Here is a 57,671-nt window from a genome sequence, read left to right as displayed (position 1 = left end):
CTCGCCCCTTTGCATCTGTTAGTGAGACTATAGCACGTCTGAAAAAAACCTGTAAATAAATTGTGTACACAAGTATGAGGGGGATAAAAAATTGCTTGAATAATATTTTAAACTATTGACGATTTAACCGTTTTCATATATTCTTAAATTAAGTAATATTCAAATAATTCAAAAGAAATGAGAGAGTCACATGCTTCTTCAAGGAACACATCGAATTGGTCGTATGGCCATGCTGTTGGCACTTGCGGATGAGAATGAAAGTCCCGTATTATCTATTCCGAAAGGTTGGAAATATTGTACTGGGAAAGTTGGTTCTATGAATTCGCAAAAAGTAGTAGCAGCAATGGAAACGGCGGCTAAGAGCAACCGAGTTATTGAAACAGATGTTTACAGAGAAACACATGCACTTTATCATGCAATTATGGAAGCTTTGTACGGAGTGACGAGAGGTCAAATTCAGTTAGCAGACGTTCTTCGTACAGTAGGACTTCGCTTTGCGATTGTGCGCGGTACACCATACGACGGAAAAAAAGAAGGCGAATGGGTTGCTGTTGCACTTTATGGAACGATTGGTGCACCTGTAAAAGGATCTGAGCATGAGGCGATTGGTTTAGGAATTAATCACATATGATTTGCCCATAGTCTATTAGTTAGAAGGGGGCCTTATTTTTTAGGACAGAAGTCTGTCTTAAAAAGATAAGGTCCCCTTTTGCCTTTATAAGGAGGAAAAAGAATGATTACGTTAACAGGACATACATTGACAGTTGAAGAAATGAAGAGGTTGTTACTTGAAGGTGAAGGTGTAACAGCTTGCCCAACTAGTATGCAAAAGGTAGCAGAGTGCCGCGAAGTAGTTGAGAAAATCGTAGAGGACGGAAAAGTCGTTTATGGTATTACAACTGGATTTGGAAAGTTTAGTGATGTGCTTATTCAAAAAGATGATGTAAAGGCACTTCAGCACAATTTAATTCAGTCACATGCGTGCGGAATAGGCGATCCATTCCCGGAAGAAGTATCACGCGGTATGTTAATTTTACGAGCTAATACGATGTTAAAAGGAGTATCGGGTGTTAGACCACTTGTTGTAAATATGCTTCTTGAGTTTGTAAATCGTAAAATTCATCCAGTCGTTCCGCAACAAGGGTCACTAGGAGCGAGTGGTGATTTAGCACCTTTATCTCATCTTGCTCTCGTTTTATTAGGTGAAGGTGAAGTGTTCTACAAAGGAAAACGAGTTCATGCGATGGTTGCTCTTACAGAAGAAGGAATTGAACCTATTGAACTTGAAGCAAAAGAAGGTCTTGCGTTAATCAATGGTACACAGGCGATGACAGCGCAAGGAGTTCTTTCTTATATAGAAGCTGAAGCAACGGCTTATCAATCTGAATTAATTGCTTCTATGACAATTGAGGGATTGCGCGGCATTATTGATGCATTTGATGAAAATGTTCATAAAGCGCGTGGTTATAAAGAGCAAGTGGAAGTAGCAAGCAGAGTTCGTGACATCCTTCATGATAGTAAACTTATTACAAAGCAAGGGGAACTTCGGGTACAAGATGCATATTCACTTCGCTGTATCCCGCAAGTGCACGGTGCTTCTTGGCAAGTTTTAAATTATGTGAAAGAAAAATTAGAAATTGAGATGAATGCAGCAACAGATAATCCACTTATTTTTGATGGTGGGGAAAAAGTAATTTCTGGTGGTAATTTCCACGGTCAACCGATTGCATTTGCGATGGACTTCTTAAAGGTAGGAATGGCGGAACTTGCAAATATTTCAGAGCGTCGTATTGAGCGCCTTGTAAATCCGCAATTAAATGACTTACCACCATTTTTAAGTCCAGAGCCAGGACTTCAGTCAGGTGCAATGATTATGCAGTATGCAGCGGCTTCACTCGTTTCTGAAAATAAAACGTTAGCACATCCGGCGAGTGTAGATTCAATTCCATCGTCAGCTAACCAAGAAGATCATGTAAGTATGGGAACAATCGCTTCACGTCACGCACATCAAATTATTCAAAATGCAAGACGCGTTCTTGCAATTGAGATGATCTGTGCGATGCAAGCAGCAGAATATCGTGGGATTGAAAACATGAGTACAGTTACGAAGGTCTTCTATCATCAAGGTCGTCAGCAAGTGCCTTCTATTACAAATGACCGTATATTCTCAACGGATATCGAAAATATCGCGCATTGGTTAAAAACGAACTATTCAATAAAGGAAAGATTGGATGTAAATGCAGCACTATAAAACGAGAAAAGGGAGAGATTGAAATGGAAAAAGTACACCAAACAATTCGTGCGGCAAGAGGTACTGAGTTACAAACGAAAGGATGGGTTCAAGAAGCTGCACTTCGAATGTTAATGAACAATTTAGACCCTGAAGTAGCTGAAAAACCAGAAGAATTAGTTGTATACGGCGGAATTGGTCGTGCAGCTCGTAACTGGGAAAGCTACCATGCAATTGTTGATTCATTAAAAACGTTAGAAAGTGATGAAACGTTACTTGTTCAATCAGGAAAACCGGTTGCAATTTTTAAATCACATGAAGATGCGCCTCGCGTTCTTTTGGCGAACTCAAACTTAGTACCGAAATGGGCGAACTGGGATCACTTCCGTGAACTAGAGAAAAAAGGACTTATGATGTACGGACAAATGACAGCGGGTAGCTGGATTTACATTGGAACACAAGGGATTTTACAAGGAACATATGAAACATTTGGTGAAGCGGCACGTCAACATTTCGATGGTTCATTAAAAGGTACATTAACACTTACTGCTGGTTTAGGTGGTATGGGTGGTGCACAACCTCTTGCTGTAACAATGAATGGCGGTGTTGTAATTGCTATTGATGTAGATAAGCGCAGTATCGATCGTCGTATTGAAAAGAGATATTGTGATAAGTATACAGAATCATTAGAAGAAGCATTGGCTATTGCAAACGAGTATAAAGAGAAGAAAGAGCCTATTTCAATTGGATTATTAGGTAATGCAGCAGAAATTTTACCTGAGTTAGTAAACCGTAATATTATCCCTGACTTAGTTACGGATCAAACTTCTGCACATGATCCATTAAACGGTTATATTCCAGTAGGTTACACAGTAGAAGAAGCAGCGAAACTTCGTGAAGAAGATCCAGAACGTTACGTACAATTATCGAAAGAAAGCATGACAAAACATGTGGAAGCAATGCTTGCAATGCAAGAAAAAGGTGCGATTACATTTGATTACGGAAATAACATTCGTCAAGTTGCTTTCGATGAAGGTTTGAAAAATGCTTTCGATTTCCCAGGATTCGTTCCAGCATTCATTCGTCCGTTATTCTGTGAAGGAAAAGGACCGTTCCGCTGGGTAGCTCTTTCTGGTGATCCAGAAGATATTTATAAAACAGACGAAGTTATTTTGCGTGAGTTCGCGGATAATGAACATTTATGTAATTGGATTCGTATGGCACGCCAGCAAGTTGAGTTCCAAGGTCTTCCATCACGTATTTGTTGGCTTGGTTATGGTGAGCGTGCAAAATTTGGCCGCATTATTAATGAAATGGTGGCTAATGGCGAATTATCAGCACCGATCGTTATCGGCCGTGACCATTTAGATTGCGGATCAGTAGCATCTCCAAACCGTGAAACAGAATCTATGAAAGACGGTAGTGATGCAGTAGCAGACTGGCCAATTTTAAATGCATTAATTAACAGTGTAAACGGTGCAAGCTGGGTGTCTGTTCACCACGGTGGTGGCGTTGGTATGGGTTATTCACTTCACGCTGGAATGGTTATCGTTGCTGATGGAACAGAAGCAGCGGCAAAACGTATTGAACGTGTATTAACTTCTGACCCTGGTATGGGTGTTGTTCGTCACGTTGATGCAGGCTATGAATTAGCGGTTCAAACTGCGAAAGAAAAAGGCGTTAACATTCCAATGATGAAATAAGGAGGAAGAAACATGCTGGACACTTTACTAATAAATATCGGTCAATTACTAACAATGGATCAAGAAGATGGCTTGTTAAGACGGGAAGCGATGAACACGCTTCCTGTTATTGAAAACGGTGCTGTTGGAATCGAAAATGGCGTGATTACTTTCGTTGGAACAGCGGAAGAAGCAAAAGGATTACAAGCGAAAGAGGTTATTGATTGCGGCGGGAAAATGGTTTCTCCTGGTCTTGTTGATCCGCATACTCATCTTGTGTTTGGTGGATCTCGTGAAAATGAAATCGCGCTGAAATTACAAGGAGTTCCGTACCTAGAAATTTTAGAACAAGGCGGAGGTATTCTTTCGACTGTAAATGCAACGAAACAAGCATCGAAAGAAGAACTTGTTCAAAAAGCTAAATTTCATTTAGACCGTATGCTATCTTTCGGTGTAACAACCGTAGAAGCGAAGAGTGGTTACGGATTAGATGATGAGACGGAATGGAAACAATTAGAGGCAACTGCACAATTACAAAAAGAGCATCCAATTGATTTAGTTTCAACATTTTTAGGTGCTCATGCAGTTCCGAAAGAGTATAAAGGAAGATCGAAAGAATTTTTACAATGGATGTTAGATTTATTACCAGAAATGAAAGAGAAGCAATTAGCTGAGTTCGTTGATATTTTCTGTGAAACAGGTGTGTTCTCTGTAGAAGAATCAAAAGAATTTTTATTAAAAGCGAAAGAGCTTGGCTTTGATGTGAAAATTCATGCAGATGAAATCGACCCCCTTGGTGGTGCGGAAGCAGCAGCTGAAATTGGTGCAGCATCAGCGGACCATTTAGTTGGCGCTTCTGATAAAGGAATTGAAATGCTTGCAAACTCTAATACAGTAGCAACTTTATTACCAGGAACAACCTTCTATTTAAATAAAGAAAGTTTCGCCCGCGGTCGCAAAATGATCGATGAAGGTGTTGCGGTTGCTTTAGCTACAGACTTTAACCCAGGTAGCTGTCCAACTGAAAACATTCAGCTTATTATGAGCATTGCGATGCTGAAACTGAAAATGACACCAGAAGAAGTCTGGAATGCCGTAACGGTTAACTCATCTTATGCCATTAATCGAGGCGATGTAGCTGGGAAAATTAGAGTTGGTCTTAAGGCGGATTTAGTTTTATGGGATGCTTATAATTACGCTTACGTACCGTACCATTACGGCGTAAGTCATGTAAATACAGTATGGAAGAATGGTAATATTGCATATACAAGAGGTGAACAATCGTGGAGCACGGCCACTATTTAAAGAAAAATGCAAAGTTTATCGATCGTGAAGTAACTAAATGGAGCGAAATGATTAAAGATTGGGAGGAAGGGGAGGAAATATTCGGTGCTGCCTTAATTGGAGCACCCCTTTCTAAACCATCTATTAGTCATTCAGGAGCATGTTTTGCACCAAAAACAATTCGTTCAATGTTAGATGCATATAGCACGTACGCAATTACAGAAGAACACGATATGAAAGAAAGTATTCTTCATGATTGCGGTGATATTACGATGCATGTGACAGATATAAAAGAGAGTCATAACCGAATTGCGAAAACAGTTGGTCACTTGACGAAAGTAAATCCGAAAATGATACCAATCGTTCTTGGTGGTGACCACTCGATTAGTTTTCCGAGTATAACTGGTTTTGCAAATAGTAAAGGGAAGGTCGGTATTATTCAATTTGATGCCCATCATGATTTACGTAATTTAGATGATGGTGGTCCATCAAATGGTACACCGTTCCGCAGTTTGCTAGAAAATGATGTAATTAAAGGAAAACAACTCGTTCAAATTGGGATTCGTAATTTTTCAAATGCACGAGCGTACCATGAATATGCAAAAGAGCATGGCGTGACAGTGTATACAATGAAAGATGTAAGAGAGCGAGAAATAAAAGATCTTATTTCAGAAAGTATTGAAGTATTAAGAAAACAAGGTGTGACTTCTATTTATATTTCTCTTGATATGGACGTACTAGACCAAGCGTTTGCGCCAGGCTGTCCAGCAATTGGCCCTGGTGGAATGGATAGTACAACTTTACTTGATGCAATTGAATTCCTTGGTAAAGAGCCACTCGTTCAAGGGATGGATATAGTAGAAATTGATCCAACTCTTGATTTTAGGGATATGACGAGTAGAGTAGCTGCGCAAGTGATTATGAGCTTTCTTTTAGCGCGAGAAACGATTAGTAAACAGGTTAGTATATAAGCGAAGAATCGTGTGTGTGAAGTTTTGAAGTAACCGTTTTTGTCTTTCATGTTTCACATTATATAAAAATACATCGCTACTTATATGTAGTGATGTATTTTTTTGTTTTACAAGGTATATAAAATTGGAGGAAATGGGTGTGAAAAGGTAACAAAAATGCGGGTTTTTTAGTGTTTCTGTACAGATTGAATTTTTATGTGTAAATAAATTGACATGGAAAATAATTTTGTGATATTATAAAAATTTTGCTAAAAAAATAAATGTGTGTTAAGATTGAGAAGGTTACCATATATGGAGGTGGATTATTTGTTTCAAATTGGCGATAACATCGTTTATCCAATGCACGGAGCAGGTATAATTAAAGCCATAGAAGAAAAGGAAATCTCAGGAGAAAAACAACAGTATTATGTCATAAAAATGTCGGCTAGTAATATGGAAGTAATGATTCCTATGGGAAAAATATTGAGTTCAAATATACGACCAGTTACGGATATAAAGGCATTAACAAACATAATAGATATTTTTCAGCACGGGGAATCAGACAGATTACTGACGTGGAAACAAAGGTATAAATTGAATACAGATAAAATAAAAACGGGTAAAATACAAGAAGGTGCTGAAGTTGTACGTGATTTATTACGTATGCAGAAAGAAAAAGCACTTAATGCAAGCGAAAAGAAAATGTTAGATAACGCACATGAATTTTTGATTAGTGAACTGGGATTAATTGAAGGTATCACAGAAAATCAAATAAAAAGCTTTTGTTAAGGTTCATTACAAATAATATATTACATCCCAAAAAAGATCTTGAATTTTTTGGGAATATAATTATAGAAAATCAATCATTTCAAAGACATTCAACTCTTTCAAACCACTTTTAAAGCATTAACCTCTTTTATTATTACTACAATTTAATCCATTTTTATTTTTTAATTTCTTTTACGAATGTTCGAAGTTTAAGTAAATACTTCGATAAAATAGTTACTTGATTTTTGCAATCCTGATTCACACTGGCACGGACAAGGAGCCGTAAGGATGAAAGAGAGGTAGGGCTTTCATTGTTTTAGGTATATATAAGTTTTTATTTTTAGAAGAATACTGAGCCATTCTCATTTCTATTGTTAAGAGATTTTCCATATGTGAGGAGATAATAATTGTTTATTTTCTTTATGTAAAAGAGATAAACGAATTGTTAGCCTTATATGGTCAACTAAAAAAGGTTTCCTAATTAGGAAACCTTTTTAATTTTTGTTTTTATTATTCTGTTTGTTTAATATGTGAATATTTAATGGTAAAGGCGTATAAATTGACGTTACTATTTAAAAGTAAGTATGATGCGATTATAGTAAGTTTTTTATAAGGGGGAAGAAAAATGACAAGTTCAAACAATAAAGCAGCAAATATTTATGCAGGAACAAATATAAACGCTTGGGGATCTTTTGAAAACATTGATGAAACAAAGGTGTTTGATCCGATTCAAATTGGATCTTGGTCTCTTCGTAATCGCATAGCGATGGCACCGATGACGAGATGTTTTGCAAATAATGAGACTGGGGTAGTTGGTACTGATGTAGTAGAGTATTACCAAAAACGTGCTGCTGATGGGATTGGATTAATTATTACAGAAGGAATTGTCATTAGCCCGAGAGCAAAAGGGAATCCGGGAGTACCAGGTATTTATACACAAGCGCAAATTGATTCTTGGAAACCTGTTACAGAGGCAGTACATAAAGAAGGCGGAACGATTATTGCTCAAATATGGCATGTTGGACGTATGAGTCATCACGAAATAATTGGTGGTCAAATGCCGCAAGCGCCGTCTGCTATTGCTGCGGAGGGTAATGTTCCGCGTTTTCGTAAACCGTTTGATACACCAGAAGCAATGACAATAGAAGAAATAAAAGAAGTTATCGGTCAATATGCACAAGCTGCAAAGAACGCAATCGAAGCTGGATTTGATGGAGTAGAAATTCACGGTGCACACGGATATTTAATTGATCAATTCACTTATGAGTTTGCGAATAAGCGCACAGATAAATATGGCGGGGACTTAAAGCAAAGGTTAACATTTATGAAAGAAGTAACCGAGGCTGTAATAGAGGCAGTTGGAGCTGATAAAACACTTCTTCGCTTCTCTGCATTTAAAGGTGATAATCCTGCTTATATGTGGGGAAATCCAGAACTTGCGATTGAAACGTTTGTAAATATGTTTAGAGAAGTTGGATTAACAATGATTCACCCTTCAACGATGAATTATACGCAAGTTATTGCTGACGGAAAGAATTTTCATCAATTAGTAAGAAAATATTGGGATGGTACTATTGTTGGGGTGGGTAATTTGAACCCGAAAGAGGCAGAAGAAGCATTTCAAGAAGGAACAATTGATGTAGCGGCGTTCGGAAGACCATTAATCGCTAACCCAGATTTTGTTCATCGAATTAAAAATGCTGAAAGTTTAGTTGAATATGACGCGAAAGAGCATCTTGCTACGTTAGTGTGAATAAGGATAAAAAGAGAACACATCGAGTGTTCTCTTTTTATTATGGAATTTCATATATAGGGGGAAGCGGAATGAGTGAAGCGCTACTCGTTATTATTAGTATATTGCTCTTTTTGATGTTACTTTTAATTGTCTTTTTTATCATTACATTTTTTATTAAAAAACGGACGCATCATTCTATATTAAAACTGCATCCATACTTAGGTAGAATGCGCTATTTACTCGAAAAAATAGGCCCGGAATTTCGGCAATATTGGTTTGATCATGATACTGAGGGAAAGCCCTTTTCGCGCTACGATTTTCAAAGTGTTATGTTTCTAGCAAAATACCGTTCTGAAATACTTGGTTTTGGATCAAAACGGGATTTTGAGGAATCTGGCTATTATATTGCTAATACATTATTCCCCACATTAACAGATGAATTAAGTGTGAATCTCACGCAAGAACGTGAGGGGAAAAAGTATATGATTCATAAAGAAGGGTTATTTTCAAGAAGAGAAAAATTGACAGCGGATACAACAAACCTTTGGTTGTATGAAGAAGATGATGCAATTATAGTCGGCGGAAATCGTAAATATCCATGGAAACTGTATGGGATGTTTGGAGCGTCAGCGACATCTTACGGTGCAATTGGAGAAAATTATATTTTATCAGCTGGGTTTGGTGCAAAAATGGCAGGTGGTTCGTGGATTAATACTGGGGAAGGGGGCGTTATTCCAGAACATTTACATACGGGTGCGAATATCGTTGCACAAATTGGTCCGGGATTATTCGGATACCGTGACGAGGACGGGAATTTTTCGATGAAGGAATTTATGGAGAAGGCGAAAGAAAGTAATATTAAAGCGTTTGAATTGAAATTTGGGCAAGGAGCAAAAATACGTGGTGGTCATTTAGAAGGACAGAAGGTAAATGAGAAAATCGCTTCCGTTCGGAAAGTACGAGAAGGAGAAACGATTAATTCACCAAATCGTTTTTCATTTATTAGTAGTGCCGCAGAGGCTTTATATTTTATTCAAGATTTACAAGAAAAAGGTGGTAAACCAGTGGGCATGAAAATTGTAATTGGTCAACAGAAGCCTTTGGAAGATTTATTAAAAGCAATGAAAGAATTAAACATCTATCCAGATTTTATTACAATCGACGGTTCAGAAGGTGGATCAGGTGCAACGTATAAATCGATGGCAGATAGTATGGGGCTTCCTCTTATACCGGCATTACTTACATTTATTGATACGGCAAATCATTTTGGTGTCAGGGATAAACTAAAGGTGTTTGCCTCCGGGAAGTTAATCACACCAGATAAAGTGGCGATTGCTTTAGCTATTGGTGCAGATGCTGTAAATTCAGCACGCGGATTTATGATGGCAAGTGGTTGTATTATGGCGCTTCAATGTAATTCAGGACAATGTCCATCTGGGGTTGCAACTACGAATCCGCACTACCAAAAAGCGTTAGATCCGTATGAGAAGAAATGGCGAGTAATGAACTATATTATTAGTATGAGATATAGTTTGTTTTCATTAGCGGCGGCAGCGGGAGTAAGGAGCCCACGCTATTTAACGAGAGAGCATATTGTGTTTAAAGATGAGATGGGGAGAGTAGTTCCACTTTCAGAATTGTTTCCTTCCGTAATTGGGAAGTAAATATGTAGCTGAACAAAAAATGTGAGTGAAAAGTCATACATTTGTATGGCTTTTTTAATTATGGGAAAAGTAGAAATTTATTACATGAATGTTCCCGCTTGTCTGTTGCTCTTTTTTAAACAAATTATTTGATGAAGATGAGTTATCAGAATATTGTTTTTGATGAAAAAATGAAACGATATACGCATTGACAATAAAAATTAATTAGACTATAATAAATCTCGAATTCAAGATATTTTTGATGGATAGTCAAAATCATAAAATCAATATTTTAAATATAATCATAAAAATTGTAGTTTTTCTGTAAATTATCTCGAATTCGAGATAATTTCTAAGCGAGATGAAATGTGTTAGTTTTTGGAGAAACACCTCGAAATTGAGATGAAGTACTATTGCGGATTGAACTTTATCATATGGACAAAATGAATAATGAATTTTAGCGAATAAACGTTTTTTATAATGCAATAAAAAAGGGCGTGGAGAAAATGGAAAAGAAGACGATGGGGATTCACCATATTACAGCAATCGTAGGTCACCCACAAGAAAATGTAGATTTTTATGCAGGTGTGTTAGGATTGCGTTTAGTAAAACAAACAGTGAATTTTGATGATCCAGGTACGTATCATCTTTACTTTGGGAATGACGGAGGAACACCAGGAACTATTATTACATTTTTCCCATGGGCAGGTGCTCAGCAAGGTGTTATTGGAGATGGTCAAGTAGGGATAACTTCTTACGTTGTACCTAAAGGTGCTATGGGATTTTGGGAAAAGAGATTGGAGAAGTTCAATATTTCGTATACAAAAATGACTCGCTTTGGAGAAAAGTATTTGGAATTTGATGATCCACATGGTTTGCATTTAGAGCTAGTTGCAAGAGAAGAAGGCGAGTTAAATACTTGGAGCTTTGGAGAAGTTACGTCAGAAGTAGCTATTAAAGGATTTGGTGGGGCAGTTCTTTTATCGGCACAACCTCAAAAAACTGCCGAATTGTTAGAACATGTAATGGGACTTGAAAAGGTTGGAGAAGAGGGCGAGTTTATGCGGTTCCGTTCTTCAGCTGAAATTGGAAATGTAATTGATTTAAAGATACATTCTATCGGACGTGGGCAAATGGGTGTTGGAACGGTTCATCATATTGCATGGAGAGCTAGCGATGATACTGATCAATTAGACTGGAAAGAGCATGTGTCTCGCTTTGGATATGGTGTAACTCCTGTACAAGACCGAAATTATTTTAACGCAATTTATTTTAGAGAACACGGCGAAATCTTATTTGAAATTGCAACAGATCCTCCTGGTTTTGCTCATGACGAATCGTTAGAGACGATGGGTGAGGAATTAAAGTTGCCAGAGCGATATGAACAACATAGAAAACAAATTGAACAGACACTCTTACCATTTGAAGTGAGAAATCTAGACTAAAGTGATTGAAAGGGGAAAAGGAATATGATGAAACATGTTTTTCAAAAAGGAAAAGATACATCAAAACCAGTATTGTTATTGCTTCATGGCACAGGAGGAAATGAATTAGATTTATTACCGCTTGCAGAAAGAATTGATCCAAAAGCTTCTGTATTAAGTGTTCGTGGAAATGTATTAGAAAATGGGATGCCTCGTTTCTTCCGCCGATTAGCAGAAGGTATTTTTGATGAAGAGGATCTTATTTTCCGTACGAAGGAATTAAATGAATTTTTAAATGAAGCAGCAAAAACGTATGAATTTGATAGAGATAATATCGTAGCTGCTGGGTATTCAAATGGAGCAAATATTGCAGCGAGTTTATTATTCCATTATGAAAATGCATTAAAAGGTGCCATTCTTCATCATCCAATGGTCCCAAGAAGAGGGATAAAACTTCCTAATTTAGTAGAGAAAGCAGTGTTTATTGCTGCTGGAACAAATGATCCAATTTGTTCACCTTCTGAGTCAGAGGAATTAAAGATGCTATTAGAAAATGCAAACGCTAATGTAACAATGCATTGGGAAAATAGAGGACATCAATTAACGATGAATGAAGTAGAGAAGGCAACAGAATGGTATGAAAAAATGTTTTCACATGCATAAATAGTAGACTAAATCGAGTATACAATCACAAAGATTGTATACTCGATTTTTTTGTTGAAATTTAAGGAATTAAAAGAGAATAGGAAAGTTATGTTAAAATATAAAGAAAAGCAAAGGGGTTCCTGTTTTGTTAATGAGCAGGAGTATAGAATAATTGGAAATTTGTTTTAAGTGTGTAGATTTTTCTAATAATGAGGGGGAACTATTAGATGTCAAATTACGAAAATGAAGAAATGCTAACGGGAGGGAATGTCTCAAACGTATATCGTTCGGAAGATACTGTTCGACGAGAATTAAAGCAAGGCAGTACCAAAATTCATAAGCTATTAAATCATTTGGAAAACAAAGGTTTTAGTTATGCACCAAAGTTTTTAGGTATTGATGATAAAGATAGAGAGATATTATCATTTATTGAAGGGAAAGCTGGTAATTATCCTTTAAAAGAGTACATGTGGTCTAATGATGTTTTAAAAGAAATAGCGAAGATACTCCGTCTTTATCATGATGCTGTGAGTGATTTTCCTTTATCAGATGATTGGAAACCAATGGATAATACTCCAAATAAAATAGAGGTTGTATGCCACAATGATTTTGCAATATATAACATTATTTTTAATAACGAAAAACCAGTAGGTATTATTGATTTTGATGTTGCTGGTCCTGGACCAAGACTTTGGGACATAGCCTATACTCTTTACACTTGTGTCCCATTAAGTAGAGTTTATTATACGGAAACAGGTGAGGCAGTTTATTATAATTCATTACAGCATGCGGAACGTATAAAGCAAAGAGTTAAATTGTTTTTTGAATCTTACGGTGGGGGTATGGAAGAAGATTATCTGGAGATGGTATTGCTACGATTAGAAGGGCTATGTAAATATATGAAAAGAAAAGCTAAAGAAGGCGATATGAATTTCAAAAAAATGATAGATGAAGGACACCTTGAACATTATGAAACCGATATTAAATTCATTCGTGAACATGGAAGAGAGTGGATGTAATGAAATGCGTTTTATACAAAAATAAAGCTCAGAGTCATATAGGGACTTTGAGCTTTTTAGCGTATTAGTGTAGATGTTTTCCACAATAACTGAACTACTTATAATATCTTGTAGATGTATAGTTACGAGTTTGTTACAGGCTGAGATGTAGCAATTGGTAATTGGATATCGACAGTTGTTCCTATGTTTAATTCACTTGAAATGAATAATTTTCCGTGATGCTCTTGAATGATTTTATAGCACATCATTAAGCCCAGACCAGTTCCTTTTTCTTTCAAGCTATAAAAAGGTTCGCCAAGACGAGCCATGCGCTCTTCAGGAATCCCGCAACCTTCATCGATAATGCGTATTGAAACAAAATCATTTTCTAACGAAGTTGTTTGAATGAATATGTTACCACCATCAGGCATCGCCTCAATCGCATTTTTTACTATGTTAATAAAAACTTGTTTTAATTGATTACTGTCACATTGAATGTCAGAAATATAATCGAAATGGTCCATGATGATATGAACGCTATGCATAATTGCTGTTGGTAAAATAAAAGTTACAACTTCTTCAATTAATGTTTGTACGTTGCATGTATGAATAGATAACACTTGTGGTTTAGACATCGCCATAAATTGGCTTGTTATAGATTCCATTTGTGAAATCTCACTCAACATAACGTCCACATACCATTTATTTTCCTCATTTATTTCTGGATGTAATAATGTTAAAAATCCTTTTAATGAAGTGAGTGGGTTTCTAATTTCATGTGCAATTCCAGCTGTCAGTTGTCCTACTACTGCAAGCTTTTCGGATTTTCGTAATAACTTTTCAGTTTCTTTTAGTTCGGTAACGTCCCTTCCCATCACTATAAGACCTTTGCGTGAGCCATCAGGATGGAAAAGTGGGACTTTTGAAATACTTAAAACTAGGTCGAAATCATCTCTATGTATAATAAATTCCTCTCCGTGAAGAATTTGTCCTTTTTGCCATGTTAGTTCATCGACTTCTTCACAATGCAAAAAAGATTCGCGGTACGCTTCGTTATATTGAATGAGTTCATTGTCTCTTTTTCCATGATAAGGTACGTTATGGAAATTGAAACAAGAAAGCGCATAATCATTTGCTTCAAGCCAGCGTCCTTCATGATCCTTAAAAATAACAAATGCAGGCATTGAATTCATTAATGTGCGTAATCGTTTCTCACTCTCTTGTAATACTTTCTCAATTCTTTCTGATTTTTCAAGGGGTTTCATAATGGCGTATACACCTGTTAAACGATTTTCAACAAAAATAGGAACTAACTTTGTTACGGCATCTAGTAAATATCCGTCTTTATGATAAATAGAGACGATATACTCTTTTTGATTATCAGCTGCAGTATTTTTTATGTATTGTAGTACTTGATCAGAAATATGTGCTTCTAAAATAGAAGTGATTGTTTTTCGCTCTAATTCGTTAGAAGTATAACCTAATATTCTTTCAGCAGAGGGGTTAATATGTAAAATAACTCCTTCTAAATTCAATGAAATAATACTATCAGGGTTATGTTCAAAAAGAGATGCATACATTTCTGCTAAAGAACGATTTTGTATATGGTTTCGCAGGCGTCCCGATACGTTTGGGTGACGCTTTTTTTGAGTAGATGAATATTTTTTACGACTCATAATATTTCCTCCGTACAACTGGCATCTAAAAAAGATGGATCTATTAATAACTATAATATAGGTGTGATGTGTATTTCTATAAAAAATGGAAATTACCGAATAAAATTTATTTTCTTCATTTTGGTAAGGGATATAAAATAAGTAATAAGAGAAGCTTATATTGTTTTATTGATTTTCTGTAAGTTACAGAGATGCGTTTTCGTTATAACATTAGAATAGAAGAGGGGGAAGGAATATGAAAAATTATATTCAAGGAATTGATCATGTACAAGTAGCTGCGCCCGTAGGATGTGAAGAAGAAGCGCGAGAATTTTATGGTAATAAAATTGGTATGGAGGAAATCCCAAAGCCAGAGGAATTAAAGAAGCGTGGTGGGTGTTGGTTTAAGTGTGGAAATCAAGAGATTCATATCGGAGTTGAGCAAAATTTTAATCCAGCTAAAAAGGCGCATCCAGCTTTTTATGTTATTAAAATTGACGAATTTAAACAAAAATTAATACAACAAGGTATTAAAGTGATAGATGATAATGCACGACCAGATGTGATTAGATTTTACGTGTCAGATCCGTTTGGAAATCGAATTGAATTCATGGAAAATAAAAACTAGGTGGAGGTCCACCTAGTTTTTTACACTTTTCTAAACAATCCTAATACTTCAACAGTCTCCGTAATATTAACGAATGCATGAGGATCAATTTCGGAAATCGTTAGTTTCATACTTGCTAACTCTTCACGAGAAACGACTGTCATAAGTACACGTTTTTTTTCGTTTGAATAAGCACCTTCACCATCAAGTAACGTAATTCCGCGTACTACAGTTGAAAGAAGCTTTTTTTTCATTTCTTCCGCTTGATTTGTTACAATCATAAGTGTAACTTTACGATGTTTTGTATGAACGGCATCAATTACTTTACCAGTTACATAAATTGAAAGTAAGCTTGTAAGTGCTACATCCCAAGTGAAGAAAAATCCTGCAATGACAACAACAACAGTATTTAATGCAATAAGGAATCCACCAAGTTTAATATCTCGCTTACGAGATAACAACATACCGATAATATCAAATCCACCAGTTGAACCATGGCAGTTAAAGACAAGACCAATACCAGCTCCCGCGATAACACCACCAAATACAGAAGATAAAAGTGGGTCTGTTGCTACGACTTTTACAGGAATATAATATAGTGCAACAGATAATACAATTACAGAGACAACGGTGTTAAAAATTACTTTTTTTCCAAGACCTATGTATCCTAAAATAAGGATAGGTAAGTTCAATACAAAGTTAATAATGCCTGTGTTTACAGGGGTTGCAATTCCTAAAATAATAGCAATTCCGCCAATTCCACTACTTAAAATTTTATGGGGGATAAGGAAAAGATTAAAGGCTATTGCAATAATAATAGAACCAAAAATAACACCAAGAAATCTGACCATCTTTTTCCCGTCCTTCACTAAAAAATCATATTATTTCAAGATTATATATGAAATTGAAAGTTTTAGGTAAAAACAGTTTATTTCGGAAAATTAGATTAATCTAAACAATTTGAGTATTTTAGTATTTGATGATTTGAAAGGGGATACAGATATGAAGATAACAACATATCAACAGAAAAGTCCTTTAAAACAAGAATGTGAGGATTCATTTTTTTGTAATGAACATAACATGATGTACGGTGTATGTGATGGTGCAACGCCACTTGTTCCATTTTGTGACGAAGAAGGACATAATGGAGCATACATCGCTTCGCATTTATTTGCAAGTCATTTTACTTCGTTACGGGAGATTAATAGTTTACAAGGTGAAGTTGCAAAGGCGAATGAATTATTGCAAAACAAGATGCTAGAGTACAAGGTTGATACGAGAAAAAAAGACCATCTATGGTGTACATGTATTGCAGCAGTTCAAATAGAAGGCGAGAAACTTGAATATGCACAGTTCGGTGATTGTATGATCGTTGCAATACTTCAAAATGGAGCGATCAGAGTATTAACGAAAGATACAGTTAAGGGAATTAGTAAACGTGCAAAAAAGAAGAGAGAAAAGGATCGTAAAGAAGGATTACCAGTCCCGGAAGAACACGTTTTTCAAGATGTTCGGGAGCAGTTAAAATACAATCGCTATCTTGCAAATATGCCAAATGGCTATTCAGTTGCAAATGGGATGAAAGAAGCAATGACTTATTTACAACATGGGGAATTACATGTAGCTGACGTAAGTGGAATCTTTATTTGTTCGGACGGATTGTTCCACCCAGAGTGGTCGTTAGAACAAACTGTAGCATATATAAGAAAGAATAGTATAAAAGAATATGTAGCAATCATTGAAAGGCTAGAAGGAGAAAATAGAATAAGACCAGATGATAAAACAGTTATTATGATCGATTTGTAAGAGGAGGATGTTCATATGGAAATTAAATGTGCAAATTTAACATTTCAAAATGAGTTAGTTCCTTTAGAAAAAGTAAATAAACTGATTATCCACCATACGTCAGAAGATGGATGGGATGTGTATAAAACTCACGAATTTCATCAAAAGGTAAGAGGATGGAGCGGGATTGGTTACAATTATTTTATTGAAGAAGATGGAACTGTATTCGAAGGGCGAGGTTTACATATTGGAGCACATGCGAAAGATAATAATAGTAATACAATTGGAATATGTATGACGGGAAATTTTGATAAATATGATCCAACTACTGCACAAATGAATTCATTATATTCTTTATGTAAAATGTTTATGAAGCAGTTTGCCATAGAGAAAAGGAATATACTCGGCCATAGGGAGTTAGAAGGGGTTACAAAAACTTGTCCAGGAAATCGCTTTTCTATGGTAGAGTTAAGAAAAGTATTATCTTAAATATAGAGGAGTAACTCATGATGATGAACATAAAAATACCGACTGATAAAAAAGAAGAGCTTGTAGCACAAATTCAGCAATTTTTCGTTGAAGAAGATTTAGATGAGATTGGACGTTTTCAAGCAGAACGTTTAATAGAAGAAATGATTAAATTAGTAGGACCATTTGCATACAATCAAGCAATTGGAGATGCAAGAAAACTTGTAACTGAAAAGTTATCAAATATTGAAGAAGATTTATATGTGTTAGAGAAGAATGAGGGTAAATAAAAAAGAGCCAGATGGCTCTTTTTTATTTGTTTTCTTTATGTTCTTTATATTCATGTATTTTCTCTTTTATATTACCGACAGTATCTTTTGCATTACCTTTTACTTTATCCCATTTTCCTTCGGCTTGTAATTTTTTATTGTCAGTTACTTTCCCAACAACTTCTTTTACTTCGCCTTTTACCTTATCAATGGCACCTTCTACTTTTTCTTTTAAACCATAATCATGTTTAGTCATACATTTCTCCTCCTTGTAGTTTGATTAGAATTCTCTTTTCATATTGCAAGTTGAATGATGTATCTAATAATAGCGTAACAAATCTAGTTTGAATATTCAAATGAGTAACAGGATAGAAAGATAATTGTCATAAAATGTATACATTCGTAATGGGAAGAAAAAGAAAGTTAATTATATGTCTTTCGCAGTCCATATTGATTTTGTATAAGCGATTTTCATATGGGCACGTTCCATATTATTTTGACTGCCGCTACCAAATCGAGATTGTCCAACTATTAAATTGCAATTGGATTCAACAGCGGTCTCAATTCGTTTTTGAATTAATGCGGTATGACAACCTTTACGTTGGAATTTTGGCAAAGTAGCAGAAGCAGCTAGTGAGGCGACACCTTTATTTATATAGAGTACCCCTATACTAGCTGGAGTGTTTTGAACTTCGGCTATGAAAAAATGCCACCCTGGTTGATTGTAAAGAATTTCATTATTTTGACGAACGCCATCTTTTGTAAATGAAGGCATATTAAATCCTTGAACATAAATATCTGCAAAAGTATGAAATTCATTTTCTTTCAGTTTGCGTACTGAAATGTTAGAAGGGGGAAGCGGAAAATCTTGTCCCGGTATACTATATAAAGCGGTATGGAAGCTAGATTGGTAAAACCCTTTTTGAGATAAGTATTGAAATAGTTCTGTTGTGCCTTGAGCCGGTGTAATTTCAAAACGACAAGGGATTTGTAGTGATTGATAATAAGAGATGATTGCATCTAACTCATCTGTATTTGTAAATGTAATGCCTTTTACCGTATTAAAAGCAGGACCAGCAATTACTTTTGATGAAAAGGCAGTGGCACTCTTGAACTTTTTCATTTGTACTTGCATTGGATTTCCAGCTATCGCTTGTAATGTCTTTAACCTAGAAGATAGCATATCTATTTCTGCGTTTTCAATTTCACTTACTGTATCGAGTGTCATAATAATACTCATAAAATTCCTCCATAAAAAAATATATTCGTAGTATATATACGATTTTTCTAATAGGATTCCTGTTGAAATGTAAGAGAATAAGAGGTTTTTTGGAAGGGAAATGGAAGTGAACTGTCGAAGGGAGTGGAAACAGATTAAAGGTGGTGCTCTCATGAAACAGAAAGGCGTGCAGACATGCCCTAATTGTGGTTCTCAAAACATAGGAGAAGGTGAGTTTGTCGGATATGCACAAATACGGAAAAAGGAAACGATGTTCACATCATCGCCAGTAGATGCTTATATTTGTACGGATTGTGGCCATATTCTCTCATTAAAAGTACGAAATTATGAAAAGTTTAAACAAAAGCCGTTATGATTGTTGAGAAGTGGTCGTATCCAACGTTGTATACAGAACGTCTTATCTTAAGAAAAATTGATATGAGTGATATTTTACATATATATGAGTATGCCGTAGATAAAGAGATGTCAACGTATACTGTATGGGATGCTCATCAATCGTTACATGACACACAAAAATATATAGAAAAAATTGTGAGCGGGTATGAGGAAGAAAAAGTAGCTCCTCTTGAAATATTTCATATTAAAAACTCCTTTAAATGAATAAAGGAGTTTTTATTTATATAACAATAATTACCTTTAATTGTTATAATTGGTCATTAAAAGTAATTATTTTATTAACGCCATAATCATAGAAGAAAAACAGCTGAATCGTATACAAAACGGCTATATAACATAATCGCAACCGTAAGTTGACAAAGTGCAACCGCAGGAAGATAGAGATAAGAGCAATGTTTACATACAATTTAGTTAAGAAAACAAAGGGGGACACACATATGGGATTTGGTGAAAAGTTATTTAAATTAAGAAAGGAAAAAGGCCTTTCTCAAGAAGCGTTAGCTGAGAAATTAAACACGACAAGGCAAGCGGTTAGTAAATGGGAAAACGGTCAAGGTTTTCCTGAAACTGAAAAGCTAATAATGATTGGAAATGTATTTGAAGTATCGCTTGATTATTTATTAAAAGAAACTGCTGAGCAAAGTAATGAAAAGGAGCATGGATATTATGTAAGTAAAGAAATGGCAGAAGGGTATATCGTATATGGGCAAAAAATTTCTAAATATATCGCGTTAGGGTTTAGTTTGCTTATTTTATCTACAATACCGTATTTATTATTTAAAGAAGATATAACAATGTCTACATTCCTTGTAATTATTATTGCTGTCCTTGGAATTGGAGCGATGATGGTACCTGTAACGATAGAAGAGAGTCGATACAATGTATTAAAAAAAGAAGAATTACTATTTGATCCAAACTTTTTAAAAGAATTGACAAAAAGATATGCGACTATTAAAAAGAAGTATGCTGCAGTAGTGATCGTTGGATTTTGTTTCATAGCAGCAGGAGCGATACCATTTTTATTTGAGAAAAAACGAATTACTTCAGGAGAGCTCGTGCAGTATTATCCTTATTGTGTTGTACTTATTGCTATCGGGTTTTATCTTTTTGTTCGTGTTTTAGGAGTGTTAGAGACGTATCGGATTTTAGTAGAAAATAAAGAATATAGTAATCGTATTATTTTCAAACTAAAAAAGAAAGTGAGAGAAAAAGTGGATAATTTTTAATAGGAGAAAACATATTTTTATTAAAAGTTAAGATAGGAGTGTAATGATGTCAAATCTTCTAGAAATTGAAAATTTAAGTAAATCATTTGGAAACAAAGTTGTTTTAAGAGATGTTTCCTTCAATGTGCCGCCTGGATCAATTGTTGGATTCATTGGTGATAATGGGGCTGGAAAATCAACAACCTTTAAAACAGTACTAGAATTAATTTCTAAAGATAGCGGTACAGTAAAAATATTTGGTGAAGAAAATATAAGTAAATATGCCAAGATTAAGGAAAAGATAGGAGTCGTATTTGAAGCAATGAATCTACCAGCTCATCTTACAATAAAACAACTAAATAAGGTTTTTGAAAAGATGTTTGAATCTTGGGATAGGGAAAATTTTTATCGATTAGTTAATTCTTTCTCTTTACCTACCAATGAAAAAGTAGGTGGATTCTCACGTGGGATGTCAATGAAACTCTCTATAGCTATTGCGCTGTCGCATAATGCAAAATTATTAATCCTAGATGAAGCGACGGGAGGTCTTGATCCCTCATCTAGGGAGGGCGTTTTAGAGGAATTAAAAAGTTTTGTGAGTAAAAGTAATGGTGGTATATTACTTTCTTCTCATATTATGAGTGATGTAGAAAAAATAGCTAGCCACCTTATCATTATAAAAGATGGAGAAATTTTATTGAATGAAGAAAAAGATAAGGTTTTGGACAGTTACGCCATTGTAGATGTTGACGTGGAACAACTAACTTTAATCAACAAAGATATAGTTGTGGCAAAGAGGAACCATGGTTCTTATTTCAATGTACTCGTATCAGATGTACATAAATTACCAAGTGGGATTGCTCATAGAACCATCTCGATAGAAGAAATGAGTGTCTTATTAACGAGGAGTGAAAAATAAATGAGAGGTTTATTATTGACAAACTATTACCTAGTGTATCGAACTTTTTTTACGTTCATGGGAATAGCGATATTGGGAGCGGGATTCGTTTTTTATTTTGGTGATGCTTCAATGTACCGTTTAATTGCTACGTTCATTATCTTATTTGCTGCGATTCCTGCACTTGAAGTTATTAAATATGAGAGTAAGTCGGGTTATGAAAAATATGTACTTACTTTACCAGTTACTAGAAGTAATATTGTGCAAAGTCACTACTTTTTCTATTTTTTAGTTGTAATTATTGGTACCTTATTATCTTATGGCATATTTTATGTATATGGTTTAGTTTCAGATACACCAATTGATGATGGTATATTTAAGAGTGTTTCTTTAGGGACTTTCATCATTCTGAATGCCGGAGCAATAGCCTATCCACTCCTCTATGTTTTTGGAGCAGAAAAATCTGATGCTATTACAATTGGAGGCGCATGCGGGGGACTTGTTACTTATTTTGGATTACAAAGTGTAATTGGCTATCTAATAGAACAATTTCCAATATCAAATTTAAATTCATCTGTATACGTTTCAATTCTATATACAATATTTGGCGTTATCATATATATCTTTTCTTTTTTTATTTCGGTATTTATATATCGTAAGAAGGAATTTTAGTAGATTTTCTCCTAGTATTTTCTGAATTATTTCCAAAGAAATAATTCAGAAAATACAGAAAAGTGTCGTAATTATTTGTAGAATTCTGTTATAATGAACAAAATGAAAACGCTTTAAAGGGAGGATGTAAACAATATGATGATGAATGTACCTCTAACAATTAGTTCTATGATGGAAAGGGCAGAAAAACTATTCCCAAAGAAAGAAATCATTTCACGGACACATGATACAGTTACGACATTAACGTATAAGCAGCTAGGGGAAAGGACAAGAAGACTTTCAAGTGCGTTAAAAAAGCTTGGAATTAAAGAAGGCGAGCGCATAGGAACGTTAGCGTGGAATCATCATCGACATGTGGAGGCATATTTTGCTATTCCAGGTATTGCTTCCGTATTACACACAATTAATATTCGTTTATCTCCTCAACATATTTCATACATTATTCAACATGCAGAAAATCGTATTTTACTTATTGATGAAGATCTTGTGCCACTCATTGAGAATATCCAGTCGGAATTATCGACTGTACAAGCATACATTATTATGACTGATAAAGATGAGCTCCCAAAAACTACACTTCAGCCTGTATATCATTATGAGAAACTTTTAGAAGAAGGCGACCCAAATTTCCAATTCGTTAAAGATATTGATGAAAATACACCTGCTGGTATGTGTTATACGTCAGCGACTACAGGGAATCCGAAAGGTGTTGTTTATACACATCGTAGTACAGTGTTGCACTGTATGGCACTCGGATTAGCGGATACGACAGCTTTATCGGAAAGTGATGCAGCAATGGCTATTGTGCCAATGTTTCATGTGAACGCTTGGGGACTTCCTTTTGCGGCTACTTGGTTTGGGGCAAAACAAGTTCTTCCGGGGCCGATGTTTACGCCGAAAATTTTATTAGAAATGATTCAAACTGAAAAAGTAACGATAGCTGCAGGTGTGCCGACAATTTGGCTCGGTGTTTTACAAGAGTTAGAAAATAATAGTTATGATTTATCTAGTATAACGAGATTACTATGCGGAGGCGCAGCTGCACCGAAAAGCGTTATTAAAGCGTTTGAGCAAAAATATAATGTTCCTTTCGTACATGCATATGGCATGACTGAAACGAGTCCACTCGTAACGCTTGCACGTCTAAAAAGCTATGAAACAGATTTGGCGTATGAAGAACAACTTGAGATAAGATCGAAGCAAGGATATCTTGTTCCTGGTGTAGAGATGAAAGTAGTCGGTACAAATGGTGAAGTGAAGTGGGATGGTACGGAGATGGGAGAACTATGTTTACGAGCGCCATGGATCGCTGCAAGCTATTATAACGATGAGCGTACTGTCGAAGGCTTTCGTGATGGTTGGTTATATACAGGAGATGTCGTTACGGTTGACGAGGAAGGGTGCGTAAAGATTGTTGATCGTACGAAGGATGTTATTAAAAGCGGGGGAGAATGGATTTCCTCAGTTGACCTTGAAAATGCTCTAATGGCACATGACGCTATATTTGAAGCGGCTGTCGTTGCAATTCCACACCCGCAGTGGCAAGAGCGTCCAGTTGCCTGCGTTGTACAAAAGAAAAATAGCACTGTTACAAAAGAAGAACTATATGAATTTTTAAAACCACAGTTTGCGAAGTGGTGGTTACCAGACGATATTGTATTTATGGAGGAAATTCCGAAAACATCTGTTGGGAAGTTTTTAAAACAGGCGCTTCGGAAAGAACTTGAGCATTTGCATAAAGAGAAATAATTGAATCTATATTTGTAAACTTGTGTGTGAATAAGGTTGACAAAAGGCGGATAGAAAGATAATATAACTCCTGTAATATGTTATCTAAAATCTAATTTAAGTTTACAAATAGGAGAAGCAAACATGAATACAAAAAACTTAGTTTTCGTCGCTTTATTTAGTTCGATTATGGGAGTGCTAGGCTTAATTCCTCCGATTGCTCTTTCTATCACACCAGTTCCAATTACATTACAATCACTTGGTGTTATGCTTGCTGGTGGGCTGTTAGGCTCACGTCTTGGTGCATTAAGTCAACTTATTTTCTTACTTATAGTTGGAGTTGGAGCACCATTACTTGCGGGTGGACGCGGGGGTCCAGGCGTATTTGTTGGGCCAAGTGCAGGATATTTACTTGGTTATATTGTAGGAGCATTTGTAATTGGTTATTTCATTGAGCGTTTACGTGAAGTTTCTATTATAAAAGTATTATGTATTAATATAATTGGTGGTATTTTCGTAGTTTATGTATTTGGTATCATTGTACAAGCTTTCGTAATGGATATTTCCGTATGGGAAACGATGAAAGTAAGTGTCGTATTTTTACCAGGTGATTGCATAAAAGCGATTATAGCAGCGATTCTTGTGACAAGGTTACATCGCTCATTGAAACATATTATTACGCCTGCTTTGAAGAATAAAAAAATTACAAATGCAGGATAAGAAAAAGGAGAAACACGTTACGCGCGTGTTTCTTTTTATTATTTTGTAAAGAAAGGATGTCACATATAGGGATTACAAAAGAATACAAAAAGTATGCCTCTTTACAACCAAATAAAATAGCGATTAAAGACAAGGATAGAGTGTTAACATATAAAGATTGGTTCGAGTCAGTTTGTAAAGTAGCAAACTGGTTGAATGAAAAAGACTCGAAGAATAAAACAGTAGCAATTGTATTAGAAAATTGTACTGAGTTTTTACAAATATTTGCGGGTTCCGCAATGGCTGGATGGGTTTGTGTGCCGCTAGATATAAAATGGAAACGAGATGAACTTAAAGAAAGAATAGCGATTAGTAAACCGGAGATTATTGTGGCAGAGCAGTATAGGCTTAGTGATATATCCTGCGAAGAAGGAAGGGTTATTGAGATTGAAGAATGGAAAGAAATGATTGAGAACTATCTTCCTACATATCATCCTGTAGAAAATGTACAAAACGCTCCTTTTTATATGGGATTTACATCAGGATCGACTGGAAGGGCAAAAGCATTTTTACGTGCACAACAATCGTGGGTTCATAGTTTTGATTGTAATGTACATGACTTTCATATGAAAAAGGAAGATTCTATTTTAATAGCTGGAACGCTTGTCCATTCTTTGTTCCTATATGGAGCAATAAGTGCATTATTTTTAGGACAAACGGTACACATAATGAGAAAGTTTGTACCAGTTCAAGTGTTATCTAGTCTAAAGATAGAGAATATTTCTGTAATGTATACAGTCCCTACAATGCTTGAGTCTTTGTATAAAGAAAATAAAGTAATTGAAAGGGAAATGAAAATTATTTCGTCAGGAGCGAAATGGGAAGCTGAAGCGAAAGAAAAGATGAAGAATATGTTTCCTTATGCAAAAAGATATGAGTTTTATGGTGCGTCTGAGCTAAGTTTTGTAACGGCATTGATCGATGAAGAGAGTGAAAGAAAGCCGACTTCAGTAGGGAAGCCTTGTCATAATGTACAAGTTCGAATATGTAATGAAGCAGGAGAGCAAGTACAGATAGGTGAAATAGGAACTGTTTATGTGAGAAGTGATCAGCTTTTTATGGGCTATATATTGGATGGTGTTTTAGCTCTAGAGTTGACTGCAGATGGCTGGATGACAGTGCGAGATGTAGGCTATCAAGATGAAGAAGGCTTTATATATATTGTTGGTAGAGAGAAGAATATAATTTTATTTGGAGGAATCAATATTTTTCCAGAAGAAATAGAAAGTGTGTTACATACGCACCCAGCTGTTGAAGAAATTGTTGTTGTTGGTATAAAAGATAGTTATTGGGGTGAAAAGCCTGTCGCTATCGTAAAAGGAAGTGCTACGAAGCAACAATTAAAGAGTTATTGCTTACAACGATTATCCTCTTTTAAAATACCGAAAGAATGGCATTTTGTAGATGAAATACCTTATACGAGTAGCGGGAAAGTAGCTCGCATTGCAGCAAAAAGTATAATTGAAAATCAGGAGAAGGTACATGAATAGAGCAGTTATTGTAGAAGCGAAAAGGACGCCCATTGGCAAGAAAAATGGGATGTTGAGAGATTATGAAGTTCAGCAATTAGTAGCGCCGCTCCTTGCATTTTTAAGTAAAGGAATTGAGAGAGAAATGGATGATGTCATATTAGGGAATGTCATTGGACCAGGAGGTAATGTTGCAAGATTATCTGCTTTAGAAGCGGGACTTGGTTATCATATACCTGGTGTAACGATTGACCGGCAATGCGGTGCTGGATTAGAGGCAATTCGCGCCGCATGTCATTTTATTCAAGGCGGAGCCGGTAATTGCTATATTGCAGGGGGAGTAGAGAGTACAAGTACGTCACCTTTTCAAAATAGAGCGCGGTTTTCACCTGAAACAATTGGAGACCCTGATATGGGATTGGCGGCTGAATATGTTGCAGAGCGTTATAACATAACGAGAGAAATGCAAGACGAGTATGCTTGTCTTAGTTATAAGCGGACGCTACAAGCGTTAGAAAAAGGATATGTACAAGAAGAAATATTATCACTTAATGGATTGTTAGATGAAGCTATAAAGCGAGAAATGAAGTATGAAAGAATGATTAAGAGAACAAAACCTGTATTTTTACAAAATGGAACGGTGACGGCAGGTAATTCGTGTGGTGTAAATGATGGGGCATGTGCTGTTCTTGTAATGGAAGAGGGGCAAGCTCGGAAATTAGGATATAAGCCTGTTCTTCGGTTTGTTCACAGTGCTGTAATTGGAGTTGATCCAAATTTTCCAGGGACTGGTCCGATATATGCTGTGAATAAATTATTAAATGAAATGAATTTAAAAGTAGAGGACATAGATTATTTTGAAATAAATGAAGCCTTTGCTTCGAAAGTTGTGGCATGTGCAAAGGAGTTGAAAATTCCGTATGAAAAATTAAATGTAAATGGTGGTGCAATTGCACTCGGTCATCCGTACGGTGCATCTGGGGCTATGCTTGTGACACGTTTGTTTTATCAGGCAAGAAGAGAGTCTATGAAATATGGAATTGCGACATTAGGAATTGGAGGCGGAATAGGTCTTGCTCTATTATTTGAGAAAGTAGAAGACTAGAAAGGAACTAGTTTTCTACTTTTTGAGGAATATAGGCATTGCTACCAGGTTTTACTTTTATTTCGTTCCAAGCAGCGATTGCATCAGCTTTTGATTTTCCTTTGTTGAAAGGGTCTTCGAAAAAAGCACGAGTAAAACGATTGTATTCAAACTGTGTACCGATAGTTGTTTTATATGTAGGGTCTTTTTTTCTTTCATTTTCTTCATACCAAAACGTTATAGCATCTTCATATGTTTTTCCGATATTCTCTTTAAAAAACTTTTGAAGGGCTACTGTAAAGCGGAAGTTTGCGTCGATATTTTCTTTAAAAAAAGCAAGAACATCTTCACTACAACGGTGATTTTCAGTAATAACTGTTTGTAAAGAAAGCTCTTTATAAGAGAGAGATGTTTTACTCTTTTTTTGATGAGAACTGTTTTTTAATATTTTTCCTGTAGTTAAATAATGTGAGATACGCTCAGTGATTTCGACTTTAGAGTCGGTCGCTGGTAAATCATGCTCACGACAAAATGTTTGCAGTTCAGCTTTTAACCAATAATAATTTTGGAAATCTTCGAGTGATATAGACTTTGTTAAAGGTGGACGCATGAATGTAACAACTTCTTTCTTCCATAATTTCCTTTAATTATAAAACGTACGTTCTTTTTGTGGAAGGATTAATTTGTAAATGTAAAGGGAAGAGGAGATTACATATGGAAAATGTAATGCAAGTTCGTGTTACTGGAGTTTTAATTGAAGATGATAAGATATTGCTAGTAAACCAAAAAGTTGCTAACCGAAATTGGTCTTTACCTGGAGGGAGAGTAGAGAACGGTGAAACGTTAGAAGAAGCAATGATTCGAGAAATGAGAGAAGAAACGGGATTAGAAGTTAAAATTAAGAAGCTACTATATGTTTGTGATAAACCGGATGCTAGCCCATCTTTATTACATATTACATTTTTACTTGAAAAGGTAGAAGGTGAAATTACACTACCTTCAAATGAGTTTGATCATAATCCGATTCATGATGTGCAAATGGTACCGATTAAAGAATTAAGTGGCTATGGTTTTTCTGAGAAGTTCATTAAACTTGCATCTAAAAAGTTCTTGAACGCTGGGAGTTATCAAGGATTAAAACAAAATATTGGTTTGTAAATATAGGAGGAGGCTGTTATTGTGTAGCAGCCTTCTCTTACTCTATAAGCTGTGTTCATTATCGTATTTTGTCGGTAAATCGATATTTCTTATAGAATCGCTGATATATTGCGAGTTGTGATAGATATATTTGCAGAATCGTTCATATAATTTCATTTACTGTACTACTGTGCACAAAGCAGAAAAGAGAAGTGGATGTCACACAGTTCAATGACATCCACTTCATAAAATAATCTACACTGCAGATTGTAAAGAAGAAACAAGTTGATTTAAAAACTCGTCCCCAGTCATAATTGCTTTTCCGCCGCCGCGAGCACTTTTTTTATTTCCGCCACCTTTTCCTTCAATTGTAGGAAGGGCATCTTTTAAAAGTGTGTTCATATCGAGTGTCACTGCTTTACCACAAGCAAGAATACATTGTAATTTGTCTTCATTTTCAATAACGAAATATGTAATTGCATGCTCTTGTTGTTCTGTAATAATAGCGGACAGTTTTGCAATTTCTTGCATGGAACGATTTGTAAATACTTTAGAAATGAGTACTCCAACGTGTATTTCTGCAGGCTGTTGTAATAGTTCATTTGCTTCTGCAAATAATAATTTTTCATTCATTGTTTGTATTGTTTTTTCGTTTTCTTTTTGAGAAGCAAGAAGTTGTGCCACTTTTGCTGGAATATCAGTTTCGCCACTGTTTAATTGTTTGGAAACATCTTTCATAATTTGTTGCTGTTGTCCCATTAATTTAAGTGTGCGCCAACCAGCAATAAATGTTAAGCGTATACCACCTTTATTGCGCTCCCATCCTAGTACTTGAATAGGACCTATTTCCCCAGTATGTTTTGGATGCGTTCCACCACAGCCGTTGTAATCATAGTTTTCGATAATAACAACACGTATATTTTCTTTCATAGTTGGTTCTTTACGAAGAGGTAATGTTTTCGCTTCTTCTAAGTTCATCCACTCTATACGGATCGGATGGTTTTCGAAAACAATGTTATTGGCAATTTGCACTGCTTTTTCAACCGTTTCTGTAGGTAGGTTTGTCGTTTCTAAATCAATTGTTACTGTTTCTTTTCCAAGGTGGAATCCGATAGTGGGTATGTTAAAATGATCCCAAAAAGCAGCAGATAAAATGTGCTGAGCTGCATGTTGCTGCATATGATCAAAACGGCGCTCCCAATTGATTTTTCCTTCTACTTTTTCTGTATGTAATTGTTCTACAATAAAATGACGAATTTCTCCATCTACTTCTTCGACATTAGTTACTGGGGTGCCATTTAATGTTCCAGTATCATATGGTTGCCCACCGCCTGTTGGATAAAATGCCGTTTCATTTAAAACAACGTATAAGTTACCTTCTTTATCATAATCTTGCTTTATAACTTTAGTAGTAAAGTCTTGTTTATAAGCGTCAGTGTAATATAATTTTTGCTCCAAATTTCTTTCCCCTTTCGTGTTCACTAGTTTCATTGTAAAGCAATTGAAATTAGTTTCCTAATATTTCAGAAGAAAGAAACTATTTTTAGAATTTTCTTGCTATAATAAGAAAAAGAAAATGCGGGGGTGGAATGAAAATGCTATATGAAAACGGCGTAGATAAGCTGCTTAGTTTAAGCAGAAATATTTCCGAATTATATCGAGAATTGAATGAGACGACCCGGATTTTAACGGAATGTAATCGAGAAAGTGTGAAGTTTGATCGGTTATATGTAAAGGAGTTACTTTGGAAGAAAGAAGATGTGATAGAGAAGTATGATCAATTACTTGTGCAGCTTTGTATTAACGAATGCTTTGATTTAAAAAGTGTAATTACTGGCGAATATAAGTATACATATGAAGAAGTGGAAAACATTGTTTTACAATTTAATGAAAAGTATAACGTAGCCATTTTAATTAAAGATATTTGTAAAGAATTACAGTTTACATATGGCATTGATATGGACATATCGAGAACGGCTCGGGTGCAAACATCTCAAGTATAAAAAGGAAAAAGAAAGCAGATCCTTTGCTTTCTTTTTTTATGTAGGAAAAGGGAGAGTAGGTTAGAGATGAAGGGGAAGTTACAACAGATTCATCCGCTTGGAATGACAATTATAATAGGGACTCTATTTGCGAGGTTCGCCACTTCAATGAGTATTCCTTTTTTAGCAATTTATTTAACGACTGTTAAAGGTGTGTCAGCTGGAATGACGGGTGCTATCATTGGAACGAGTGCGCTTGTTGGAGTGTTTGCTAGTTTTATTGGGGGCAATTTATCGGATCGATTTGGTCGAAAGATGATTATAATATGGTCCATGATCGTTTGGGTTTTTGTATTTATAGGGTTTTCAGTTGCAGATCATGTTTTTAGTTTCTTTCTATTAAACGCTTTGAATGGGTTATGTCGGTCTTTTTTTGAACCGACATCAAGAGCTTTATTATCAGATTTAACAAAACCAGAGTATCGTTTACTCGTATATAATTTGCGTTACGGTGCAATAAATGTTGGGGTAGCGATTGGCCCACTTGTCGGATTACAGATCGGAAGTGCAAAATCAACAATCCCTTTTTTAGTAGCAGCTGGAGTATACATTCTATATACAGCTATATTAGCGTTCCAATTTAAGAAGTACCCACTTGAACAAAAGAAAGTAAATACAGATAAGCCTGTTACAATGTTAAATGCAATTCGCATTTTGCGAAGGGATGTAGTATTTTTAGTTGCTTTAGTCGGGATTATTTTGAGTAATAGTGGTTTTTCACATTTAACCACGACAGTATCTCAATATTTTGCAAATGCACATATATTTCAGGATGGAGTGAAGTTGTTCTCATATATGCTAGCTTTAAATGCAATTACGGTAGTAGTTATTCAATACCCTGTTATTCAAATATGTAAAAAGTATACGCCATTAGCGTCTATTATGGTTGGAACGTTATTTGTGAGCGGGGGATTGTTTGGATTTGGACTAGTAGAATCCATGTTAGGGGCAGCTATTTGTACAATTGTTTTTACATTTGGAGAAGTTTTAATGTTCTCAATGACAGATGTATTTATTGATGAGATCGCTGATTCCAATCTGAAAGGCACATACTTCGGAGCGATGGGATTTTCAGGAATTGGAGGAGTAATTGGTCCTTGGTTTGGGGGAGTACTTCTCGATTATTACGGGTATCAAAATGGATTTGTAGTATTTGCAGCGCTAGCTATATTTTCAACTGTAGCATTTCCTGTACTTTTAGTTACAAAAGGTTTATTGAACAAAAGATATGATAGAGATTCTAATATTGAAATACAAGTGAAATAATATAAGCCCGAGCAAACTAAAAGGTTGCTCGGGCTTATATTTGTATTTATATCAATCGTTAATTCGAAAAAAGACTTTCTCTTCATGCGTATTGGCAACTTCGTTTTTGGAAATATGAATGGCTAAATATCCATTCTCTAAGCAGGCTAGCATCTTCTTGTACATGATATTAGCAGGTAAAGGAATGATCCGCTGTAAAGAAGTGTTTTTATGAAGTATGCAAATGTTTAGGCCTGTCTCCATCTTTTTAATGAGTACATTTTGTTCAGTTATAATTGGTACATCTGTTTCCAAAATGTATTCTTGTTCTGTTTCACAAAGATCAATATGAATTTGATTTGGAAAACTAAAATTACTACAAGAATCAGAACAAAATTGATCCATCCATTCTTCGAAACCATCAACATGAAAAAGACAATCCTTCTTTTTCTTGCCCATGTAAGACACCCTCCGTAAAATCTCAATTCATACTATGTTATGCATGAATGAACTAGGGGTGAAGAATAAATGGAAAAATATAAACATTGTATGTGACAAAGGTAGCTAGTGTGAATGTTTTGTTTTACATATCATGATGAGCATGATTTTTTTGACGAGAATGATTACGATTTTTTACTTTATGAGATCCGCTTAATGGTTCAGGTTGTCCTTTTTTTTCTTTAGATTCACGATTGTTTTTTCCCATTGTATATGACACCTCCTCTTCCTATTTAGAATGAGAGAAGTTTGCGAATTTATACGAGAATTTTTTTAGAAAAAAAGGTAAAGATAAATGGGACTAACTATTATAGAAAGGGGATTGTATAATGCCATATCATAAAGATAAACAACAAGCTTTTCAAGCTGCACAGCAAGGAGTTACACAAGCAGAAAATACATTTAACAACATTGTAAAAAATGATCCAAACTACGGTCATGATTTAAAAGAGTTACGCCAAGAGGTCCAGGAAGCGTATGAACAGATTCAAAATGCGCTAGAAGTAGCTTCGGAAACACAACGTCCACAACTTGAGCAATACGAAAATAATCTCCAAAATATTATGCGAAATGTAGATCAATTAGAAAAGTAAATGAGGTTATTGTGTATTCAACAATCTCAAAACTTTTGGCGCTAATATGCAGAAACAAAAAATTATTCTACTAATTTTTTCTTTAATTTGTGCAGTACATATATTTCAAGTGGATAAAGTGGAAGCGAAAATGTTGCTCAGAAAAGAGCTAGAACCAACTGGCTATGTAACGTGGGAAGTGCCAAATAATGAAAAGGTTATTGCAATCACATTTGATGATGGACCAGATCCAACATACACACCGCAAATCCTAGATTTATTACATCAATATAAGGCGGAAGCGACTTTTTTTATGATTGGATTTCGAGTTCAGCGTAATCCATATTTAGTAAAGCAAGTGTTGAAAGAAGGACATGAAATTGGAAATCATACGATGAATCATTTGTATGCGAGCAATTCATCAGATGAAAAATTAGAAAATGATATTTTAAATGGAAAGAAATATTTTGAAAAATGGGCGAAAGAACCTTTATTGTTCCGTCCCCCAGGTGGATATATTAATGATGCTGTATTTACTACGGCAAAAAAAGCTGGGTATCAAATTGTTCTATGGTCATGGCATCAAGACCCTCGTGATTGGGCGAATCCAGGTACTGAATCCATTGTAAATCATGTTGTGAAAAATGCTAAAAGTGGAGATATTGTACTGTTGCACGATGGAGGCAGTGATCGTAGTCAAACAGTTGCGGCATTAGCAAAAATTTTACCTGAGCTTAAAAAGCAGGGGTATCGATTTGTAACAGTTTCGGAGTTGTTACGTTATAAACATTAGAAAAAATCCCAAAAGGAAAATGGACCTTTTGGGATTTTTTGTTACTGGTTCTTTTTGCGTTTCTTATTATTTTGTCGCTCTGCTGGTGTTAAAGGCTCGTTTGCGAACTCTTCGTTATAACCAGCTCCTTGTCCTTGTGCGGATGCAGCATTCATTCCTGAAATAATATGATTGGCTTTTCGTTTACCCATTTTTCTCACCTCTATAATGTTTTTTATAGACGAACCATGAGTTGTTCATAGCATATATGAACGTAAAGTAAAACACTGAAAGAGTGCTTTACTTTATGGTAATAGTATTGATAAAGAGCATGGACACTATTCAAATTTAGAAAGATAAAGAAAACTTATGATAATCCATAAGTTTCTTATTATTTACTTATTTAGAAAGTTGTAATAAGATATTATCGTAAGGTATTGAAAAGTTTGTCTACATTTTATATTCAGACAACTTAGTCACGTTTAACAGGGGGGAAACATAATGGTCAAACATAATCCATTTCAATCACGTGCAACTTTTGAACTAGATGGAAAGACGTATCATTATTATGCATTGAAAGCGCTTGAAAACGCAGGGGTTGGCAACGTATCTCAATTACCATATTCCGTTAAAGTTTTACTTGAATCTGTGCTTCGTCAAGTAGACGGACGCGTAATTACAGAAGAACATGTTACGAATTTAGCGAAATGGGGAACGAAAGATGTTCAAGATATCGATGTTCCGTTTAAACCATCTCGTGTAATCTTACAAGACTTCACAGGTGTTCCAGCTGTTGTAGATTTGGCTTCGCTTCGTAAAGCAATGGCAGATATGGGCGGGGATCCTGATAAAATTAATCCAGAAATTACTGTAGACCTTGTAATTGACCACTCTGTACAGGTTGATAGAGCAGGTACGGCAGACTCGCTTGCATTCAACATGGACTTAGAGTTTAAACGTAATGAAGAACGTTATAAATTTTTAAGCTGGGCACAGAAATCATTTGATAACTACCGTGCAGTTCCACCAGCAACAGGTATTGTACACCAAGTAAACCTTGAATATTTAGCACCGGTTGTTCATGCGGTGAAAAATGCTGAAGGTGACTTAGTTGCATACCCAGATTCATTAGTTGGAACAGACTCACATACAACAATGATTAATGGTATCGGTGTTCTTGGATGGGGCGTTGGTGGTATTGAAGCAGAAGCAGGAATGCTTGGACAGCCTTCATATTTCCCAGTACCTGAAGTAATCGGTGTGAAATTAACTGGTACACTTCCAAGTGGTACAACAGCAACTGATGTTGCATTAAAAGTAACACAAGTGTTACGTCAAAAAGGTGTAGTTGGTAAATTTGTTGAGTTCTTCGGTAGTGGACTAAAGAGCATGCCTTTAGCTGACCGTGCAACAATTTCAAATATGGCACCAGAATACGGTGCAACTTGTGGATTCTTCCCAATCGACGACATTTCATTAGAATACTTACGTTTAACAGGTAGAGATGAAGAGCAAATTCGCGTTGTTGAAGAATATTGTAAAGCAAATGGCTTATTCTATACAGCAGACAGTAAAGATCCAATCTATACTGATCTTGTTGAAATTGATTTAAATACAATTGAATCTAATCTTTCTGGACCGAAACGCCCACAAGATTTAATTCCACTTTCAGATATGAAAGATGCGTTCCATAAAGCTGTTGTAGCACCAGTTGGAACACAAGGACTTGGATTCAATGAGCAAGAGTTTGATAAAGAAGTGAAAGTTACATTAAAAGATCAAGAAGTAACGATGAAAACAGGCGGAATTGCAATCGCTGCGATTACAAGCTGTACAAATACGTCAAATCCATACGTATTAATTGGAGCAGGTTTAGTTGCGAAGAAAGCAATTGAAAAAGGACTTAAAGTACCTGGTTACGTAAAAACATCATTAGCACCAGGATCTAAAGTTGTTACAGAGTACTTAGATAAGTCTGGTTTAACAACGTATTTAGATCAATTAGGTTTCCAAACAGTTGGTTACGGCTGTACGACTTGTATCGGTAACTCTGGTCCATTAGCAGAGGAATTAGAAGAAGCAATCGCAGCAAATGATTTATTAGTAACATCTGTTTTATCTGGTAACCGTAACTTTGAAGGTCGTATTCACCCACTTGTAAAAGCAAACTACTTAGCATCACCACCACTTGTTGTGGCATATGCACTTGCAGGTACTGTTGATATTGACCTGAAAAATGATGAAATCGGTAAAGATGTAAATGGTAATGCTGTTTACTTTAATGATATTTGGCCATCAGCTAAAGAAATTGAAGATGTAGTTCAAAGTGTTGTTACATCTGAATTGTTCAAAAAAGAATATGCACAAGTATTTAACAGCAATGAGCGCTGGAATGAAATCCAAACTTCAAATGAAGCTTTATATACTTGGGATAATGATTCAACATACATTCAAAACCCACCGTTTTTCGAAGGATTATCTAAAGAGCCAGGTGAAGTTGAAACGTTATCAGGTTTACGCATAGTTGGTAAATTTGGTGATTCTGTAACGACAGACCACATTTCACCAGCAGGTTCAATTGGTAAGCATACGCCAGCTGGACGTTATTTACTAGAAAACGGCGTACAACCAGTTGACTTTAACTCTTACGGTTCTCGTCGTGGTAACCATGAAGTTATGATGCGTGGTACATTCGCAAACATCCGTATTAAAAACCAAATCGCACCAGGAACAGAAGGCGGATATACAACATATTGGCCAACTGGTGAAGTAACATCTATCTATGATGCTGCGATGAAATATAAAGAAGATGGCACAGGCCTTCTAGTTGTTGCTGGTAAAGACTACGGTATGGGAAGTTCTCGTGACTGGGCTGCGAAAGGTACAAACTTATTAGGTATTAAAGCAGTAATCGCAGAGAGCTTCGAGCGTATTCACCGCAGTAACTTAGTATTAATGGGCGTATTACCATTACAATTTAAAGATGGCGAAAGCGCTGAAACATTAGGTCTTGTTGGTGACGAGTCATTTGAAATTCAAATTGACAAAACAGTTAGACCACGCGATCTTGTAAAAGTAGTTGCAATCGATTCAGAAGGAAAAGAGAAGCAATTTGAAGTAGTAGCTCGTTTCGATAGTGAAGTTGAAATTGACTACTACCGTCACGGTGGTATCTTGCAAATGGTTCTTCGTTCGAAAATCGAAGAGTCTAAAGTGTCAAACTAAAAGGATTCAACAATATTTGTTGAATGTATATTTTAAAGAGGGATGAGATTTTCTCATCCCTCTTTGGTATGAAGAAATATTGGAATACGTAAAGCACCTAAGTGGTATCAAATATTAGGTGAAGTAAGATGTATTCTATATAATTCGTTGTCTTTTCATATAGAACGAATTTTCTATAAGTGGAAAACCTATTGTTTGTTAATACGGGGTGGGTTTATTTTGTGAAATTAAGGAATATTTAAAGTTTCCTAGCCTGTTGTAATGGTAAAATTAAATGTAAGGAATATCCAGATGGATAGGTAGTATTTTTTTGAAATGATCAAAGAAGCTCGTATGTAGAGAGGCTTCAAATAATGAAAAATAAATTTAAAGAATGGTTGTTTAAAAGGAGGTGAAATATGCCAAAAAGATATTGGGGAGTCATAATTACTTACATATTGCTTTACTTGTCCATTTATTTATTCGAACCGATTTTTATAAATTTATTTAATTTAACAAAGGAAGCAGCCAACGCTTATGGTAGGATCTTAGGTTATTTTTTAGCTTTCATATTAATTTTAATATTAATGAAACCTGATATTGAAAAAGGTTCTTCTAATGCTTATCCGCCAAAAAAAACTATATTATGGTGTATCTATGGTGTTCTTATTTATTTTTTAGTTCAAGCTATTTATGGATTAATAGCTATTGTTGTATTTAATATGGATCCTAACTCAGAACACTCAGAAATGATAAAAAATAATGTTATATCTTTCCCGTTTAAAATAGTGAATATTGCAATTTTGGGCCCTATAATGGAAGAGATTCTAACAAAAAAAATCATTCTTGATACGTTACGAAAACGAACAAATGTCTACATTGCTTGCTTAATTACGTCCCTTGTATTTGCATTACTTCATATGGAATTAGCAAGTGTTATTCCCTATACTTTAGCAGGATTGGTGTATGCATTTTTATATGTAAAAATGCATAGATTAATTGTTCCTATTGTTGTTCATATGACAATGAATACACTTGCAATTTTAATGAAAATTATTTAATAAAAGAACTAAATATCGGCATTTGATAGGTCGTTGGTAGGGGAATCGCACCAGATAAATGAGTGATTTTTATTTTGTGTTTTGGAGATTAGGCTTTTAAATTAATATGAGTAAACAAAAAGGAAAGGGATGAAACCAAATGGTTTCATCCCTTTCCTTTTATTATGCAAAATTGGAGGAATGACAATGAATGAGTATAGAAGAATAATGTTGCCGCTATTACAAGAAAAGCTATTGCTAATTAGTGCGATTTGTAGCGGGATAGTAGCTGCCATTTTAAATTTATCTAGACCGCTTTTAATGGGATTAATTGTAGATAACCTTATTCAGCGGGAGTTAAAAGGTGCATATATGTACATTGCATTGTTTGCGGGGAATAGATTTATGATGTGGATGAATACATTTGTGTTTGGTTATATAAGTTCAAAAGCGAGTCAACGTATATTACAAAAGAAGCGTATAGACTTATTGCGTCATTATTTCTCAATACCATTCGAAGAGAGTGAGAAGATCAAGCAAGGAGAGTTAGAGACATTGGTTGTGTCTGATATCCCGAACTGGATAAGGTTATATGGTTCTATATTAATAGAATATATACATGCCATTGCGCAATTTATCGGTGCGCTCATAGCACTACAACATATAGATATACAGTTCATATGGTGGGTAACTCCGTTTTTATTTTTAAGTGCAATTGTTCCAATGCTTATGGGGAAAAAGGTAAGAAATATTGCGAGTATTGCTCAAAAAAATCAATCAAGTGTTGTAGAGATGATGTCACAGTTTGTAAAAGGTATACAAGATTTACGGAGTTTACAAAAAGAAAAATGGGGAATTCACTTATTTAAAGGAGTAACGTCAAAGTCTTATAAAACAGAAGTAAAGAAGACGATGATGCAATATTGCATTGGAATAGTTGGAACGGTAATAGAAACAGGGGCATATGTAGTTGTTCTTATTCTAGGAGCACAAAAAATAATAAAAGGGGATATGGAAGTTGGATCGCTTATTGCAGTATTAGCTACAATTGAGATGTTATTTTTCCCTGTTCGTTATGCGAGTGATTTATTAATGATGACACAAGTTGCTATTGCTTCGGCAAATCGAGTTTTTTGTTTTTTAAATATAGGAGCCGAAGACAGAGGTGTAGAAAGAGCGATGGGAATGAGATTAATAAATGTTTCATTTCAAGAGAACGGTGAAGAGAGATGTAGAATTAAAAATATTCATTTGCAAATTAATCCTGGCGAACTCGTTATCATTGTGGGGGAAAGTGGTGCAGGAAAAACGACGCTTTTAAATTTAATCACGGGTTTATATAAACCATCTAATGGTAGTATTGCTTATTACGGTAATAAAGCTCGTATGACTACTGTATGGCAAGAACCACGTTTTTTTCGAATGACAGTAAAAGAGAATATGTATTTTGGGGGAAGGGGCTTAGAAAAACAGTTAGAAAAAAATATTGAACTTGTAAATGCGAAGTCGATTATTAGGAGTTTATCTGAAGGTATTCAGACTGTACTACATAAAAGCGGTGAAGAGTTTTCGGGAGGAGAGAGAAAGCGTCTTGCGTTATTGCGAGCGATTGTATCAAATCCGAATCTCATTATTTTAGATGAACCGACTGCGGGATTAGATCTGAGCAATCAAGAAGTGGTTTGGAATATGATTGAAGGGTTGGGAAAGAATGTAACGAGAATTGTGACAACGCATGATGTCGAGAGGGCGATGATAGCGGACCGGGTTATTGTAATGAAGAATGGAATTATCGTGGAATGTGGGGAGCCTAGAGAATTATTAAACTGCAATTCATTGCTCAAAGAAATGCAAACAAAAAGATAAGAGCTACGTAATGCTCTTATCTTTATTCAGTCTTATTAAGTTGATACGTATAAGACTCGGGATTGCTAGTGCTAAATTCTTTAACTAGAGTAAGTTGATTTGTATCTGGGGTGTATTTGAAAATTTTCACAGTATGTTCGCTACTTAGTGATGGATTATATTCTTGAATAGCAAATGTATTTTCAGCAATCTGTGTCATGTTACTGGTCGAAACATTGTCTATGGAATCATGATTTGTAGAAATTTCAACGACTCTTTCACCGTTGAAAAATAAAAGAACGATTACTAAAATAACTAAACATATTCGTATATAGCGAAGTTCTTTACTTATAGGATGTTCTCCCAAAATAATCATCCTTTCTATAACTATTCTATAGTAGTAGTGGTAGTCATCGTGAAGAAACTAAGAATACCGAGGCCTGCTAAAAGGATAAATGAGATTAAAGCGATATAGAGACAAATACGTCCAACTTGCTTTTTTTCAGGATCTTTACTGAAGAGCGAGATGATCCAAGTGATAATCCCGATTGGGGAAAATATAAAACTAAGAATATATAATAGTATTTTTTCAAATAAATTCATAAAAATCTCCCTTTTTGAAGGTTTTACATGTGTAGTTTTCTTCGTATTAGCGCTGCCGTTATGTAGGAAAGTACAGAATAAACAGCACTATAAACAATCCAAGCGTCTAAGTTTTGTAAAGCTAGGTGTATATCAAATTCAGAGACGATAATGAAAAATATAAGTGGAACAGTAAAAGAAATAATAATAGCAGCCCATTTGAATTTGTAGAGCAAGCCGCTAAAAAAAATACATAGTAATGGCAAAGTGAAGAAAACAAAAGTGAAAGGATTGATAAGTAATTGTAAAATACAAATTACCTCGCAAGTTTTGTATTTATTTCTAATTATATGATAAAAAGTAAAATATTTCATCTTCACTATAAATATTCTAACTATTTTGAATGTGAATATTTCCAAGCTTGTCCGTATAAGCTAAAATAAGGTATATAGTATGTAGTTAATTATGTTATAAGAAGATAAACACGTAAGGGTGATATAATATGTGGCGGAAGCTTACCATTATTGTAGTGTTACTTTGTTTAGCTGGATATGCAGCTTATGAACAATTTGGTGAAAAGGATCAAGTAGTACAAGAAAATCCTGCCAAAAGTGAAGCGGCTATGAAAGAGATTTTCGCAAGGAATGGTATTGAAATTGGAAAGAGCGCACCAGATTTTGAATTAACAAAGATAGATGGAACGAATGTAAAGTTATCCGATTTAAAAGGAAAGAAAGTTATTTTAAACTTTTGGGCAACGTGGTGTGGCCCATGTCAGCAAGAAATGCCCGATATGGAGGCCTTTTATAAAGAACATAAAGAAAACGTAGAAATTTTAGCCATAAACTATACTCCTTCAGAAAAAGGAGGGGGAGAAGAAAAGGTAAGAAATTTTGCTAAAGAAAAAGGAATTACTTTTCCTATTTTATTGGACAAGAACATTGATGTGACAACAGCGTATAAAGTAATTACGATCCCAACTTCATATTTTATAGATACAAAAGGTGTCATTCAAGATAAGTTTATTGGGCCAATGACTCAAAAAGAGATGGAGAAACGGATTGCTAAATTAAAATAACGGCGAAAAGGTAGAGATGGAAAATAATCATTTCTGCCTTTTCTTTTTCAAGTAGTGAAAGCTTCGTGATATGATAAAAGAAATATAAACGTTTAGAGATAAAGGAGTGTATTTGGAGTGGGGAATATATCCTTACCATTAGATTATGTTGTAATTGATTTTGAAACAACAGGATTTAACCCTTATAATGATAAAATTATTCAAGTAGCAGCAGTGAAATATCACAATCATGAACTAGTGGATCAATTTGTTTCGTATGTTAATCCAGAGCGTCCAATTCCGAGCCGAATAACAAGTTTAACAGGTATTACAAATTATCGTGTTTCGGATGCACCGACAATTGAAGAAGTGTTGCCTTTATTTTTAGCATTCTTACATACAAATGTTATTGTGGCTCATAATGCTTCTTTTGATATGCGTTTTTTGAAAAGTAATGTAAATATGCTTGGATTACCTGAACCTAAAAATAAAGTAATTGATACGGTGTTTTTAGCGAAAAAATATATGAAGCATGCGCCTAATCATAAACTTGAAACGTTAAAACGAATGCTTGGAATTCGCTTAAGTTCTCATAATGCATTTGACGACTGTATTACGTGTGCGGCTGTTTATCAAAAATGTGCAGCCGTTGAAGAAGAAGGAAAAAGAAAAGCGAATAAGGAAGTACTTGATGAAACTGCGGTATTTGAAGCGGTAAAAGAAATACTTGTACAAAATAAACGTGATATTGAGTGGATTCGTTGTATGAATGTTGGGAGTTATTTAGATATAAAAGCTTTTTACCCAATTATAAGGTTAAAGGTCAAAGGGCGAAAGAAATATGTGTTAACAGAAAAAATGGAAGACGATGTAAGAGGAATTTGTACGAGCTTAACATACGAGGCAGCGTTGAAAAGTGAGATTGGCAACACGAGAATTATGATTGACAGTGTAGAGGACATTTTGAAGTTAGAGAGCTACATTGTAGAAGAATACGATTCTGTATTACGAGCACTGCATGAATATAGAGCAAATAAAGTAAATGCGGATGAAGAAATTAAAAAATATTTAAATATGATGGTGTAAAAAATCCCATGTGCAATATATGCGCATGGGATTTTTTATTAAAACATGAAATTTTCTTGCAAATCTGATTAAAGAGTTTTTCATTTGCTCATACTATGTAATAAGAAAACGTAGAAGAAAGGGTGAGCAGCATGAGAAGAAGTCGCCGTAAATCGTTTGAAGAACTTGTAAATGAAAATAAACAACAATTATTAAGCGATCGTGATGCAATGGATCGAATTGAAAAACGAATTGAAAAACGTTATGAAATGAAACTTTTTAAGCAGGCTGAATAATTCTTAACACTAGTACGATACTAGTGTTAAGGAGGCGATAGTAATGGGTAATCCGAAAAAGAATTCAAAAGACTTTGCACCAAATCAAATTGGAACACAATCGAAAAAAGCTGGTGGCAATAAAGGAAAGCAAATGCAAGACCAAACTGGAAAGCAACCAATTGTAGATAACGGTTAAAGAAAAGGAGAATGCTGCATTCTCCTTTTTATGTATAAATTTGAGGGGATATAGGTAATTTAAGGTGGTATGTATACATTATTAGGAGGGAAGTATATGCCAAATCCAGATAATCGAAATGACAACGCTGAAAAATTACAAGTAATGGTACAAAATACGATTGATAATTTTAATGAAGCAAAAGAAACAGCCGAACTTTCTAATGAAAAAGATCGTGCTGCCATTGAAGCGAAAAATCAAAGACGTTTAGAAAGTATTGATTCATTAAAAAGTGAAATAAAAGATGAATCTTAACAAAATGTACAAAAAAGGGCTGACTTTCGTCAGCCTTTTTTCGTGATTGTAAAGTTTTCGACGAGTAAACGCCAATTTTGTGGGAATGGTAGACCAATCTTCCAATAGCTGATGCCGCCTATTCCTTGTTCTTTCATTAAATTAAATTTACTTTGAACGGACCGTGAATCTTCAAACCAAACTTCATGTTGTACGCCGTTTTCGTCAAAGTAATTGAAATGAGGAGCTTGGGCCGTGAAATCATAGCGGATAGGAACATTGTATTTACGAGCTAGTGCAACAGCTGCAACAGAGCTAATTGCTTTTGCAGGTGGATTTCCTTGTTTGAACGGCAGTTTCCAATCGAAACCGTATAAATTTTGCCCCATCATAATTTTTTGTGGTGGCATTTGAGATTTTGCATATTGGAGTACTTCTTTTACAGGACCAATAGGAGAAATTGCCATCGGTGGCCCACCTTGCCAACCCCAGTCGTATGTCATAATGACGACGAAATCAACGATTTGTCCTTGTGCTTTATAATCGTGAGCTTCAAAAAATTTCCCTTTTTGATTGGAACTTGTTTTCGGTACAAGCGTTGTACTTAATGTGTACCCGCTAGGTAAGCGTGTTTTCACATTTCGTAAAAAACGATTATACGCTTCGCGATCTTCAGGTGCTACATTCTCGAAATCAAAATGAATGTCTCGCATGCCGTATTTTTCAGCTGTTTGCAAAATGTTAGTAATAAATTTGTTTTGAATGGTTGGGTTACGCAACAAAACAGATGTTAGTTCAGGACTAAAGTTCCCGTTTTCGATATTTGTAATAACGAGCATAGGGATGGTTTTGCCTTGCGTTGCAATATTAGCAATTTTAGCTGTTTCGGTGGGTTCTTTTAAAGTACCGTCTCTTTTTGCTTCAAAACTAAAGTAGGCTAAATATGTTAAAAATGGGTTGATAGCACGTGTAGCATTTACTAAACTTTCTTTTATCGGTATTGTTGAAGGTTGTAAATAAGCGATGGATTCTACTGCTCGTTTTGTTCCTTTCGGTATATATAATTGTTGTCCGACATGAAGAATAGATTTTAATGAAAGATTATTAACTTTAGCTAAGCTAGCGAGAGGAACGTTATATGTTTGAGAAATTCGATATAGGCTGTCGCCAGGCTGTACATAATAATTATTGCCTTTCGTATTAACGATAAGTGCCTGACCAACAACGAGTGTTTCGGCTGGATTTAGTCCATTGTCTTTTACAATCTCTTCAGGTGTAGATCCATATTTTGATGCTAAACTATAAACGCTATCACCGCTACGAACAGTTACAATTTGAATCATGTGCTTGCCCCTTTCGGTAAAAGATTCACTGTTTTTATTTTATTTTTGATTCCACTGTATTATGATTAAATGTATGCAAGGGAACAGAAGTGAAAGAAGGCGAATAGAAATGTTTGTAGCAGAACATGAAATTGAAATCCGCTATGCGGAAACAGACCAGATGGGTGTTGTTTACCATTCAAACTATTTAGTGTGGCTGGAACTTGGGCGCACGAAACTTATACAAGAATTAGGGTTTTCATATGTTGAAATGGAGAAAGAGGGAGTCATCTCTCCTGTATTAGACTTACAAATCTCGTACCGTAAAGCGATGCGTTACGGAGAAAAGGCAATTGTGAAAACATGGATTGATACTGTGAGTCCGCTTCGTGTTGTATATGGATATGAAATTTATAATGGTGATGGTGAACTATGCATTACTGCAAGTACAACGAATATTTGTGCGAAAAAAGAAGGGTTCCGTCCTGTATCATTTAAAAAATTATATCCTGAGTGGTATGCGAAATATGAGGAAATTAAAAAGAAATAAAAAAAAGCGTGGCAGAAGCCACGTTTTTTTATTTCTCATAATTAAATTGAGGGAAATCATCACCGTCGTTAAGTGTAACTAATAAATTATGTCCATCGAAGAACCACTCATCATCGCCTTCAATAAAGAAGTTAATACCTTCTTCTTGAATTTGAACAGCAGGATGTGCAGGATCATCTTTACGAATACCTAAAGAAAGTCCTTTTTGCACAGTACTGCAACCACCGTATTGTACGAAAAAGCGTAGTGTTTCACCTGATTGTAAGTTTAATTCGTCTTTATACCATTGTGCTGCTTCTTTTGTTACGGAAAGATTCATGTATAGTTCCTCCAAATTATGTTGCTTTTTCTTTTAGTATAAAAAATAACGCAAAAAGACGCTATTAATATGCTTCACGTTTTCTTTTTGCGTTATGTGGGTTACGATCTTATTTTTGCTTTTTTGAAAAGTTTGCTTTTGGTTCAGTTTTATTTATAATTCGTCCGATGTTTGCACGGTGTTTATAAATAACCATACCTGCTAATAAACACATCGCAATAATGAAGATTTTATCCCCGCTAACAATTGATGCAATAACAGCAACGACAGCTGTTACCATAGAAGAAAGTGATACGTATCTTGTTGTAAATAAAAGGCTGAAAAAGACAACAGCTAATATTGCAAAAACAACTGGTGAGTAGCATAATAGCACGCCAGCAGAAGTTGCAACTGCTTTCCCCCCGCGGAATTTCGCGAAGATTGGATATACATGTCCAAGAACAGATGCTAATCCAAACCATAGTGGGTGAACATCTAACCCGAAAATAATCGGTAGACTTGTTGCTAATGTACCTTTTAAAATGTCAGCAATTGTAACGATGAAACCTGCTTTTTTCCCTAGTGTACGGAATGTATTTGTTCCGCCTAAATTACCGCTTCCATGCTCACGAATGTCAATTCCATAGCCAATTTTTCCAACGACTAATGCAAACGGAATCGAGCCAAGTAAGTAGGCAACGATAAATAAAAGATATGTAATAACCATGAGTTCAGTCTCCTTTATACAAATGTGTTGATAAAGGGTAAAAAGAGTTTTTCCCGTATATTGTACCATACATTTGTAAAGAGCACATTTCTTTTTTACAAATGAAAAAGTCATTAATTTTTTAAAAAAATTTCACAGGAATGTTACATTTTTCATAAATACACTAGAACTATATGTTGTATGATTTTAATTAAAAGACAACAACATGTTGGTGGAGGGTTATGAATGTTGAAACAAAATGTACGTGGAGAAGAATTAATGAAAGTATTTGAGACAATTATCCACGGTAATGAACAAGATTTAATGCAGGAAAATGCAAATGTAGATGGCCGATCTCCCATGGGAGTGATGGGAACGTTCGCATCTGAAAGCGCAAAGTATTATGCTGTAGCAAATTTACTATCAGATCAAGTGAAACAAGCGATAGATCAAAATATATTATATCCACATGATTTGGATTTTTATGCAACAGGAACGACGACTTGTTCGCAAATTCCTTTAGCACAAATGCTTGCTACCGGTTTTCATACTGGACATGGACATATGAGACAACCGCAAGACATTAAAAGTGCGTTGGCGCTTTCTTCAATTATTTTTCAAGCGAATCAAAACATGCAGCATGGTGGTCAATCGTTTGCACTCTTTGATATTGATTTAGCTCCATATGTGAGAAAGACAGTAGAGAGACATAAAAAACGACTACAGTCATATCCGCTTACGAAAGAACAAATAGAAGAATTTGCATGGAAAGAAACAGAAAATGATACGTATCAGGCGTGTGAAGCGTTCATTCATAATTCAAATAGTATGCATAGTAGGGGCGGGGGACAAGTACCGTTTATTTCTATTAACTACGGAACAGACACATCGAAAGAAGGAAGACTGTTAATTAAGCAGCTGTTAAAAGCAACGCAGGCTGGTCTTGGGAAAGGGGAAACACCGATTTTTCCTATTCAAATTTTCAAAATGAAAAAAGGTGTGAACTTTGAAGAGTGTGATCCGAACTATGATTTATTTGAATTAGCGTTAGAGACAACGGCTGAACGATTATTCCCTAACTTTTCATTTTTAGATGCTCCATTTAATGCAGTGCACTATGATGGACGACCTGAAAGTGAAGTATGTTACATGGGATGTCGCACTCGTGTTATGTCTAATATACATGGAGAAGAAACGGCAATAGGAAGAGGTAATCTGTCGTTTACTTCTATTAATTTAGTGAAATTAGGGCTAATTAGTGGATCGAAAGAAGCGTTTTTTGAAGCGCTAAATTATTACTTAGATCTAGGAATTAAGCAATTATTAGAGAGGTTCGCGTATCAATGTACGAAACGAGCGAGAGATTTTCGATTTTTATATTCACAGGGTGTATGGCGTGGTGGAGAAACATTACAGCCTGAAGATTCTGTAGCACCTATTTTAAAGCAAGGGACGTTAAGTCTTGGTTTTATCGGTCTTGCAGAATGTTTAGTAGCGTTAACTGGAAAGCACCATGGAGAAAATGAAGAATCATGGAAGCTTGGATATGAAATCATTTCCTTTATGAGAGAGAGAATGGATAAGGCGACAGAAGAACATCAACTGAATTTCTCAATAATTGCAACGCCTGCAGAAGGTTTATCAGGGAAGTTTGTGAAAAAAGATAGAGAAGGATTTGGTGAGATTAGCGGTATAACGAACCATAATTACTATACGAATTCATTCCATATTCCAGTTTATTATAACATTCAAGCGATAAATAAAATTCGTTTAGAAGGACCTTTTCATGCTCTATGTAATGGAGGGCACATTACGTATATTGAACTAGACGGAGCAGCGATGCATAATCAAAAGGCGTTAAAACAAATTGTACAAGCGATGGCAGAGCATGGCGTTGGGTACGGTTCAATAAATCATCCTGTTGATCGTTGTAAATGCTGCAGCTATCACGGAGTTATTGGAAATGAATGTCCAAGCTGCGGAAATGAAGATGAGACCAATATAGAAAGAATTCGCCGTATAACGGGCTATCTTGTGGGAGATATGTCGAAGTGGAATAGTGCGAAACGTAGCGAAGAGATGGATCGGGTGAAGCATAAATGAAAGTTATGAATATCATTCATGATAGTGTAGTAGATGGAGAAGGGTTGCGGACAGTCGTGTTTTTTGCGGGCTGTCCGCATCGTTGTTTCGGTTGCCATAATCCGAAATCATGGAATATTTGCAATGGAACTGAAATGACTGTAGAAGAAATTGTGAAAGAGATTGAAAAAAATTCATTAACCGATGTAACATTTTCAGGTGGAGATCCATTTTTTCAAGCTGCTGAAGTGAAAAAAGTAGCAAAAGCAGTGAAGGATTTGGAAAAAAATCTATGGATTTATACAGGTTACACGTTAGAAGAGATACAGAGTGCTCAAAATAATGATATGATAGAATTGTTACATTATGGGGATGTTTTGGTCGATGGAAGATTTGAACTTGATAAAAAAGATTTAACACTTCCATTTCGCGGAAGCTCCAATCAACGTATTATTCGATTGAAAGAGTAAAAAGGCGGGATAGGTTATATGAATAAAACAGTATTACTTGTTGAAGATGAAAGAAGATTACGTGAAATTGTTAGTGATTATTTTCGTAATGAAGGCTTTGAAGTAATCGAAGCGGAAGATGGAAAAAAAGCGCTAGAATTATTTGCTGAACATACAATTGATTTAATTATGTTAGATATTATGTTACCAGAAATAGATGGTTGGTCTGTTTGTAGACGAATTAGAAAAGAGTCAGCGGTACCAATTATTATGCTGACAGCACGTTCTGATGAGGATGATACATTACTAGGCTTTGAACTAGGTGCAGATGAGTATGTAACAAAACCTTTTAGTCCGAAAGTGTTAGTAGCTCGTGCAAAGACGTTATTGAAACGTGCAGATGGAGCGATAGGAGTATCAGAAGAAAATACTATGTCATTAGCTGGAATAGAAGTGAATCGGCTATCTAGAACAGTTTTAGTAGATGGAGAAGAAATTATATTGACACATAAGGAGTTTGAGCTTCTCGTTTATTTAATGGAGAACAAAGGAATTGTGTTGTCACGCCAACATTTATTAGATCAGTTATGGGGATATGATTACTACGGTGATGACCGAACGGTTGATACACATATTAAAAAACTGCGAAATAAGCTAGGAGATAAGGCGAAGCATATCGGTACTGTCATTCGAGTAGGTTACAAGTTTGAAGAATAACTTTTAAGTTACTATGCATCTCGGCTTTGGGATATAGCAAATTTACACTCTCCTTTGTAGGTGGAATGTACAAAAAATACTTATCTTGTCTACAATGATAGATAGGAGTATTTTTTTAATTGGATTTCACGATGAGTTCACAAGAAGGACACAAAATGTGACTATACTGAAAGTACGAATTCACCAGAGAGGGGAAATAAAACATGGGATATTACGACGGACCGAATTTAAATGAAGAGCATAGTGAAACGAGAGAAATAAAAAAAACAGGTAGTAAAAAAGGATATTTTTTCACAGGTTTAGTTGGAGCTGTAGTCGGGGCGGTTTCGATTAGTTTTGCAGCACCTTACATGCCATGGATGCAAAATAATGCGGCAGTTTCGTCATTCAATTCTAATCAACAAGTAGAAGGTACTGTAGCTCCTGTTGTTAATAAAGTGAAGGGCGAAACTGATTTGCCAGGCATGATTGAAGGCGCAAAGGATGTTGTAGTTGGTGTAATTAATATGCAGAAGACTATTGATCCGTTTGCGATGCAACCGGCAGAACAAGAGCAGACAGCTGGTACAGGATCAGGTGTTATTTATAAAAAGTCAGGAAATAAAGCATATATTGTAACAAATAACCACGTAGTAGACGGTGCAAATAAACTTGCTGTTAAACTGAGCGATGGAAAGCAAGTTGATGCAAAATTAGTTGGTAAGGATCCTTGGTTAGACTTAGCAGTTGTAGAGATTGATGGATCTGCTGTTAATAAAGTTGCAACTTTAGGTGATTCGAGTAAACTTCGTGCTGGTGAAAAAGCAATTGCAATCGGTAACCCACTTGGATTTGACGGCAGTGTAACGGAAGGTATTATTAGTAGTAAAGAACGTGAAATTCCGGTAGATATTGATGGGGACAAACGTCCAGACTGGCAAGCACAAGTTATTCAAACTGATGCAGCGATTAACCCTGGTAATAGTGGTGGCGCATTATTTAACCAAAACGGTGAATTAATTGGAATTAACTCAAGTAAAATTGCACAGCAAGAAGTTGAGGGGATAGGTTTTGCAATTCCAGTTAATGTTGCAAAACCAGTTATTGAATCGCTTGAAAAAGACGGAGTAGTGAAACGCCCAGCTCTTGGTGTAGGTGTAGTTTCATTAGAAGATGTGCAAGCTTATGCATTAAACCAATTAAAAGTACCAAAAGAAGTAACAAATGGCGTTGTATTAGGTAAAATTTATCCTGTGTCACCGGCAGAAAAAGCTGGCTTAGAGCAATATGATCTTGTAGTAGCATTAGATGATCAAAAAGTAGAAAATTCACTTCAATTCCGTAAATACTTATATGAAAAGAAAAAAGTAGGCGAGAACGTAGAAGTTACATTCTACCGCAACGGTCAAAAAATGACGAAAACAGCTACATTAGCAGATAATTCAGCTACAAAGAATCAATAATCGGAATAAAAGAAAGTCTCTTTCATGTTGAAAGAGACTTTCTTTATCGGATATACTAAAGGAATAGGAGGGATAAATTATGACAATTGAAAACCCAACTCGTACGGAAATTGGTGAAGTGTTGAAGAAAAGTAAAACGATTGCAGTTGTTGGATTATCAGATAAGCCAGAACGCACATCATATATGGTTTCAAAAGCAATGCAAGATGCTGGGTACCGTATTATACCAGTAAATCCAACAGTAGATGAAGTACTCGGAGAAAAGGCGGTTTCTTCACTGACGGATATTAAAGAACATGTTGATATTGTAAATGTATTTCGTCGCTCAGAATTTTTAAAGGATGTTGCGAAAGAGTTTGTAGAGATTGATGCAGATATTTTCTGGGCACAATTAGGAGTACAAGATGAAGATACATATAAACTTTTACAAGAAAAAGGCTATACTGTGATAATGGATCGTTGTATTAAAGTAGAGCATGCGATGACAAAATAGTATAGACTTTAAAGATAGAAAGATTAATTCAGCCCGCGCTTTTTATATAAGTAGGGCCGGTGAACGAGGTGTTCATCATGAGATTTTTTAAAGGCTGTTTTTGGGGATTGTTACTTGTTATCCCGTTTTGGATATTGATCATTTGGATCATGATAAAGGTTTGGAATGTATAATGTTGGAATACATATCCATTTCTCGTTGACAAACGATTATTTTTCTGAAATAGTAGCCTAGAGGAATCCTTGTGAAAAAAACAAGGATTTTTCTATTGAAAATGGTATATAAAAGAGATAAGATAACTTGCCAAAACTATAGTCGAGGCGTTATTCTATAATAGAAACATATGTTCTGATTTGATTAGGAAAGGGGCAAGGAGTTTGGCGAAGCATCAGTTCCAATATAATGAAGATGCAATTCAAGTGCTAGAAGGACTTGAAGCCGTTCGAAAACGCCCGGGTATGTATATCGGGAGTACGGATAGCCGTGGATTGCATCATTTAGTATATGAAATAGTAGATAACTCCGTTGATGAAGCATTAGCGGGATTTGGCGACGAAATTTCTGTCATAATACATAAAGATAATAGTATTAGCGTTATTGATAAAGGGCGAGGAATGCCTACGGGAATGCATAAGCTTGGAAAACCGACACCTGAAGTTATTTTAACTGTACTTCATGCTGGTGGTAAGTTTGGCCAAGGAGGCTATAAAACGAGTGGTGGTTTACACGGTGTTGGGGCATCAGTTGTAAACGCCTTGTCAGAATGGCTAGTAGTAACGATTAAGCGTGATGGTAGCATTTATGAACAACGCTTTGAAAATGGTGGTACTCCTGCAACAACGTTAGAGAAAATCGGGAAAACGAAAGAATCTGGTACAACAATGCACTTCAAACCAGATACAACTATTTTCAGTACAACAAATTATAATTATGAAACATTATGTGAAAGATTACGTGAATCTGCATTCTTATTAAAAGGAATGAAAATCTCGATAAAAGATGAGCGTAATGATTTAGAAGATGTATTTCATTATGAAACAGGAATTGAAGCTTTTGTTTCATACTTAAACGAAGAGAAAGATTCGATCCATCCAGTTGTATATTTCTCTGGTGAACAAAACGGAATTGAAGCAGAGTTAGCATTCCAGTTTAACGATGGGTATTCAGAAAACATTCTTTCGTTTGTAAATAATGTACGTACAAAAGACGGTGGAACACACGAAGCTGGATTTAAAACAGCAATGACGCGTGTGTTTAATGAGTATGCTCGTAAAGTTTCACTATTAAAAGAAAAAGATAAAAACTTAGAAGGTACAGATATTCGTGAAGGTGTAGCGGCTATCGTTTCTGTACGTGTACCAGAAGAAGTACTTCAGTTTGAGGGACAAACGAAAGGAAAGCTAGGTACAAGTGAAGCTCGCTCTTCAATTGATGCAATTGTATCTGAGCATTTAGCTTACTTTTTAGAAGAAAATCCGGATGTTGCTACACTTCTTGTGAGAAAGGCAGTTAAAGCAGCGCAGGCGCGTGAGGCTGCTCGTAAAGCGAGAGAGGAAGCACGTACTGGTAAAAAGAAAAAGAAATCAGAAGGTACATTGAGTGGTAAGTTAACACCTGCACAATCACGTAACCCACAGAAAAATGAACTGTACTTAGTAGAGGGTGACTCTGCAGGTGGTTCTGCGAAACAAGGTCGAGACCGACGTTTCCAAGCGGTATTACCATTACGTGGTAAAGTAATCAATACAGAAAAAGCAAAGCTTGCTGATATCTTTAAAAATGAAGAGATTAATACGATTATATACGCAATTGGCGGCGGTGTAGGGAATGAGTTCGCTGTTGAAGACATTAACTACGATAAAGTTGTTATTATGACTGATGCAGATACGGATGGAGCACATATTCAAGTGTTACTACTGACGTTCTTCTACCGTTATATGAAACCACTTATTGAAGCTGGTAAAGTATTTATCGCACTTCCACCTTTATATAAAGTAAGTAGAGGAAAAGGGAAAAGTGAGGTAATTGAATATGCATGGTCTGATGAAGAATTAGATGGTGTAACGAAAAAGGTCGGTAAAGGCTATATGTTGCAGCGCTATAAAGGACTTGGCGAAATGAATGCCGATCAATTATGGGAAACAACGATGAACCCTGAAACACGTACGTTAATTCGTGTGAAAATTGACGATGCATCAAGAGCTGAGCGCCGAGTTACGACATTGATGGGGGATAAAGTAGAACCTCGTCGTAAATGGATTGAGCGTAATGTACAATTTGGCATGCAAGAAGAAGGAAATATTTTAGAAAATGAAATGATTATGGAGACGGAGGTGGAATAACATGCAGGCAGAGAAGTTTCATGACCTCCCGCTTGAAGACGTGTTAGGTGACCGCTTTGCACGTTATAGTAAATATATTATTCAAGACCGCGCGCTTCCAGATGCGCGTGACGGTTTAAAACCGGTACAAAGACGTATTTTATATTCTATGTATGTAGAAGGAAACGTACATGATAAAGCGTTTCGTAAATCAGCTAAAACAGTAGGTAATGTTATCGGTAATTATCATCCACATGGTGATTCCTCTGTATATGAGGCGATGGTACGTTTAAGTCAAACTTGGAAAGTACGTAATGTTTTAGTTGAAATGCATGGAAATAACGGTAGCGTTGATGGGGATCCAGCAGCGGCAATGCGTTATACAGAAGCACGTTTATCACCAATTGCATCTGAGTTATTACGTGATCTTGATAAAGAAACAGTAGAATTTGTGTCAAACTTCGATGATACGAGTGAAGAACCAGTTGTATTACCGGCAATGTTCCCAAACTTATTAGTGAACGGATCGACAGGGATTTCAGCTGGTTATGCAACAGAAATTCCTCCGCATCACCTTGGAGAAGTAATTGATGCGACGATGATGCGAATTGATAATCCGAATAGTACTGTTGATGATTTATTAACAGTTATTAAAGGGCCAGATTTCCCAACAGGCGGTATTATTCAAGGGATTGATGGTATTAAAAAAGCGTACGAAACAGGGAAAGGTAAAATTATTATTCGCGGAAAAGCAGAAGTTGAAACGGTTCGTGGTGGAAAGCAACAAATCGTTATTACAGAAATTCCGTACGAAGTAAATAAAGCGAACCTTGTTAAAAAGATGGATGAATTACGTCTAGATAAAAAGCTAGATGGAATTGCTGAAGTGCGTGATGAGACGGACCGTACAGGTCTTCGCATCGTTGTAGAATTAAAAAAAGAAGTAAATGCGGAAGGTATTTTAAATTATTTATATAAGAATACAGATTTGCAAATTCCATATAATTTTAATATGGTAGCGATAAATCATCGTCGTCCAACACTTATGACATTACCTAAAATTTTGGATGCATATATTGGACATCAAAAAGAAGTTGTTACGAGACGTTCACAATATGAATTACGAAAAGCAGAAAACCGTCAACATATTGTAGAAGGTTTAAAGAAAGCATTATCAATTTTAGATGAAGTGATTGAAACGATCCGTGGGTCTAAAGATAAGCGTAATGCGAAAGATAATTTAAGTGCGAAATTTGGATTTACAGAGGCGCAGTCAGAGGCAATTGTTTCACTGCAATTATATCGTTTAACGAATACAGATATTACAGCGCTAGAGCAAGAAGCAGCGGAACTTAATAAGAAAATTATAGAGTTACAGGCGATTCTACAAAGTGAAAAAAGACTTCTTCAAGTTATTAAAACAGATTTGAAGAGAGTAAAGAAAACATATAGTGATGATCGCCGTGCGATAATTGAAGAGGAAATTGAAGAAATTAAAATTGATGTGGAAGTTATGATTCCGCAAGAAGATGTCATCGTTACTGTAACGAAAGAAGGATATGTGAAACGAACTGGTTGGCGTTCGCATAATGCATCGAACGGGAAAGACTTCGGTATGAAAGAGGGTGACATCTTACTTGAGCGTTTCGATACAAACACGACAGAAACCGTTCTTTTATTTACGAACAAAGGGAATTATATTTATCTTCCTGTATATGAAATGCCAGAAATTCGTTGGAAAGATTTAGGTCAACACGTTGCGAATCTTGTTTCACTCGAGCGAGATGAAGCGTTAATTTGGGCAACAGTCGTACCGAATTTTGAAGAGGAAAAACGATTTATCGTATTTGTTACAAGAAACGGTATGATTAAGAAAACAGAATTAAACCAATATAAAGTGCAGCGTTATTCACGGGCGTTCGTTGCTGTAAACTTGAAAAAAGATGATGAAGTTGTTGATATATTTGCGACAGATGGAACAAGTGATATTGTTCTTGCAACACATGGTGCATATGCACTTGTATTCAATGAAGAAGAAGTAAGTCCAGTTGGTGTAAGAGCAGCTGGTGTGAAAGCAATTAATTTAAAAGAGGATGACTATGTTGCTTCTGGTAAACCATTAAATGGTGAAAAAGATCAACTGATTCTCGTTACGCAACGAGGTGCTGTGAAACGTATAAAGGCATCAGAAATTGAGAAATCAACGAGGGCGAAGCGAGGCCTTGTTATTTTTAAAGAGTTAAAACGTAATCCGTACCGCATTGTCGGTATTGAAATTGTTAGAGATGATGAATTAGTTTACATGAAGACAGAGAAACACATTGTAGAAGAAATTGATCCGAAAGCGTTTCGAAATAAAGACCGGTATAGTAATGGTAGTTTAGTACTAGATGTTAATGATACTGGTGAAGTAATTGAAACGTGGACGAAGAAACGACCATAATAAAGGCAGCATCTTGCTATGAATAATGGCAAGATGCTTTTTTCTAAGCAAATCATTATGTATATAAAAATAATCTTGTTATAATAATGAAATGAAATCGTTATCATAAAGTGAAACTTTAATCAGTGGGGGTTTTCTTCATCCCCCACTGATTATTAGTTGAACCAATCGGGCTTTTACGAGCAGTTGATCACTCACCTAACTTCTTTGCTTTCACTGAATTTTGAGGTAGGGGTCTTACTGCCCGCAAATAGCGGGATAAATGGAGGGGCAACATGAAAAAAATAGGTGTAGGGATTGTAGGATTTGGATTTTCTAGTACAACATTTCACATCCCGTTATTACAAACGATAGAAGAATACGATATTCGTGCTATTTTATCATCAAAAGAAGAAGTAGTGAAACAAGTATTACCAAATGCTGAAGTTGTTGGTACAATTGATGAATTAGTAAATCGAGCTGATATTGACTTAGTGGTCATTACTTCACCGAATACAACTCATTTTCCATATGTAAAAGAAGCGATTGTACACGGTAAGCATGTTGTTGTGGAAAAACCATTCGTTGTTTCAATTGAAGAGGGAGAAGAACTTATTTCATTAGCGAAGCAACATAATGTCGTTTTAAGTGTGTATCACAACCGTCGTTTTGATAATGATTTCTTAACGATAAAGAAATTATTACAAGAAAACAGAGTAGGGAATGTATACGCATATGAAGCGCATTTCGATCGTTTCCGCCCGCATGTACGTGATCGCTGGAGAGAAAAGAATTTACCAGGGTCAGGTATATTATATGATTTAGGATCGCATTTAATGGATCAAGCGTTATCATTATTCGGAAAACCAGATGCGATAAATGCAGATGTAATAAAGCAACGACCAGGTGCAGAAATTGATGATTATTTCCATGTTGTACTTCACTACGGAGTAAAGCGTGTCATTTTACATAGTAGCAGTTATGTGAAACAAGCTGGACCACATTTTACACTGCATGGAGATAAAGGTTCTATCGTGAAGTATGGTATGGATTCACAGGAAGAACAATTAAAGACTGGAATGAAGCCAGGGGATAATGGTTATGGAGTAGACTTTGAAGAGAATTTTGCTACTTTAGAAACAGAAGAAGAGTTAGTACGTATTCCAACAGAAGTCGGCTGTTATGAAATGTATTATAAAGGTGTAAGAGATAGTATTGTAAATGGTGAGAAACCACCTGTAACAGCACAAGAAGGCTTGGAAGTTATTAGACTTATTCAATTAGCTATTGAAAGTAGTGAAACTGGTAGAGTCATTTCGGTAAAATAAAAAAGACACGATTCTGGACTTATCCCCGTCAAGTAGACAACTGTAAAAAAGACTATGCAGCCATCGAAATTCGATATTCGATCGGAGCTCGATGATTGAGTCGTTTTTGGAATCGTTTGTAGTTATAATGATAGATGGCTT

At 35.7% G+C, this 57,671-nt stretch carries 59 protein-coding genes and 1 pseudogene; 46 read left to right on the top strand and 14 right to left on the bottom strand.

What is annotated here, in order from left to right:
* Nucleotides 1-190: 190 nt before the first annotated feature.
* The 11 genes from hutP (at nt 191) to BWGOE10_RS17955 (ending at nt 13,380) form a co-directional block, all read left to right on the top strand.
* Nucleotides 191-631: a hut operon transcriptional regulator HutP gene (gene hutP / locus BWGOE10_RS18005; protein ID WP_000926519.1), complete on the top strand. Its 441-nt coding sequence runs from the start codon at nt 191-193 to the stop codon at nt 629-631.
* A gap of 102 nt (nt 632-733) precedes the next feature.
* On the top strand, nt 734-2,251 hold the full coding sequence (gene hutH / locus BWGOE10_RS18000; protein ID WP_070144401.1) for a histidine ammonia-lyase: 1,518 nt from the start codon (nt 734-736) through the stop codon (nt 2,249-2,251).
* Nucleotides 2,252-2,274: 23 nt separating this feature from the next.
* A complete protein-coding gene (hutU, locus tag BWGOE10_RS17995; RefSeq protein ID WP_070144400.1) occupies nt 2,275-3,933 on the top strand; it encodes a urocanate hydratase in 1,659 nt (552 codons plus the stop codon).
* Between the two features lie 12 nt (nt 3,934-3,945).
* A complete protein-coding gene (hutI, locus tag BWGOE10_RS17990) occupies nt 3,946-5,217 on the top strand; it encodes an imidazolonepropionase (protein WP_070144399.1) in 1,272 nt (423 codons plus the stop codon).
* On the top strand, nt 5,196-6,167 hold the full coding sequence (gene hutG / locus BWGOE10_RS17985) for a formimidoylglutamase (protein ID WP_070144398.1): 972 nt from the start codon (nt 5,196-5,198) through the stop codon (nt 6,165-6,167). The genes hutI and hutG overlap by 22 nt, the downstream gene beginning before the upstream one ends.
* Nucleotides 6,168-6,473: 306 nt before the next feature.
* On the top strand, nt 6,474-6,935 hold the full coding sequence (locus BWGOE10_RS17980) for a CarD family transcriptional regulator (RefSeq protein WP_171903127.1): 462 nt from the start codon (nt 6,474-6,476) through the stop codon (nt 6,933-6,935).
* A 604-nt stretch (nt 6,936-7,539) separates the two neighbouring features.
* Nucleotides 7,540-8,667: an alkene reductase gene (locus BWGOE10_RS17975; protein WP_070144397.1), complete on the top strand. Its 1,128-nt coding sequence runs from the start codon at nt 7,540-7,542 to the stop codon at nt 8,665-8,667.
* A 71-nt stretch (nt 8,668-8,738) separates the two neighbouring features.
* A complete protein-coding gene (locus BWGOE10_RS17970; RefSeq protein WP_070144396.1) occupies nt 8,739-10,313 on the top strand; it encodes an FMN-binding glutamate synthase family protein in 1,575 nt (524 codons plus the stop codon).
* A 485-nt stretch (nt 10,314-10,798) separates the two neighbouring features.
* Nucleotides 10,799-11,737 carry a ring-cleaving dioxygenase gene (locus BWGOE10_RS17965; RefSeq protein WP_070144395.1) on the top strand — a complete coding sequence of 313 codons (939 nt, stop codon included), beginning with the start codon at nt 10,799-10,801 and terminating at the stop codon, nt 11,735-11,737.
* Nucleotides 11,738-11,764: 27 nt separating this feature from the next.
* Complete coding sequence (locus tag BWGOE10_RS17960) at nt 11,765-12,379, top strand: alpha/beta hydrolase (RefSeq protein WP_070144428.1); 615 nt, start codon at nt 11,765-11,767, stop codon at nt 12,377-12,379.
* 209 nt (nt 12,380-12,588) lie between these two features.
* The gene (locus tag BWGOE10_RS17955; protein WP_070144394.1) at nt 12,589-13,380 is read left to right on the top strand and encodes a phosphotransferase; all 792 of its coding nucleotides are present in this window, start codon (nt 12,589-12,591) and stop codon (nt 13,378-13,380) included.
* A gap of 122 nt (nt 13,381-13,502) precedes the next feature.
* Here BWGOE10_RS17955 and BWGOE10_RS17950 read toward each other — a convergent pair whose 3' ends face one another.
* Complete coding sequence (locus BWGOE10_RS17950; RefSeq protein ID WP_070144393.1) at nt 13,503-15,035, bottom strand: BA3702 family sensor histidine kinase; 1,533 nt, start codon at nt 15,033-15,035, stop codon at nt 13,503-13,505.
* Between the two features lie 235 nt (nt 15,036-15,270).
* Here BWGOE10_RS17950 and BWGOE10_RS17945 point away from each other — a divergent pair, with 235 nt between their 5' ends.
* Nucleotides 15,271-15,642 (top strand): VOC family protein, encoded by a 372-nt coding sequence (locus BWGOE10_RS17945; RefSeq protein ID WP_070144392.1) that lies wholly within the window; start codon nt 15,271-15,273, stop codon nt 15,640-15,642.
* Nucleotides 15,643-15,662: 20 nt separating this feature from the next.
* On the opposite strand, the gene BWGOE10_RS17940 is transcribed toward BWGOE10_RS17945, so the two are convergent.
* Nucleotides 15,663-16,472, bottom strand: a complete 810-nt coding sequence (locus BWGOE10_RS17940) for a YitT family protein (protein ID WP_070144391.1) — start codon at nt 16,470-16,472, stop codon at nt 15,663-15,665.
* A gap of 151 nt (nt 16,473-16,623) precedes the next feature.
* Between BWGOE10_RS17940 and BWGOE10_RS17935 the strand changes: the two genes are divergently transcribed.
* The 3 genes from BWGOE10_RS17935 to BWGOE10_RS17925 are packed head-to-tail and all read left to right on the top strand — an operon-like array spanning nt 16,624 to nt 18,164.
* A complete protein-coding gene (locus BWGOE10_RS17935) occupies nt 16,624-17,427 on the top strand; it encodes a protein phosphatase 2C domain-containing protein (RefSeq protein WP_070144390.1) in 804 nt (267 codons plus the stop codon).
* Nucleotides 17,428-17,442: 15 nt separating this feature from the next.
* The gene (locus BWGOE10_RS17930) at nt 17,443-17,895 is read left to right on the top strand and encodes a peptidoglycan recognition family protein (protein WP_070144389.1); all 453 of its coding nucleotides are present in this window, start codon (nt 17,443-17,445) and stop codon (nt 17,893-17,895) included.
* Between the two features lie 17 nt (nt 17,896-17,912).
* The gene (locus BWGOE10_RS17925; RefSeq protein ID WP_002111161.1) at nt 17,913-18,164 is read left to right on the top strand and encodes a DUF2164 domain-containing protein; all 252 of its coding nucleotides are present in this window, start codon (nt 17,913-17,915) and stop codon (nt 18,162-18,164) included.
* Nucleotides 18,165-18,186: 22 nt separating this feature from the next.
* Here BWGOE10_RS17925 and BWGOE10_RS17920 read toward each other — a convergent pair whose 3' ends face one another.
* The gene (locus BWGOE10_RS17920) at nt 18,187-18,399 is read right to left on the bottom strand and encodes a CsbD family protein (protein WP_070144388.1); all 213 of its coding nucleotides are present in this window, start codon (nt 18,397-18,399) and stop codon (nt 18,187-18,189) included.
* Between the two features lie 171 nt (nt 18,400-18,570).
* Complete coding sequence (locus tag BWGOE10_RS17915) at nt 18,571-19,383, bottom strand: GNAT family N-acetyltransferase (RefSeq protein ID WP_070144387.1); 813 nt, start codon at nt 19,381-19,383, stop codon at nt 18,571-18,573.
* A gap of 151 nt (nt 19,384-19,534) precedes the next feature.
* Here BWGOE10_RS17915 and BWGOE10_RS17910 point away from each other — a divergent pair, with 151 nt between their 5' ends.
* From BWGOE10_RS17910 to BWGOE10_RS17870, 9 genes and pseudogenes are all read left to right on the top strand, one after another.
* Nucleotides 19,535-19,738, top strand: coding sequence for a hypothetical protein (locus BWGOE10_RS17910; protein ID WP_070144386.1), 204 nt, complete (start codon nt 19,535-19,537; stop codon nt 19,736-19,738).
* Nucleotides 19,735-19,956 (top strand): annotated as a pseudogene (locus BWGOE10_RS17905) (GNAT family N-acetyltransferase); the annotation flags it as partial. The gene BWGOE10_RS17910 and the pseudogene BWGOE10_RS17905, both read left to right, overlap by 4 nt.
* Before the next feature lie 260 nt (nt 19,957-20,216).
* Nucleotides 20,217-21,005: a helix-turn-helix domain-containing protein gene (locus BWGOE10_RS17900; RefSeq protein WP_070144385.1), complete on the top strand. Its 789-nt coding sequence runs from the start codon at nt 20,217-20,219 to the stop codon at nt 21,003-21,005.
* A gap of 46 nt (nt 21,006-21,051) precedes the next feature.
* On the top strand, nt 21,052-21,903 hold the full coding sequence (locus tag BWGOE10_RS17895) for an ABC transporter ATP-binding protein (RefSeq protein WP_070144384.1): 852 nt from the start codon (nt 21,052-21,054) through the stop codon (nt 21,901-21,903).
* Nucleotides 21,904-22,554 (top strand): ABC-2 transporter permease, encoded by a 651-nt coding sequence (locus tag BWGOE10_RS17890; protein WP_070144383.1) that lies wholly within the window; start codon nt 21,904-21,906, stop codon nt 22,552-22,554. It abuts the gene before it with no gap.
* A gap of 135 nt (nt 22,555-22,689) precedes the next feature.
* Entirely contained in the window at nt 22,690-24,303 is a 1,614-nt protein-coding gene (locus tag BWGOE10_RS17885) for a long-chain fatty acid--CoA ligase (protein WP_070144382.1), read from the top strand.
* 123 nt (nt 24,304-24,426) lie between these two features.
* Nucleotides 24,427-25,002, top strand: coding sequence for a biotin transporter BioY (locus BWGOE10_RS17880; protein WP_070144381.1), 576 nt, complete (start codon nt 24,427-24,429; stop codon nt 25,000-25,002).
* A 65-nt stretch (nt 25,003-25,067) separates the two neighbouring features.
* Nucleotides 25,068-26,531, top strand: coding sequence for an acyl-CoA synthetase (locus BWGOE10_RS17875; protein ID WP_070144427.1), 1,464 nt, complete (start codon nt 25,068-25,070; stop codon nt 26,529-26,531).
* Entirely contained in the window at nt 26,524-27,615 is a 1,092-nt protein-coding gene (locus tag BWGOE10_RS17870; protein ID WP_070144380.1) for an acetyl-CoA C-acyltransferase, read from the top strand. The genes BWGOE10_RS17875 and BWGOE10_RS17870 overlap by 8 nt, the downstream gene beginning before the upstream one ends.
* 7 nt (nt 27,616-27,622) lie before the next feature.
* Here the strand turns inward: BWGOE10_RS17870 and BWGOE10_RS17865 are convergent, their stop codons facing one another.
* Nucleotides 27,623-28,204, bottom strand: coding sequence for a DUF6434 domain-containing protein (locus tag BWGOE10_RS17865; protein WP_070144379.1), 582 nt, complete (start codon nt 28,202-28,204; stop codon nt 27,623-27,625).
* A 104-nt stretch (nt 28,205-28,308) separates the two neighbouring features.
* Here BWGOE10_RS17865 and BWGOE10_RS17860 point away from each other — a divergent pair, with 104 nt between their 5' ends.
* A complete protein-coding gene (locus BWGOE10_RS17860) occupies nt 28,309-28,752 on the top strand; it encodes an NUDIX domain-containing protein (RefSeq protein WP_070144378.1) in 444 nt (147 codons plus the stop codon).
* A 234-nt stretch (nt 28,753-28,986) separates the two neighbouring features.
* On the opposite strand, the gene BWGOE10_RS17855 is transcribed toward BWGOE10_RS17860, so the two are convergent.
* The gene (locus BWGOE10_RS17855; RefSeq protein ID WP_148662483.1) at nt 28,987-30,189 is read right to left on the bottom strand and encodes an alanyl-tRNA editing protein; all 1,203 of its coding nucleotides are present in this window, start codon (nt 30,187-30,189) and stop codon (nt 28,987-28,989) included.
* Between the two features lie 137 nt (nt 30,190-30,326).
* Between BWGOE10_RS17855 and BWGOE10_RS17850 the strand changes: the two genes are divergently transcribed.
* Nucleotides 30,327-30,734: a hypothetical protein gene (locus BWGOE10_RS17850; protein ID WP_070144426.1), complete on the top strand. Its 408-nt coding sequence runs from the start codon at nt 30,327-30,329 to the stop codon at nt 30,732-30,734.
* A 66-nt stretch (nt 30,735-30,800) separates the two neighbouring features.
* Complete coding sequence (locus tag BWGOE10_RS17845; protein ID WP_070144376.1) at nt 30,801-32,039, top strand: MDR family MFS transporter; 1,239 nt, start codon at nt 30,801-30,803, stop codon at nt 32,037-32,039.
* Between the two features lie 51 nt (nt 32,040-32,090).
* Here the strand turns inward: BWGOE10_RS17845 and BWGOE10_RS17840 are convergent, their stop codons facing one another.
* The gene (locus tag BWGOE10_RS17840) at nt 32,091-32,477 is read right to left on the bottom strand and encodes an Hsp20/alpha crystallin family protein (RefSeq protein ID WP_070144375.1); all 387 of its coding nucleotides are present in this window, start codon (nt 32,475-32,477) and stop codon (nt 32,091-32,093) included.
* A 124-nt stretch (nt 32,478-32,601) separates the two neighbouring features.
* Nucleotides 32,602-32,724 (bottom strand): small acid-soluble spore protein P, encoded by a 123-nt coding sequence (locus BWGOE10_RS17835; RefSeq protein WP_000517651.1) that lies wholly within the window; start codon nt 32,722-32,724, stop codon nt 32,602-32,604.
* Nucleotides 32,725-32,845: 121 nt separating this feature from the next.
* Between BWGOE10_RS17835 and BWGOE10_RS17830 the strand changes: the two genes are divergently transcribed.
* Together BWGOE10_RS17830 and pdaB are read left to right on the top strand one after the other, a co-directional pair.
* Entirely contained in the window at nt 32,846-33,109 is a 264-nt protein-coding gene (locus BWGOE10_RS17830) for a hypothetical protein (protein WP_016105829.1), read from the top strand.
* A 46-nt stretch (nt 33,110-33,155) separates the two neighbouring features.
* Entirely contained in the window at nt 33,156-33,881 is a 726-nt protein-coding gene (gene pdaB, locus BWGOE10_RS17825) for a polysaccharide deacetylase family sporulation protein PdaB (RefSeq protein ID WP_070144374.1), read from the top strand.
* A 41-nt stretch (nt 33,882-33,922) separates the two neighbouring features.
* Here pdaB and sspO read toward each other — a convergent pair whose 3' ends face one another.
* On the bottom strand, nt 33,923-34,072 hold the full coding sequence (sspO, locus tag BWGOE10_RS17820) for an acid-soluble spore protein SspO (RefSeq protein ID WP_002111139.1): 150 nt from the start codon (nt 34,070-34,072) through the stop codon (nt 33,923-33,925).
* 289 nt (nt 34,073-34,361) lie between these two features.
* Between sspO and acnA the strand changes: the two genes are divergently transcribed.
* The 3 genes from acnA to BWGOE10_RS17805 all read left to right on the top strand — a co-directional run bounded on the left by acnA (nt 34,362) and on the right by BWGOE10_RS17805 (nt 39,970).
* A complete protein-coding gene (gene acnA, locus BWGOE10_RS17815; RefSeq protein ID WP_070144373.1) occupies nt 34,362-37,085 on the top strand; it encodes an aconitate hydratase AcnA in 2,724 nt (907 codons plus the stop codon).
* A 398-nt stretch (nt 37,086-37,483) separates the two neighbouring features.
* Complete coding sequence (locus BWGOE10_RS17810; RefSeq protein ID WP_070144372.1) at nt 37,484-38,125, top strand: CPBP family intramembrane glutamic endopeptidase; 642 nt, start codon at nt 37,484-37,486, stop codon at nt 38,123-38,125.
* A gap of 129 nt (nt 38,126-38,254) precedes the next feature.
* Nucleotides 38,255-39,970: an ABC transporter ATP-binding protein gene (locus tag BWGOE10_RS17805; RefSeq protein ID WP_070144371.1), complete on the top strand. Its 1,716-nt coding sequence runs from the start codon at nt 38,255-38,257 to the stop codon at nt 39,968-39,970.
* Between the two features lie 22 nt (nt 39,971-39,992).
* On the opposite strand, the gene BWGOE10_RS17800 is transcribed toward BWGOE10_RS17805, so the two are convergent.
* Entirely contained in the window at nt 39,993-40,325 is a 333-nt protein-coding gene (locus BWGOE10_RS17800; RefSeq protein ID WP_081338176.1) for a YmzC family protein, read from the bottom strand.
* Nucleotides 40,326-40,336: 11 nt separating this feature from the next.
* Nucleotides 40,337-40,552: a hypothetical protein gene (locus BWGOE10_RS17795; protein ID WP_070144369.1), complete on the bottom strand. Its 216-nt coding sequence runs from the start codon at nt 40,550-40,552 to the stop codon at nt 40,337-40,339.
* Between the two features lie 481 nt (nt 40,553-41,033).
* Here BWGOE10_RS17795 and BWGOE10_RS17790 point away from each other — a divergent pair, with 481 nt between their 5' ends.
* The 5 genes from BWGOE10_RS17790 to tlp all read left to right on the top strand — a co-directional run bounded on the left by BWGOE10_RS17790 (nt 41,034) and on the right by tlp (nt 43,421).
* Nucleotides 41,034-41,609: a TlpA family protein disulfide reductase gene (locus BWGOE10_RS17790; RefSeq protein ID WP_070144368.1), complete on the top strand. Its 576-nt coding sequence runs from the start codon at nt 41,034-41,036 to the stop codon at nt 41,607-41,609.
* A gap of 117 nt (nt 41,610-41,726) precedes the next feature.
* Entirely contained in the window at nt 41,727-42,674 is a 948-nt protein-coding gene (locus BWGOE10_RS17785) for a 3'-5' exonuclease (protein ID WP_070144367.1), read from the top strand.
* A 131-nt stretch (nt 42,675-42,805) separates the two neighbouring features.
* Entirely contained in the window at nt 42,806-42,949 is a 144-nt protein-coding gene (locus tag BWGOE10_RS17780; protein ID WP_070144366.1) for an FbpB family small basic protein, read from the top strand.
* 43 nt (nt 42,950-42,992) lie between these two features.
* Nucleotides 42,993-43,127: an acid-soluble spore protein SspN gene (gene sspN / locus BWGOE10_RS17775; protein WP_000527988.1), complete on the top strand. Its 135-nt coding sequence runs from the start codon at nt 42,993-42,995 to the stop codon at nt 43,125-43,127.
* A gap of 96 nt (nt 43,128-43,223) precedes the next feature.
* A complete protein-coding gene (gene tlp / locus BWGOE10_RS17770) occupies nt 43,224-43,421 on the top strand; it encodes a small acid-soluble spore protein Tlp (RefSeq protein WP_060750801.1) in 198 nt (65 codons plus the stop codon).
* A 29-nt stretch (nt 43,422-43,450) separates the two neighbouring features.
* Here tlp and BWGOE10_RS17765 read toward each other — a convergent pair whose 3' ends face one another.
* Complete coding sequence (locus BWGOE10_RS17765; protein WP_070144365.1) at nt 43,451-44,743, bottom strand: glycosyl hydrolase family 18 protein; 1,293 nt, start codon at nt 44,741-44,743, stop codon at nt 43,451-43,453.
* 109 nt (nt 44,744-44,852) lie between these two features.
* Between BWGOE10_RS17765 and BWGOE10_RS17760 the strand changes: the two genes are divergently transcribed.
* Complete coding sequence (locus BWGOE10_RS17760; protein WP_002172886.1) at nt 44,853-45,272, top strand: acyl-CoA thioesterase; 420 nt, start codon at nt 44,853-44,855, stop codon at nt 45,270-45,272.
* 28 nt (nt 45,273-45,300) lie between these two features.
* Here the strand turns inward: BWGOE10_RS17760 and BWGOE10_RS17755 are convergent, their stop codons facing one another.
* Entirely contained in the window at nt 45,301-45,591 is a 291-nt protein-coding gene (locus tag BWGOE10_RS17755; RefSeq protein ID WP_025148079.1) for a HesB/YadR/YfhF family protein, read from the bottom strand.
* Between the two features lie 109 nt (nt 45,592-45,700).
* Nucleotides 45,701-46,297, bottom strand: coding sequence for a glycerol-3-phosphate 1-O-acyltransferase PlsY (plsY, locus tag BWGOE10_RS17750; protein ID WP_000237190.1), 597 nt, complete (start codon nt 46,295-46,297; stop codon nt 45,701-45,703).
* Between the two features lie 225 nt (nt 46,298-46,522).
* Here plsY and BWGOE10_RS17745 point away from each other — a divergent pair, with 225 nt between their 5' ends.
* The 8 genes from BWGOE10_RS17745 (at nt 46,523) to BWGOE10_RS17710 (ending at nt 57,530) form a co-directional block, all read left to right on the top strand.
* Complete coding sequence (locus BWGOE10_RS17745) at nt 46,523-48,379, top strand: anaerobic ribonucleoside triphosphate reductase (RefSeq protein ID WP_070144364.1); 1,857 nt, start codon at nt 46,523-46,525, stop codon at nt 48,377-48,379.
* Nucleotides 48,376-48,828, top strand: coding sequence for an anaerobic ribonucleoside-triphosphate reductase activating protein (gene nrdG, locus BWGOE10_RS17740; protein ID WP_070144363.1), 453 nt, complete (start codon nt 48,376-48,378; stop codon nt 48,826-48,828). The genes BWGOE10_RS17745 and nrdG overlap by 4 nt, the downstream gene beginning before the upstream one ends.
* An 18-nt stretch (nt 48,829-48,846) precedes the next feature.
* Nucleotides 48,847-49,524, top strand: coding sequence for a response regulator transcription factor (locus tag BWGOE10_RS17735; RefSeq protein ID WP_002111124.1), 678 nt, complete (start codon nt 48,847-48,849; stop codon nt 49,522-49,524).
* Between the two features lie 203 nt (nt 49,525-49,727).
* Nucleotides 49,728-50,966, top strand: coding sequence for a S1C family serine protease (locus BWGOE10_RS17730; RefSeq protein ID WP_070144362.1), 1,239 nt, complete (start codon nt 49,728-49,730; stop codon nt 50,964-50,966).
* Nucleotides 50,967-51,045: 79 nt separating this feature from the next.
* Nucleotides 51,046-51,459: a CoA-binding protein gene (locus BWGOE10_RS17725; RefSeq protein WP_070144361.1), complete on the top strand. Its 414-nt coding sequence runs from the start codon at nt 51,046-51,048 to the stop codon at nt 51,457-51,459.
* Nucleotides 51,460-51,836: 377 nt separating this feature from the next.
* Nucleotides 51,837-53,801, top strand: a complete 1,965-nt coding sequence (gene parE, locus BWGOE10_RS17720) for a DNA topoisomerase IV subunit B (RefSeq protein WP_070144360.1) — start codon at nt 51,837-51,839, stop codon at nt 53,799-53,801.
* A 1-nt stretch (nt 53,802) separates the two neighbouring features.
* Nucleotides 53,803-56,223 carry a DNA topoisomerase IV subunit A gene (parC, locus tag BWGOE10_RS17715; protein WP_070144359.1) on the top strand — a complete coding sequence of 807 codons (2,421 nt, stop codon included), beginning with the start codon at nt 53,803-53,805 and terminating at the stop codon, nt 56,221-56,223.
* A 275-nt stretch (nt 56,224-56,498) separates the two neighbouring features.
* Entirely contained in the window at nt 56,499-57,530 is a 1,032-nt protein-coding gene (locus BWGOE10_RS17710; RefSeq protein ID WP_070144358.1) for an oxidoreductase, read from the top strand.
* The last annotated feature ends 141 nt before the right edge of the window (nt 57,531-57,671 follow it).

Source organism: Bacillus mycoides (assembly GCF_001757995.1).
GTDB lineage: Bacteria > Bacillota > Bacilli > Bacillales > Bacillaceae_G > Bacillus_A > Bacillus_A mycoides_B.
Note: the sequence above shows the minus strand (reverse complement) of the source record. Positions and strands in the feature narration are given on the sequence as shown.

Excerpts from the sequence above, each read along its gene's own strand:
- hutP (WP_000926519.1), top strand. The coding sequence starts at position 191 with ATGCTTCTTCAAGGAACACATCGAATTGGTCGTATGGCCATGCTGTTG.
- hutH (WP_070144401.1), top strand. The coding sequence starts at position 734 with ATGATTACGTTAACAGGACATACATTGACAGTTGAAGAAATGAAGAGG.
- hutU (WP_070144400.1), top strand. The coding sequence starts at position 2,275 with ATGGAAAAAGTACACCAAACAATTCGTGCGGCAAGAGGTACTGAGTTA.
- hutI (WP_070144399.1), top strand. The coding sequence starts at position 3,946 with ATGCTGGACACTTTACTAATAAATATCGGTCAATTACTAACAATGGAT.
- BWGOE10_RS17975 (WP_070144397.1), top strand. The coding sequence starts at position 7,540 with ATGACAAGTTCAAACAATAAAGCAGCAAATATTTATGCAGGAACAAAT.
- BWGOE10_RS17970 (WP_070144396.1), top strand. The coding sequence starts at position 8,739 with ATGAGTGAAGCGCTACTCGTTATTATTAGTATATTGCTCTTTTTGATG.
- BWGOE10_RS17965 (WP_070144395.1), top strand. The coding sequence starts at position 10,799 with ATGGAAAAGAAGACGATGGGGATTCACCATATTACAGCAATCGTAGGT.
- BWGOE10_RS17960 (WP_070144428.1), top strand. The coding sequence starts at position 11,765 with ATGAAACATGTTTTTCAAAAAGGAAAAGATACATCAAAACCAGTATTG.
- BWGOE10_RS17955 (WP_070144394.1), top strand. The coding sequence starts at position 12,589 with ATGTCAAATTACGAAAATGAAGAAATGCTAACGGGAGGGAATGTCTCA.
- BWGOE10_RS17950 (WP_070144393.1), bottom strand. The coding sequence starts at position 15,035 with ATGAGTCGTAAAAAATATTCATCTACTCAAAAAAAGCGTCACCCAAAC.
- BWGOE10_RS17945 (WP_070144392.1), top strand. The coding sequence starts at position 15,271 with ATGAAAAATTATATTCAAGGAATTGATCATGTACAAGTAGCTGCGCCC.
- BWGOE10_RS17940 (WP_070144391.1), bottom strand. The coding sequence starts at position 16,472 with ATGGTCAGATTTCTTGGTGTTATTTTTGGTTCTATTATTATTGCAATA.
- BWGOE10_RS17935 (WP_070144390.1), top strand. The coding sequence starts at position 16,624 with ATGAAGATAACAACATATCAACAGAAAAGTCCTTTAAAACAAGAATGT.
- BWGOE10_RS17930 (WP_070144389.1), top strand. The coding sequence starts at position 17,443 with ATGGAAATTAAATGTGCAAATTTAACATTTCAAAATGAGTTAGTTCCT.
- BWGOE10_RS17925 (WP_002111161.1), top strand. The coding sequence starts at position 17,913 with ATGATGATGAACATAAAAATACCGACTGATAAAAAAGAAGAGCTTGTA.
- BWGOE10_RS17920 (WP_070144388.1), bottom strand. The coding sequence starts at position 18,399 with ATGACTAAACATGATTATGGTTTAAAAGAAAAAGTAGAAGGTGCCATT.
- BWGOE10_RS17915 (WP_070144387.1), bottom strand. The coding sequence starts at position 19,383 with ATGAGTATTATTATGACACTCGATACAGTAAGTGAAATTGAAAACGCA.
- BWGOE10_RS17910 (WP_070144386.1), top strand. The coding sequence starts at position 19,535 with ATGAAACAGAAAGGCGTGCAGACATGCCCTAATTGTGGTTCTCAAAAC.
- BWGOE10_RS17900 (WP_070144385.1), top strand. The coding sequence starts at position 20,217 with ATGGGATTTGGTGAAAAGTTATTTAAATTAAGAAAGGAAAAAGGCCTT.
- BWGOE10_RS17895 (WP_070144384.1), top strand. The coding sequence starts at position 21,052 with ATGTCAAATCTTCTAGAAATTGAAAATTTAAGTAAATCATTTGGAAAC.
- BWGOE10_RS17890 (WP_070144383.1), top strand. The coding sequence starts at position 21,904 with ATGAGAGGTTTATTATTGACAAACTATTACCTAGTGTATCGAACTTTT.
- BWGOE10_RS17885 (WP_070144382.1), top strand. The coding sequence starts at position 22,690 with ATGATGATGAATGTACCTCTAACAATTAGTTCTATGATGGAAAGGGCA.
- BWGOE10_RS17880 (WP_070144381.1), top strand. The coding sequence starts at position 24,427 with ATGAATACAAAAAACTTAGTTTTCGTCGCTTTATTTAGTTCGATTATG.
- BWGOE10_RS17870 (WP_070144380.1), top strand. The coding sequence starts at position 26,524 with ATGAATAGAGCAGTTATTGTAGAAGCGAAAAGGACGCCCATTGGCAAG.
- BWGOE10_RS17865 (WP_070144379.1), bottom strand. The coding sequence starts at position 28,204 with ATGCGTCCACCTTTAACAAAGTCTATATCACTCGAAGATTTCCAAAAT.
- BWGOE10_RS17860 (WP_070144378.1), top strand. The coding sequence starts at position 28,309 with ATGGAAAATGTAATGCAAGTTCGTGTTACTGGAGTTTTAATTGAAGAT.
- BWGOE10_RS17850 (WP_070144426.1), top strand. The coding sequence starts at position 30,327 with ATGCTATATGAAAACGGCGTAGATAAGCTGCTTAGTTTAAGCAGAAAT.
- BWGOE10_RS17845 (WP_070144376.1), top strand. The coding sequence starts at position 30,801 with ATGAAGGGGAAGTTACAACAGATTCATCCGCTTGGAATGACAATTATA.
- BWGOE10_RS17840 (WP_070144375.1), bottom strand. The coding sequence starts at position 32,477 with ATGGGCAAGAAAAAGAAGGATTGTCTTTTTCATGTTGATGGTTTCGAA.
- BWGOE10_RS17835 (WP_000517651.1), bottom strand. The coding sequence starts at position 32,724 with ATGGGAAAAAACAATCGTGAATCTAAAGAAAAAAAAGGACAACCTGAA.
- BWGOE10_RS17830 (WP_016105829.1), top strand. The coding sequence starts at position 32,846 with ATGCCATATCATAAAGATAAACAACAAGCTTTTCAAGCTGCACAGCAA.
- pdaB (WP_070144374.1), top strand. The coding sequence starts at position 33,156 with ATGCAGAAACAAAAAATTATTCTACTAATTTTTTCTTTAATTTGTGCA.
- sspO (WP_002111139.1), bottom strand. The coding sequence starts at position 34,072 with ATGGGTAAACGAAAAGCCAATCATATTATTTCAGGAATGAATGCTGCA.
- acnA (WP_070144373.1), top strand. The coding sequence starts at position 34,362 with ATGGTCAAACATAATCCATTTCAATCACGTGCAACTTTTGAACTAGAT.
- BWGOE10_RS17810 (WP_070144372.1), top strand. The coding sequence starts at position 37,484 with ATGCCAAAAAGATATTGGGGAGTCATAATTACTTACATATTGCTTTAC.
- BWGOE10_RS17805 (WP_070144371.1), top strand. The coding sequence starts at position 38,255 with ATGAAACCAAATGGTTTCATCCCTTTCCTTTTATTATGCAAAATTGGA.
- BWGOE10_RS17800 (WP_081338176.1), bottom strand. The coding sequence starts at position 40,325 with ATGATTATTTTGGGAGAACATCCTATAAGTAAAGAACTTCGCTATATA.
- BWGOE10_RS17795 (WP_070144369.1), bottom strand. The coding sequence starts at position 40,552 with ATGAATTTATTTGAAAAAATACTATTATATATTCTTAGTTTTATATTT.
- BWGOE10_RS17790 (WP_070144368.1), top strand. The coding sequence starts at position 41,034 with ATGTGGCGGAAGCTTACCATTATTGTAGTGTTACTTTGTTTAGCTGGA.
- BWGOE10_RS17780 (WP_070144366.1), top strand. The coding sequence starts at position 42,806 with ATGAGAAGAAGTCGCCGTAAATCGTTTGAAGAACTTGTAAATGAAAAT.
- sspN (WP_000527988.1), top strand. The coding sequence starts at position 42,993 with ATGGGTAATCCGAAAAAGAATTCAAAAGACTTTGCACCAAATCAAATT.
- tlp (WP_060750801.1), top strand. The coding sequence starts at position 43,224 with ATGCCAAATCCAGATAATCGAAATGACAACGCTGAAAAATTACAAGTA.
- BWGOE10_RS17765 (WP_070144365.1), bottom strand. The coding sequence starts at position 44,743 with ATGATTCAAATTGTAACTGTTCGTAGCGGTGATAGCGTTTATAGTTTA.
- BWGOE10_RS17760 (WP_002172886.1), top strand. The coding sequence starts at position 44,853 with ATGTTTGTAGCAGAACATGAAATTGAAATCCGCTATGCGGAAACAGAC.
- BWGOE10_RS17755 (WP_025148079.1), bottom strand. The coding sequence starts at position 45,591 with ATGAATCTTTCCGTAACAAAAGAAGCAGCACAATGGTATAAAGACGAA.
- plsY (WP_000237190.1), bottom strand. The coding sequence starts at position 46,297 with ATGGTTATTACATATCTTTTATTTATCGTTGCCTACTTACTTGGCTCG.
- BWGOE10_RS17745 (WP_070144364.1), top strand. The coding sequence starts at position 46,523 with ATGTTGAAACAAAATGTACGTGGAGAAGAATTAATGAAAGTATTTGAG.
- nrdG (WP_070144363.1), top strand. The coding sequence starts at position 48,376 with ATGAAAGTTATGAATATCATTCATGATAGTGTAGTAGATGGAGAAGGG.
- BWGOE10_RS17735 (WP_002111124.1), top strand. The coding sequence starts at position 48,847 with ATGAATAAAACAGTATTACTTGTTGAAGATGAAAGAAGATTACGTGAA.
- BWGOE10_RS17730 (WP_070144362.1), top strand. The coding sequence starts at position 49,728 with ATGGGATATTACGACGGACCGAATTTAAATGAAGAGCATAGTGAAACG.
- BWGOE10_RS17725 (WP_070144361.1), top strand. The coding sequence starts at position 51,046 with ATGACAATTGAAAACCCAACTCGTACGGAAATTGGTGAAGTGTTGAAG.
- parC (WP_070144359.1), top strand. The coding sequence starts at position 53,803 with ATGCAGGCAGAGAAGTTTCATGACCTCCCGCTTGAAGACGTGTTAGGT.
- BWGOE10_RS17710 (WP_070144358.1), top strand. The coding sequence starts at position 56,499 with ATGAAAAAAATAGGTGTAGGGATTGTAGGATTTGGATTTTCTAGTACA.